48 protein-coding genes, 1 tRNA gene, 4 pseudogenes and 1 CRISPR repeat array (2 of these 54 running past the window's edge) are annotated in these 57,233 nt (G+C 70.1%); of the genes and pseudogenes, 21 read left to right on the plus strand and 32 right to left on the minus strand.

Annotation, left to right across the window (positions count from 1 at the left end; genetic code table 11):
• The 6 genes and pseudogenes from AB0M67_RS09255 to AB0M67_RS09280 all read right to left on the minus strand — a co-directional run.
• Positions 1-182: pseudogene (locus AB0M67_RS09255) on the minus strand (1-deoxy-D-xylulose-5-phosphate synthase N-terminal domain-containing protein) (its annotated part extends 298 nt beyond the left edge of the window); the annotation flags it as partial.
• A gap of 314 nt (positions 183-496) precedes the next feature.
• Positions 497-1,495: a terpene synthase family protein gene (locus tag AB0M67_RS09260; protein WP_365744249.1), complete on the minus strand. Its 999-nt coding sequence runs from the start codon at positions 1,493-1,495 to the stop codon at positions 497-499.
• A 9-nt stretch (positions 1,496-1,504) separates the two neighbouring features.
• Positions 1,505-2,554, minus strand: a complete 1,050-nt coding sequence (locus AB0M67_RS09265) for a 4-hydroxy-3-methylbut-2-enyl diphosphate reductase (protein WP_365744251.1) — start codon at positions 2,552-2,554, stop codon at positions 1,505-1,507.
• Complete coding sequence (locus AB0M67_RS09270; RefSeq protein ID WP_365744253.1) at positions 2,551-3,642, minus strand: polyprenyl synthetase family protein; 1,092 nt, start codon at positions 3,640-3,642, stop codon at positions 2,551-2,553. Before AB0M67_RS09270 ends, AB0M67_RS09265 begins: the two co-directional genes overlap by 4 nt.
• Positions 3,639-4,781 carry a flavodoxin-dependent (E)-4-hydroxy-3-methylbut-2-enyl-diphosphate synthase gene (ispG, locus tag AB0M67_RS09275; RefSeq protein ID WP_365744255.1) on the minus strand — a complete coding sequence of 381 codons (1,143 nt, stop codon included), beginning with the start codon at positions 4,779-4,781 and terminating at the stop codon, positions 3,639-3,641. Before ispG ends, AB0M67_RS09270 begins: the two co-directional genes overlap by 4 nt.
• Entirely contained in the window at positions 4,778-6,697 is a 1,920-nt protein-coding gene (locus AB0M67_RS09280; protein ID WP_365744485.1) for a 1-deoxy-D-xylulose-5-phosphate synthase, read from the minus strand. Before AB0M67_RS09280 ends, ispG begins: the two co-directional genes overlap by 4 nt.
• Positions 6,698-7,296: 599 nt before the next feature.
• On the opposite strand from AB0M67_RS09280, the gene AB0M67_RS09285 reads away from it, so the two are divergent.
• Complete coding sequence (locus AB0M67_RS09285; protein ID WP_365744257.1) at positions 7,297-8,577, plus strand: hypothetical protein; 1,281 nt, start codon at positions 7,297-7,299, stop codon at positions 8,575-8,577.
• Between the two features lie 490 nt (positions 8,578-9,067).
• Here the strand turns inward: AB0M67_RS09285 and AB0M67_RS09290 are convergent, their stop codons facing one another.
• Together AB0M67_RS09290 and AB0M67_RS09295 are read right to left on the minus strand one after the other, a co-directional pair.
• Positions 9,068-10,078, minus strand: coding sequence for a hypothetical protein (locus tag AB0M67_RS09290; RefSeq protein ID WP_365744259.1), 1,011 nt, complete (start codon positions 10,076-10,078; stop codon positions 9,068-9,070).
• On the minus strand, positions 10,053-11,162 hold the full coding sequence (locus tag AB0M67_RS09295; protein WP_365744261.1) for a hypothetical protein: 1,110 nt from the start codon (positions 11,160-11,162) through the stop codon (positions 10,053-10,055). The genes AB0M67_RS09290 and AB0M67_RS09295 overlap by 26 nt, the downstream gene beginning before the upstream one ends.
• A 310-nt stretch (positions 11,163-11,472) precedes the next feature.
• Here AB0M67_RS09295 and AB0M67_RS09300 point away from each other — a divergent pair, with 310 nt between their 5' ends.
• Positions 11,473-12,261, plus strand: coding sequence for a PDZ domain-containing protein (locus AB0M67_RS09300; protein WP_365744262.1), 789 nt, complete (start codon positions 11,473-11,475; stop codon positions 12,259-12,261).
• A 21-nt stretch (positions 12,262-12,282) separates the two neighbouring features.
• On the opposite strand, the gene AB0M67_RS09305 is transcribed toward AB0M67_RS09300, so the two are convergent.
• From AB0M67_RS09305 to AB0M67_RS09320, 4 genes and pseudogenes are all read right to left on the minus strand, one after another.
• Positions 12,283-13,251, minus strand: a complete 969-nt coding sequence (locus AB0M67_RS09305; protein ID WP_365744264.1) for a terpene synthase family protein — start codon at positions 13,249-13,251, stop codon at positions 12,283-12,285.
• A 135-nt stretch (positions 13,252-13,386) separates the two neighbouring features.
• A complete protein-coding gene (locus AB0M67_RS09310) occupies positions 13,387-13,533 on the minus strand; it encodes a hypothetical protein (RefSeq protein ID WP_365744502.1) in 147 nt (48 codons plus the stop codon).
• On the minus strand, positions 13,530-13,832 hold the full coding sequence (locus tag AB0M67_RS09315; RefSeq protein ID WP_365744487.1) for a hypothetical protein: 303 nt from the start codon (positions 13,830-13,832) through the stop codon (positions 13,530-13,532). The genes AB0M67_RS09310 and AB0M67_RS09315 overlap by 4 nt, the downstream gene beginning before the upstream one ends.
• Positions 13,833-14,229: 397 nt before the next feature.
• Positions 14,230-14,559, minus strand: a pseudogene (locus AB0M67_RS09320) (Rieske 2Fe-2S domain-containing protein); the annotation flags it as partial.
• A 703-nt stretch (positions 14,560-15,262) separates the two neighbouring features.
• Between AB0M67_RS09320 and tuf the strand changes: the two are divergent.
• Together tuf and AB0M67_RS09330 are read left to right on the plus strand one after the other, a co-directional pair.
• Positions 15,263-15,454: pseudogene (tuf, locus tag AB0M67_RS09325) on the plus strand (elongation factor Tu); the annotation flags it as partial.
• Positions 15,455-15,661: 207 nt separating this feature from the next.
• On the plus strand, positions 15,662-16,714 hold the full coding sequence (locus AB0M67_RS09330; RefSeq protein WP_365744266.1) for a high-affinity branched-chain amino acid ABC transporter substrate-binding protein: 1,053 nt from the start codon (positions 15,662-15,664) through the stop codon (positions 16,712-16,714).
• An 870-nt stretch (positions 16,715-17,584) separates the two neighbouring features.
• A CRISPR array of direct repeats spans positions 17,585-18,954; the repeat unit is 28 nt; unit sequence GGAACACCCCCGCGGGCGCGGGGCCGAC.
• A gap of 469 nt (positions 18,955-19,423) precedes the next feature.
• Here AB0M67_RS09330 and AB0M67_RS09335 read toward each other — a convergent pair.
• The 4 genes from AB0M67_RS09335 to AB0M67_RS09350 all read right to left on the minus strand — a co-directional run bounded on the left by AB0M67_RS09335 (position 19,424) and on the right by AB0M67_RS09350 (position 21,163).
• Positions 19,424-19,508: transfer RNA gene (locus AB0M67_RS09335), tRNA-Ser, on the minus strand.
• A 112-nt stretch (positions 19,509-19,620) separates the two neighbouring features.
• Positions 19,621-20,049 (minus strand): tRNA adenosine(34) deaminase TadA, encoded by a 429-nt coding sequence (gene tadA, locus AB0M67_RS09340; protein WP_365744489.1) that lies wholly within the window; start codon positions 20,047-20,049, stop codon positions 19,621-19,623.
• Between the two features lie 53 nt (positions 20,050-20,102).
• Positions 20,103-20,639 carry a hypothetical protein gene (locus AB0M67_RS09345; RefSeq protein WP_365744268.1) on the minus strand — a complete coding sequence of 179 codons (537 nt, stop codon included), beginning with the start codon at positions 20,637-20,639 and terminating at the stop codon, positions 20,103-20,105.
• 224 nt (positions 20,640-20,863) lie between these two features.
• Positions 20,864-21,163: a hypothetical protein gene (locus AB0M67_RS09350; protein WP_365744270.1), complete on the minus strand. Its 300-nt coding sequence runs from the start codon at positions 21,161-21,163 to the stop codon at positions 20,864-20,866.
• A gap of 143 nt (positions 21,164-21,306) precedes the next feature.
• Here AB0M67_RS09350 and upp point away from each other — a divergent pair, with 143 nt between their 5' ends.
• Positions 21,307-21,942 carry a uracil phosphoribosyltransferase gene (gene upp / locus AB0M67_RS09355; protein ID WP_365744272.1) on the plus strand — a complete coding sequence of 212 codons (636 nt, stop codon included), beginning with the start codon at positions 21,307-21,309 and terminating at the stop codon, positions 21,940-21,942.
• Between the two features lie 114 nt (positions 21,943-22,056).
• On the opposite strand, the gene AB0M67_RS09360 is transcribed toward upp, so the two are convergent.
• From AB0M67_RS09360 to AB0M67_RS09370, 3 genes are all read right to left on the minus strand, one after another.
• On the minus strand, positions 22,057-22,671 hold the full coding sequence (locus AB0M67_RS09360) for a LytR C-terminal domain-containing protein (RefSeq protein ID WP_365744491.1): 615 nt from the start codon (positions 22,669-22,671) through the stop codon (positions 22,057-22,059).
• A gap of 183 nt (positions 22,672-22,854) precedes the next feature.
• The gene (locus tag AB0M67_RS09365) at positions 22,855-23,157 is read right to left on the minus strand and encodes a type II toxin-antitoxin system VapB family antitoxin (protein WP_249951605.1); all 303 of its coding nucleotides are present in this window, start codon (positions 23,155-23,157) and stop codon (positions 22,855-22,857) included.
• Positions 23,158-23,397: 240 nt separating this feature from the next.
• The gene (locus AB0M67_RS09370) at positions 23,398-23,724 is read right to left on the minus strand and encodes a hypothetical protein (RefSeq protein ID WP_365744273.1); all 327 of its coding nucleotides are present in this window, start codon (positions 23,722-23,724) and stop codon (positions 23,398-23,400) included.
• Between the two features lie 308 nt (positions 23,725-24,032).
• Between AB0M67_RS09370 and AB0M67_RS09375 the strand changes: the two genes are divergently transcribed.
• Positions 24,033-24,980, plus strand: a complete 948-nt coding sequence (locus AB0M67_RS09375) for a helix-turn-helix transcriptional regulator (protein ID WP_351392536.1) — start codon at positions 24,033-24,035, stop codon at positions 24,978-24,980.
• Positions 24,937-25,077, plus strand: a complete 141-nt coding sequence (locus AB0M67_RS09380; protein WP_365744275.1) for a DUF397 domain-containing protein — start codon at positions 24,937-24,939, stop codon at positions 25,075-25,077. Before AB0M67_RS09375 ends, AB0M67_RS09380 begins: the two co-directional genes overlap by 44 nt.
• Positions 25,078-25,113: 36 nt before the next feature.
• Here AB0M67_RS09380 and AB0M67_RS09385 read toward each other — a convergent pair whose 3' ends face one another.
• On the minus strand, positions 25,114-26,694 hold the full coding sequence (locus AB0M67_RS09385) for a M28 family metallopeptidase (RefSeq protein ID WP_365744277.1): 1,581 nt from the start codon (positions 26,692-26,694) through the stop codon (positions 25,114-25,116).
• A 179-nt stretch (positions 26,695-26,873) separates the two neighbouring features.
• Positions 26,874-27,479: an HhH-GPD-type base excision DNA repair protein gene (locus tag AB0M67_RS09390; RefSeq protein ID WP_365744278.1), complete on the minus strand. Its 606-nt coding sequence runs from the start codon at positions 27,477-27,479 to the stop codon at positions 26,874-26,876.
• A gap of 158 nt (positions 27,480-27,637) precedes the next feature.
• Here AB0M67_RS09390 and AB0M67_RS09395 point away from each other — a divergent pair, with 158 nt between their 5' ends.
• The 10 genes and pseudogenes from AB0M67_RS09395 to AB0M67_RS09440 all read left to right on the plus strand — a co-directional run bounded on the left by AB0M67_RS09395 (position 27,638) and on the right by AB0M67_RS09440 (position 41,572).
• Positions 27,638-29,941, plus strand: a complete 2,304-nt coding sequence (locus AB0M67_RS09395) for a family 2 encapsulin nanocompartment cargo protein terpene cyclase (RefSeq protein ID WP_365744279.1) — start codon at positions 27,638-27,640, stop codon at positions 29,939-29,941.
• A 164-nt stretch (positions 29,942-30,105) separates the two neighbouring features.
• Entirely contained in the window at positions 30,106-31,356 is a 1,251-nt protein-coding gene (locus tag AB0M67_RS09400) for a beta-ketoacyl-ACP synthase 3 (protein WP_365744281.1), read from the plus strand.
• Positions 31,353-32,630 (plus strand): beta-ketoacyl-[acyl-carrier-protein] synthase family protein, encoded by a 1,278-nt coding sequence (locus AB0M67_RS09405; protein WP_365744283.1) that lies wholly within the window; start codon positions 31,353-31,355, stop codon positions 32,628-32,630. The genes AB0M67_RS09400 and AB0M67_RS09405 overlap by 4 nt, the downstream gene beginning before the upstream one ends.
• Positions 32,631-32,941: 311 nt before the next feature.
• Positions 32,942-34,954: an acyl-CoA dehydrogenase gene (locus AB0M67_RS09410; protein ID WP_365744285.1), complete on the plus strand. Its 2,013-nt coding sequence runs from the start codon at positions 32,942-32,944 to the stop codon at positions 34,952-34,954.
• A 46-nt stretch (positions 34,955-35,000) separates the two neighbouring features.
• Positions 35,001-35,219, plus strand: a pseudogene (locus AB0M67_RS09415) (acyl carrier protein); the annotation flags it as partial.
• 131 nt (positions 35,220-35,350) lie between these two features.
• Positions 35,351-36,580: a beta-ketoacyl-[acyl-carrier-protein] synthase family protein gene (locus AB0M67_RS09420; protein WP_365744287.1), complete on the plus strand. Its 1,230-nt coding sequence runs from the start codon at positions 35,351-35,353 to the stop codon at positions 36,578-36,580.
• Positions 36,581-36,749: 169 nt separating this feature from the next.
• Positions 36,750-37,637, plus strand: a complete 888-nt coding sequence (locus AB0M67_RS09425; protein ID WP_365744289.1) for an SDR family oxidoreductase — start codon at positions 36,750-36,752, stop codon at positions 37,635-37,637.
• A 262-nt stretch (positions 37,638-37,899) separates the two neighbouring features.
• Positions 37,900-38,778, plus strand: coding sequence for a PP2C family protein-serine/threonine phosphatase (locus AB0M67_RS09430; protein ID WP_365744291.1), 879 nt, complete (start codon positions 37,900-37,902; stop codon positions 38,776-38,778).
• A gap of 104 nt (positions 38,779-38,882) precedes the next feature.
• A complete protein-coding gene (locus AB0M67_RS09435) occupies positions 38,883-39,890 on the plus strand; it encodes an MASE1 domain-containing protein (RefSeq protein ID WP_365744293.1) in 1,008 nt (335 codons plus the stop codon).
• Between the two features lie 101 nt (positions 39,891-39,991).
• Positions 39,992-41,572 (plus strand): aldehyde dehydrogenase (NADP(+)), encoded by a 1,581-nt coding sequence (locus AB0M67_RS09440; protein ID WP_365744295.1) that lies wholly within the window; start codon positions 39,992-39,994, stop codon positions 41,570-41,572.
• A gap of 51 nt (positions 41,573-41,623) precedes the next feature.
• Here the strand turns inward: AB0M67_RS09440 and AB0M67_RS09445 are convergent, their stop codons facing one another.
• The 6 genes from AB0M67_RS09445 to AB0M67_RS09470 all read right to left on the minus strand — a co-directional run bounded on the left by AB0M67_RS09445 (position 41,624) and on the right by AB0M67_RS09470 (position 46,871).
• The gene (locus AB0M67_RS09445; protein ID WP_365744297.1) at positions 41,624-42,430 is read right to left on the minus strand and encodes a hypothetical protein; all 807 of its coding nucleotides are present in this window, start codon (positions 42,428-42,430) and stop codon (positions 41,624-41,626) included.
• Positions 42,431-42,567: 137 nt separating this feature from the next.
• Entirely contained in the window at positions 42,568-43,800 is a 1,233-nt protein-coding gene (locus tag AB0M67_RS09450; RefSeq protein WP_365744299.1) for a sigma-70 family RNA polymerase sigma factor, read from the minus strand.
• Positions 43,801-43,810: 10 nt separating this feature from the next.
• Positions 43,811-44,227 carry a YciI family protein gene (locus tag AB0M67_RS09455; protein WP_365744301.1) on the minus strand — a complete coding sequence of 139 codons (417 nt, stop codon included), beginning with the start codon at positions 44,225-44,227 and terminating at the stop codon, positions 43,811-43,813.
• A gap of 191 nt (positions 44,228-44,418) precedes the next feature.
• Complete coding sequence (locus AB0M67_RS09460) at positions 44,419-45,450, minus strand: bile acid:sodium symporter family protein (RefSeq protein ID WP_365744493.1); 1,032 nt, start codon at positions 45,448-45,450, stop codon at positions 44,419-44,421.
• 22 nt (positions 45,451-45,472) lie between these two features.
• Positions 45,473-45,904 (minus strand): hypothetical protein, encoded by a 432-nt coding sequence (locus tag AB0M67_RS09465; protein WP_365744303.1) that lies wholly within the window; start codon positions 45,902-45,904, stop codon positions 45,473-45,475.
• Positions 45,905-46,007: 103 nt separating this feature from the next.
• A complete protein-coding gene (locus AB0M67_RS09470; protein WP_129767413.1) occupies positions 46,008-46,871 on the minus strand; it encodes an isocitrate lyase/PEP mutase family protein in 864 nt (287 codons plus the stop codon).
• A gap of 281 nt (positions 46,872-47,152) precedes the next feature.
• Between AB0M67_RS09470 and AB0M67_RS09475 the strand changes: the two genes are divergently transcribed.
• On the plus strand, positions 47,153-49,075 hold the full coding sequence (locus tag AB0M67_RS09475) for a hypothetical protein (protein WP_365744305.1): 1,923 nt from the start codon (positions 47,153-47,155) through the stop codon (positions 49,073-49,075).
• Positions 49,076-49,081: 6 nt separating this feature from the next.
• Here the strand turns inward: AB0M67_RS09475 and AB0M67_RS09480 are convergent, their stop codons facing one another.
• The gene (locus AB0M67_RS09480; protein ID WP_365744307.1) at positions 49,082-49,813 is read right to left on the minus strand and encodes a response regulator transcription factor; all 732 of its coding nucleotides are present in this window, start codon (positions 49,811-49,813) and stop codon (positions 49,082-49,084) included.
• Positions 49,810-50,667 (minus strand): histidine kinase, encoded by an 858-nt coding sequence (locus AB0M67_RS09485; RefSeq protein ID WP_365744309.1) that lies wholly within the window; start codon positions 50,665-50,667, stop codon positions 49,810-49,812. Before AB0M67_RS09485 ends, AB0M67_RS09480 begins: the two co-directional genes overlap by 4 nt.
• A gap of 177 nt (positions 50,668-50,844) precedes the next feature.
• On the opposite strand from AB0M67_RS09485, the gene AB0M67_RS09490 reads away from it, so the two are divergent.
• A complete protein-coding gene (locus tag AB0M67_RS09490) occupies positions 50,845-53,238 on the plus strand; it encodes an ABC transporter permease (protein WP_365744311.1) in 2,394 nt (797 codons plus the stop codon).
• Positions 53,239-53,318: 80 nt separating this feature from the next.
• Here AB0M67_RS09490 and AB0M67_RS09495 read toward each other — a convergent pair whose 3' ends face one another.
• Positions 53,319-53,852, minus strand: coding sequence for an EF-hand domain-containing protein (locus AB0M67_RS09495; RefSeq protein WP_365744312.1), 534 nt, complete (start codon positions 53,850-53,852; stop codon positions 53,319-53,321).
• A 138-nt stretch (positions 53,853-53,990) separates the two neighbouring features.
• Positions 53,991-54,893 carry a LysR family transcriptional regulator gene (locus AB0M67_RS09500; protein ID WP_365744314.1) on the minus strand — a complete coding sequence of 301 codons (903 nt, stop codon included), beginning with the start codon at positions 54,891-54,893 and terminating at the stop codon, positions 53,991-53,993.
• A 146-nt stretch (positions 54,894-55,039) separates the two neighbouring features.
• Here AB0M67_RS09500 and AB0M67_RS09505 point away from each other — a divergent pair, with 146 nt between their 5' ends.
• Positions 55,040-56,458: an MFS transporter gene (locus tag AB0M67_RS09505; protein ID WP_365744316.1), complete on the plus strand. Its 1,419-nt coding sequence runs from the start codon at positions 55,040-55,042 to the stop codon at positions 56,456-56,458.
• A 26-nt stretch (positions 56,459-56,484) separates the two neighbouring features.
• On the plus strand, positions 56,485-57,081 hold the full coding sequence (locus tag AB0M67_RS09510) for a pyridoxamine 5'-phosphate oxidase family protein (protein WP_365744318.1): 597 nt from the start codon (positions 56,485-56,487) through the stop codon (positions 57,079-57,081).
• A gap of 13 nt (positions 57,082-57,094) precedes the next feature.
• Here AB0M67_RS09510 and AB0M67_RS09515 read toward each other — a convergent pair whose 3' ends face one another.
• Positions 57,095-57,233 carry the end of a HAMP domain-containing sensor histidine kinase gene (locus AB0M67_RS09515; RefSeq protein WP_365744320.1) on the minus strand. Its footprint extends 1,331 nt past the window's final position, so 139 of the gene's 1,470 nt are visible here — the last part of the coding sequence; the start codon falls outside the window, past its right edge; the stop codon is at positions 57,095-57,097.

Genomic DNA, 57,233 nt, shown 5'->3' on the forward strand with positions numbered 1-57,233 from the left:
TCCACCACGCCCAGGTTCGGCCCCAGATGCCCGCCCGCGGCAGACACCTTCTCGACCAGGAAACCGCGGATCTCGGCGGCCGGCGAGGGCAGTTGCCCGGCCGGCAGCCGGCGTACGTCCGCGGGCCCTGCCGTCAGTTCCAGCAACGGCCACGCCGTTTTCGGGGCGGCAACAGCGACCATGCGACACACCAGCCTCGCCTCGGCAGGACACGTCCTGTTTCCGCACGGTCCAGCCCCCGGGACACCGCACGCGGCTCCCAGCATCGCCCGGACGGTCAGTTCCGAGAAGGCGTACATCACCCACCGTTGACGTGTACACGTACTACGAAGTGCGCCGCGGCGTACATTCCCCGGACCCGCCGGAACGGTGCTCCCACACGCGCCCGGGGCGCGCGATCCACCGTGCGCCCCGGCGGCCGGCACGCGGCTGCGAGGGCAGCTGTTCGCCAGGCGGATCCACCCGTCCTCTGAGGCGCCGTCAGGGATGCGTGGAGTCAGGTCAGTTCGGGGACGGGCAGGTCGACGGTTCCCGTGGTGTGTTTGTAGCGCCCGGTTTCCAGCTGCCAGGCGAGGCCGCCGCCGAGACAGGTGTACGCCGCTTCCAGCCGGCGCCAGGCGGCGCCCTGCTCGGACCGGGTCAGGTGAAGTTCGTCCATGACCGCGGGAAGTTGTCGCCGGGCGGCGAGTGCGTCCCGGGATACGTTCCGGTACATGGTGTGGGTGCGGTCCACCGCTTCTTGCATGTTGTGTGTTTCATGCCGGTAGAGGACATAGACCAGGTTGTTCACCGGGTGGAATCGGGCTTCCATGTCCAGTGAGATCACTTCGTTGGACCAACCGGTCATATTGCTCAGGTCGGTGGTGAGCTGATCGATGACCTTGTGCCTCATGAACCATTCGGGCGGTGCGACCCGCGCGGCGTATTCGACGAGGTCCATCGTCATCTTCATGCCGGAGGTCCACAGCCGGTTGGACGTGAACTCCGCGAGGCCGGGGACGCGATCCTCGATGCGCAGGGCGGTCTCCCACAGATAGCCGCGGAGCCATGCGTCGTTGTGCTCGACGAACCTGTTGTTCCACGCCGTCGGCATGGCTGCGAAGAGTTCTTCGCAGAGGTGGTACAGCGCCCAGTTGCGGAGGTCGGAGGGGTCCGGCCGGTGCCCGCGGAACACCTTGAGCGTGGTCTCGATGGTGCGCCGGGTGCCGGGCAGGTCGAGGCCGAGCGGACCGCTGAACTGGTCGTCGTAGTAGAAGTACCACCACGTCCAGTTATTGGCTTGCTCGCATTCCTCCAGGGGGGAGGTGGGGTATTCGAGTGAGGCGAGACGGCCGCTGTTGAGAGCGCGGTAGGAATCGATGGTGGAGTCATCGATTCCCATGCGCTTCGCCCAGGGCTCCTCGCTCCGGATCACCATCTGCTCGAAGGGGGCCGGGCGAACCGGGACAGGGATCTCGTAGCTGGGCAGAGTCACGGTGACTCGCTGCTTCCACATGATCGGGTCTCACTCCTGTGGCGGGTGACGGGTGGCGCTGTGGGTGGCAACGGGCCCGGGAGCGGGCCCGGGAGCGGGCCCGGTCGTGTGGGGAGGGTTGCCGGCACGCAGGTCGTGGCGGAGTTCCCTGGGGAGAGCGAAGGTGATGGACTCGTCCGCGGTCTTCACGGTCTCGACGTCCTGGTATCCGTGGTCGGTGAGCCAGTGGAGGACGCCGTCGACCAGCACGTCGGGCGCGGAGGCTCCGGAGGTGAGGCCGACCGTGGTGACGCCCTTCAGCCAGGTCTCGTCGATGCCGTCGGCGTTGTCGATCAGCTGGGCGGCGGGGGCGCCGGCGTCGCGGGCGACCTCCACCATGCGGACCGAGTTGGAGGAGTTACGGGAGCCGACGACGAGGACCAGCTCAGCCTCCTCGGCGAGCTTTTTGACCGCGGTCTGGCGGTTCTGTGTGGCGTAGCAGATGTCGTCGCTCGGAGGTGAGGTCAGCCGCGGGAATCTGGTCTTGAGGGCGTCGACGGTTTCCATGGTCTCGTCGACGGAGAGGGTGGTCTGGGAGAGCCAGACGACCTTGGACTCGTCGCGGACCTGGATGTTCGTGACGTCGTCGGGGCCGTCGACGAGGGTGATGCGGTCGGGGGCCTCGCCGCTGGTGCCGATGACTTCCTCGTGGCCTTCGTGGCCGATGAGGAGGATGTCGTAGTCCTCGTTCGCGAAGCGGACGGCTTCTCTGTGGACCTTGGTGACCAGGGGGCAGGTCGCGTCGATGGTGGCGAGGTTCCGGCCGGCGGCCTCCGCGTGGACGGACGGTGCGACGCCGTGCGCGGAGAGCATGAGGATGGAGCCCTCGGGCACCTGGTCGGTCCGCTCGACGAAGATGGCGCCCTTCTTCTCCAGGGTCCGGACGACGTAGGTGTTGTGGACGATCTCGTGCCGTACGTAGATGGGGGCGCCGTACTGCTCCAACGCCTTCTCCACGGCCTGGACGGCCCGGTCCACGCCCGCGCACCAGCCGCGCGGAGCGGCCAGGAGTACCCGCTTGCGCGGTTTCGGTGTGTTCATGTCTGCCTGCGGACAGCGCTGTCGGCGAACTCCCGCAGGAGATCGGCGGAGGCGGGCTCGAACGGGGCGCTCTCCAGGTGCCGGAGAGCCCGTTCGTAACGGTCGGCGATCATGGTCTCGACCCGGTGGGCGGCGCCGGTCGCGACGATGATCTCCCGGGCGGTGTCGGCCTGATCGTCCGTCAGAGTGCGGCAGCCCAGGAACAGGCGGAGCTGATCCGCCTGGACACGGGAGGCATGGCGCAGCGCCAGAGCGGCCAGGACGGTGGCCTTGCCCTCCCGTAGATCGTCCAGCGCGGGCTTTCCCGTCAGCGCGGGATCGCCGAAGACGCCGAGGAGGTCGTCGCGGAGCTGGAACGCCTCGCCCACGGGGATGGCGTAGGCCGTCAGGGCGGCCAGGGCCGCGGGTCCCGCCCCGGCGAGGGCGGCGCCGATGTGCAGGGGCCGTTCGACGGTGTACTTGGCGGTTTTGTAGCGGCAGATCGACAGTGCCCGTTCGACATCGCCGGTGGGTGTTCCGGTGGCGGTGACGTCGAGGTACTGGCCGTACATGACCTCGGTGCGCATGACGTCGATCAGTGGCAGGACGTCGGTGAGCTGCCGGCGGGTGAGGCCGGCGGTGTGGAGGAGTTCGTCGGCCCAGACCAGTGCGAGGTCGCCGATGAGGACGGCGGCGCTGGTGCCGAGCCGGTCGGCCGCGGTGCTGGTGCGGCCGTGGGTGTGGTGTGCGGCGAGGGTGCGGTGGACGGCGGGGTGTCCGCGGCGGGTGTCGGACTGGTCCATGACGTCGTCGTGGATCAGACAGAAGGCGTGGAACATCTCCAGGGACGCGGCGGCCTGGCCGATGGCGCGCGGGCGGCCCTGTCCTCCCGCGGCGTGCCAGCCGGCCAGGCAGAGCAGGGGCCGGATGCGCTTCCCGCCCGCGTGGAGGAAGTCCCGTAGAACGTCGGTCACTTCCGCGGGCAGCTGCTGCTCGGCGAAGGTACCGGCCTTCCTGGTGAGGAAGCCGTCGAGTACACCGTCGACCTCGTTACGGACCAGGTCCTGGTCGAGGCCGCCGGGGTCGGGCGGGGCTGTGGCGGTGGTCATGAGGACTTCCCGTGCTGGGCGGATGAGTCGTGGGAGTTGAGTTCGTCCGCGAGTCGGAGTGCTTCGTCGAGGAGTGCTTCGACGATCTTGTTCTCGGGGACGGTGGTGATGACCTGGCCCTTGCGGAAGATCTGGCCTTTGCCGTTGCCGCAGGAGACGCCGAGGTCGGCTTCCCGGGCCTCGCCGGGACCGTTGACGACGCAGCCCATCACCGCGATCCGCAGGGGGTGGGGGAAGCCGTCGAACGCGGCCTCCACCTTGGCGGCGAGTCGGTGGATGTCGACCTGGAGGCGTCCGCAGCCGGGGCAGGAGACGATCTCCAGCTTCCGGGGGCGCAGGCCGAGGGAGGACAGGATGTGGCAGCCGGCCTTGACCTGCTCGACGGGTGGGGCGGAGAGGGAGACGCGGATGGTGTCGCCGATGCCCTCGCCGAGGAGGATGCCGAGGGCGACGGCGGATTTGATGGAGCCCTGGAACGCCGGTCCGGCTTCGGTGACGCCGAGGTGGAGGGGGTAGTCGCAGCGTTCGGCGAGGAGCCGGTTGGCCGTGATCATCGTGAGCGGATCGTGGTGCTTGACCGCGATCTTGATGTCCCTGAAGCCGTGTTCCTCGAACAGGGAGCACTCCCACAGGGCCGATTCGATCAGCGCTTCGGGGGTGGCTTTCCCGTACTTGACGAGGAGACGGTGGTCGAGGGAGCCGGCGTTGACGCCGATACGGATCGGTATCCCCGCCGCCGCGGCGGCTTTCGCGATGTCCCCCACCCGGTCGTCGAACGTGCGGATGTTGCCCGGGTTGACGCGTACGGCGGCGCAGCCTGCGTCGATGGCCGCGAAGACGTAGCGGGGCTGGAAGTGGATGTCGGCGATGACGGGGATGGGGGACTTGGCGGCGATCTGTGGGAGGGCGTCGGCATCGTCCTGGGAGGGGACGGCGACGCGGACGATGTCACAGCCCGCGGCGGTGACTTCGGCGATCTGCTGGAGGGTGGCGTCGACGTCGGCGGTGAGGGTGGTGGTCATGGTCTGTACGGAGACCGGCGCGCCGCCGCCCACCAGGACATCGCCGACGTGGAGTTGGCGGGTGCGGCGGCGCGCCGGAGTGGAGGGGAGGGCGGGCAGGCCCAGGTCGGTGGTCATCGTGTCTCCACGGGAGGCTCGGGGTGCTCAGGGGTCTCGGGGTGCTCGGGGGTCTCGGCGTACTCGGCGTACTCGGCGTACTCGGGGGTCTCGGCGTGCTCGGGGTGGCGGGGGAGCCGTGCGCGGGCCCGGAGTACGGTCCGGACGATGCCCCGGGCGTCGAGGCCCGCCTCGGCGAGCAGGCCGGCGCGGGTTCCATGGGGGATGAAGCGGTGCGGCAGGCCCAGGACGTGGACGGGCACCGTGCTCGCGATGTCGGTGAGTGCCTGGGCGACGGCTGTTCCCATGCCGCAGGAGCGGATGTTGTCCTCGACGGTGACCACCAGGCGGTGACGGGTGGCGAGTTCGGTGAGCCGACGAGGAACGGGCAGGGCCCAGCGGGGGTCGGCGACCGTACATCCGATGCCCTGGCCGCTGAGGTAGGCACCGGCCTCGACGGCCGGCGCGGCCAGCGGGCCGGCGGCGACGAGCAGAACGTCCCGGACACCGGAACGGAAGAGGATGTCGACGGGGCCCTGACGCTCCAGTGCCGTCAGACCGTCCCCGGCAGGGGCTTTCGGGAAGCGCAGAGCGGTGGGCCCGGCGCTGTGGGTGACGGCCTCGGTCAGGAGTTCCCGCAGCTGTACGGCGTCGCGCGGAACAGCCACCCGCATGCCGGGGACGGCGCCGAGGACGGCCAGGTCCCATATGCCGTGGTGGGAGGGGCCGTCGGGGCCGGTGATGCCGGCCCGGTCCAGGACGAAGGTGACCGGCAGGCGGTGCAGCGCGACATCCATCAGCACCTGGTCGAAGGCGCGGCCCAGGAACGTGGCGTAGAGGGCGACGACCGGGTGCAGACCGGCCATGGCGAGCCCGGCGGCGGAGGTGACGGCATGCTGCTCGGCGATGCCGACGTCGAAGACCCGGTCCGGGAACTTCTCCCGCATCCGGTGCAGACCCGTCGGCCGCAGCATCGACGCCGTGACGGCCACCACCTCGGGGTGCTCGGCCGCCACCGCCGTCAACTCGTCCGCGAACACGCCCGTCCACGACCGCCCCGAACCCCCGGCCGCTACCGCGGGGCGCCCGGTGGACGGGTCGACGACGCCGACCGCGTGCAGACAGTCCGCCTCGTCCGCCTCCGCCGGCGCGTACCCCCGGCCCTTGACCGTCACCACATGCACCACCACCGGACAGGCCAGCCCCCGCGCCCGCCGCAACGCCTCCTCGACCGCGGCCGTGTCATGACCGTCGACCGGGCCGGTATAGGCGAACCCCAGACCGGTGAACACATTCGGGCGGGCCGCCGCGACGCCGGATTCCCTCAGGACCGTCAGATGGTCGGCGAGCCCGCCTTGAGTCGGGTCGTAGGAACGGCCGTTGTCGTTGAGCACCACGATCACCGGACGCGTCCGCGCGGCCCCGAGGTTGTTCAGGGCCTCCCAGGACATTCCCCCCGTCAGCGCGCCGTCCCCCACCACCGCCACGACCGCACGGTCCGACTCCCCCGCCAGCTCACGGGCCTTGGCCAGACCGTCCGCGTAGGAGAGGGCGGTGGAGGCATGCGAGTTCTCCACCAGGTCATGCGGCGACTCGGCCCGGGACGGGTACCCCGACAAGCCCCCGGCCCTCCGCAGCGACCCGAAATCCTCACGGCGGCCGGTCAGTAGTTTGTGCACATATGCCTGGTGCCCGGTATCGAAAACGATCGCGTCCCGGGGCGAGTCGAACACCCTGTGCAGCGCGATGGTCAGCTCCACCACCCCCAGATTCGGCCCCAGATGCCCTCCCGTCGCGCATACCGTCTCCACCAGGAACGCCCTGATCTCGGCAGCCAGCGCGCCCAGCCCCTCCCCGGGCACCGCCCGGAGGTCCGCGGGGCTGCCGGCCTCGGCCAGCAGCGGAAAACGGGAGACGTATTCACTGGCGATACTCATCGAGTTGTCCTCACTGCGGCGGTCGGTGCGATGTGGGTGGGCCTCGGTCACGGCGCCGGCCCCGGAGATCGCGGGCATCAGGAGCTCCTCACTGGGGAAGGGACCCGGCCCAAACCGCGGAAGGGAACCGGCCCAACAGGACCCGGCCCAACAGGACCCGGCCCAACAGGAACCGGCCCTCGTTGGCGCACCGGGATTGAATGACCGATCCGGGCGGGTAACTCCCATTCAGTACATCCGCCGACCCCGCTCCCGTATAGGGGAGTTGCGTGGGGGATGTGCTGCGCGTGCTACCTCTATGCGCCCTTGTGAAGAGCGCCGCAGCCGGTTCACCTTGGCCAGGGCATGTCTTCGAAGTGGCGCCGTCTGCCCACAAGGCGGGCCCGGTGGCGTCCGGTACGTGTGATCGCACGGTGGAAGGTCAACCTCGTACTGGACGTACGTGGACGATCCCGACAACGCGGCGAGCGCGCGCCGGACGCGACCGGGCAAACGGGACTTCGAAGACACGGCCTAGGGCTGAGATCGGGGAAGAAGTGTCCTCTCAGCAACCCAACGCACGGCTCGCGCGGCTACTTGAGGAGGCGGGATGGAACACGGTGCAACTTGCCCACGCCGTCTCGTCGTTGGCATCCGAACGCGGTCACGACCTGACCGTGCACCGCTCGACGGTGACGCGCTGGCTCGCGGGCGCCCATCCTCGTCCCCCCGCGCCCGCCTACATCCTGGAAGCGCTCGCCCGGCGCCTCGGCAGACCCCTGGCCGCCGACGACGCCGGCCTGACCCGAGCCCCCGCCCGCATACCGGACTGGTCCTGGGAGGCAAACCCCGTGCGACAACTGGCCAAACTCACCAACAGCCAACTGGACCCCAGCCGGAGAAAACTCCTGGGCGTGGATGTCTACAGCCTCGCCGCACTGACCGTCCCGAACTGGGAGGACCTTCTCTCCCGGACCACGGCCCGCCGCGCGGGAGTCATGGCCGGGCGCCGGGTGGGCCGCGCGGAGGTCGAGGCGCTCCAGAGCATGACCGTCTTCTTCGCGGCCTCGGCCGGGGCGTTCGGCGGCGGGCACGCCCGCACCGCGCTCACCACCTACCTCGCCGACGACGTCACGCCCTGGCTCCTCGCCGACGCCGGCGAGGACGTGCACAGACAACTTCTCACGCAAACGGCGCGGCTCACCGTCCTGTTGGGCAACATGTGCGCCGACGACAGTGCCGACGCCCTGGCCCAGCACTACCACCGCACAGCCGCCCACCTGGCCGCCGAAGCCGAAGACCCGCACACCTACACCATCGCCCTCAGAGCCCTCGCCACCCACGCACTGGAACTCGGACACCGGCAGCCCGCGCTCACCCTGACCGAACAGGCCGCCGCCACCGCCGCCCGCCACTCCTCGCCCCTGACGCAGTCATTCACCCAGTCGCAACTGGCCCTGGCTCACGCCCGAGCCCACGACCGCCCTCGGGCACTCCTCGCCCTGCAGACCGCGGAAGTCCTCCACAGCCGCGCGGACCAGGACCCGTCCGACCCCTTCGGCAGCTACCCGACCGCGGCTCTGCACTACCAGCGGGCCCGGACACTGACCGCGCTCAGGGACCACCAGGCCGCCGACCGGGCCTTCCACGCCTCCCTGCACGCCCGCGCCCCGCAGGCACGCCGGGCCAGGGCACTGACCACAGCCCTCCTGGCCGAATCACAGCTTCACCAGGGAAACCTCGAAGAATCCCTCACCACCTGGAGACGCTTCCTCGACGACTACCCGGGCCTGCGATCGGCCCGCGCCACCGCATCCCTCACCACCATGCGTCAGGCGCTCCGCCCCTACAGCACCCACCCCGACGTGGCACTCCTGACAGAACAAGCCGCGTCCCTGTGAGGCCAAGCCCCCCCCACACACACACGGGATTCACCGAGGGCCCGCGGAACCGTCGGAGCGCCTCGACCACCAAGCGGCCCACAGGGCCGGCCAGCGCCGACCGACCGTACGCCGCCGCCTACTTGGCCTTTCCGGCCGCCCTCCGCGAGACGCATCGGATGTTCTGGTTCGGTTCACGGGACTCAGAGCAAAAGGATCATCCATGGCTGGTGTTTAGCCCCGACCACAGTGGCGTCCCCGTGCACGGACGGTGAAAGCGCCACGTGTTCACCCGGAGAATCGTTCCTCACCGCCCATTTGACCCGAGCAACGGCGCGGGTATCCCCAGTCGGGGCGAGCCTGGCAACCGCGCCGTAGGTCGAGCCGGGCCTGTCCGCCGTCAACACGGCGGACAGAGCCCGTTCCTGCCCCGTTCCTGCCCTCCTGGCTCATGGCCCGCTGGAGAATCTGTAGCCCGCGCGCCCCGTTGCGCGGGGAACTCGTCAGGTGCTCACCAGGCGATCACGACCAGGCCGTCCGCGCCACCGTCGCCCGGCTTACCGTCACTTCCGGCGAGACCTTTGCCCGGTGAGCAACTGGCGAAGCCGCCGGCGCCACCGTTGCCCATGCTCATGTCGAGAAAATCGCTTCCGACGCCTCGTCCACCATTGCCACCATTGCCGGTCGACGCCGGGGGTGTGTAGGAGGTGCCGGCCGGGAAACTGATGGCGCCGCCGTTGGCGACAGCTCGGCCGCCCGCGCCGCCGGCCCCACCGTTCGCACCCGAAGACGACTCGCGCCGGCCTTTGGGCACGGGCCGGCTTCCACCACCATCTCCGCCCGGGCTGCCGGAGCCACCCGTGTGCACCTCCCCTCCCAGGCTGGCGCCCCCGCCTCCCTTCCCGCCCGGCGTGCCGCCGACCCCGCCCATGCCGTCTTCCGTACCGCCACCGGTGCCTCCGTGCCCACGGAAGCCTCCTCCGCCCTGCCAGGTTGCGGGCTTCCCGCCCTCGGCCTTGTGCACGAGCATGTAGGAGCTGTCGGAGCCGCCGCGACACCGCACGAAGCTTGCTCCTCCGGCACTGCCGAGATCGCCAGGTTGACCGTTCTGGCCATCAGAGCCGTTCACCCCGACGATGTTGGTGCCGGCTGCTCCTCCCTTACCGCCCTTCCCGCCGTCGCCACCCTTGCCGCCCTCGCCGACCTGGACCTGGAAAGTGAATTCGGAGCTGACGGAACTCATGGCGCGCAGGTACCCACCGGCACCTCCGCCGGCTCCTCCTCCGCCGCCTCCGCCTCCACTGCCGCCGCCCCCGTCCGAAGCGCTGATGAGCACGCCGCCGCCTGTTCCCTCCCCGCCCCCTCCACCGCCGTTGCCGCCGGCGCCCGCACCGCCGGCACCGGCCCCCCACATGTAGAAGTGGGCGACCGTCACCCCTGCGGGCACCTGCCAGGTCGTGACTCCGTCAGCGGCCGTGACCACCAGATGACCGTGCTCAGCAGCGGCCTTGTCGTCCTTCACCGGCGACCTTCACCGGCGACGAAGCGCCGGACTCCACAGCTGCCGAACCATCCGCGTCGGGGTCGTAGTCCCCGTCGGGGTCGTCAACGCCTTTGTCTCCGCGGTCTTCGGACACGGCCTCCTCGCCGTCCCTGTCAGGGTCGTAGTCCCCGTCGGGGTCGTCGGCGTCCGCGTCTTCGCGGTCTTCGGATACGGCTTCTCCGGTGCTGTTGTCGGGGTCGGATTCCCCGTCGGAATCTTCACCACCCGGGCCGCCTTCGGAGTCTTCGGTGTCTTCGGCGTCTTCGGCGTCTTCGGAGACAGTCTCCTCGCTGTCCCCGCTGTCCCCGCTGTCCCCGCTGTCCCCGTCGGGGTCGTAGTCGGCGTCAGGATCCCTTTCCACGTCGTCACCCGTACGGGAATCGTCCTCCTCGTCGGGAACGTCACCGCCAGGTTCACGATCGCCGTCCTGCCCCGACTCCTCCTGAGCTCCGTCGTCGTCTCCTGGTCGACCGTTCTCGGTGCCATCGGGATCGCTCCTGTCCGGTTCCGACGGTTCGTCGCCGCCATCGGTGTCCCGCGGTTCCTGGCCGTCGCCCGGATCCTCGGATTCCTCGCCGCCATCGGTGTCCCGCGGCTCCTCGCCGGCACCCGGGCCCTCGGGCTCGTCGAAGTCCCCGTGCGCCTCGTCCGGTTCGCTGTCACCGTAGCGATCGCCCTCGCCGGGATTCCGGCCGTCCTCGGCGTCGCCGACATCATCCGGGCCCCCTACGCGCCCGCCTTCGTCCCACCCGGTGCCCTCGTCCAGCTCCCCGCCAGTGTCCGGCCGGTCGGGCTCGCCGCGGCCGTCAGCCGTCAGCCCGTCAGTGTCATGTGGCTTAGGTACGTTTGTTTCCTGCTCGGCGGGTTCGATGCCGTATACGAAGTCGCCGATGTCATCGCCCTCGCGGACATCTCCGGCGACTTCACCGCCGACATCCTGCGAGCCGCCCCGGTCCTCGAACCTCTCCCCGCCCGGCCTCCCCTGAATACCCTCCGTGCCCGAGTCCTGCCGCGGGGCCGCGTCGAATTCACTGTCGATGCCCTCGGGATCCTGCTCCGCCATGGGGTTCCTCTCTCCGGCATGAACGCTCATAGCCCCACGCCCCCGCCCCGCCCCACAACACGCCGACAGCTCCAGCCCACGCAGGACAAGGCGCCACGCGAGCCACGCCTGTCCACACAGAAAACCGCAGACCACAGCCCCGATAAGAAGTACGAACGACGCATTCACCCGATCGGGCCTTCAGCACGCAAACCAGGCAGACTCGTTTGCACTCAATCGTGGATCTTCACTGGCCGATCCACGCCCGAGTCGTGAATCGTTCTCCCTGCCCGACGCGCAGGGCTCGGGCAACAGCGACAGGACCTACGCCATGCACCGCCGCACCCGCACCCGCACCCGCACCCGCATCCGTACACCACGCCTGCTGCTCGGCGTCACCGCCGCCGCGCTCATCGCGGGCGCGATGCCCGTCGCCGCCCAAGCACACACCACCATCAACACCCCTGTGCATCAGGCCGCATTGCCATCCCTGGGCATCCCGCCTCAGCAGAACGTCCCCGAACTCGACGCACCGGGCGAGCCGAAGACCATCACCTACAGCCCCGACAACCGCGCCCGTCGAGGTCCGGGGACCTTCACCGTCACCGCCCCCGCGCACACCCGCATCACCGCCCTCGACATGCGGTGCATCTCCAACGGCCGCTGCTCAGTCGCCATCGCCGCCGACGGCTCCACCGCCACCGCCCGTCTGCGACCAGGCCGCTGGACCTACAGCAGCCCCGTCCAAGTCCATGTCCAGGCCCTCACCGATGCCCCTCTCAACCGCGCCGAGTACACCGGGACCTTCGACGTCGCCGGAGAGACCCAACCCCTGACCGTCGTCATCACCGAAGGCAAACAAGGCGGCCTCGGCCTCACCTCCAAGGACGCCCCCGGCGGCAAGGGCGCCCTGGTCGCCACCACCGTCCCCGGCGGCCCCGCCGATACCGTCGGCATCCGCGTCGGCGACACCATCACCTCCGTCAACAACACCCCCGTCACCAACGCCGCCGAACTCCGCGCCGCCCGCATCGGCAAACTCCGCTCCGGCGCCACCGTCCCCCTCACCTACCGCCAGCCCAACGGCACCACCCGCACCACCGAAGTCACCCTCACCTGACCCAACCCCACCGGGAACGTCTCATCGGTACCGGGTCAGGTTCCGGATGCCGTAGAGAGCGCCGGCGGTTGTCTGGATGATGGCTTTGCGGATGACGGGATGGGATTCCTCGATTCGCTCCAGCGCGAGGTGCATGAGTTTCTCCTCAGTCCGCAGGACGGCTTCGATCTCGGGCGATGGATCTCGGTGCGGGTCCCAGTCCGGGCCCTGAACGATCCGGGCGGCGTTGGTGAAGCGCTTTCCGTCGGAGTTGTGGCGTGCCTTCCACGTCAGGATCATGTCGACGCAGAGCGCGAAGTACTTGCCGCAGTGTTCCAGGGCGTTCTGGACCGGGTCGCTGTAGAACTGGTCGGTGGCGAAGTGCGCGTCCTGGCCCAGCAGGTCCAGGAGGACGGTCAGATCGGCCCCGATTTCGAACCTGCGGATGTCCAGGTACTCCTCGATGGCCGGTGGGCGGCCTGCCGCCTCGATGTCGATGATCTGCTGGACGCCGTGGCCGTATTTCGCGAATTCCTCGGCGAACACGCTCCGCTGTTCGGGACGGACCATCCGGTCGGAGGCGTCCACGAAGGGGGCGAACTGCTCGTCGCCGGAGCCGTTGCCCCGGATCACTTCGAGTAGTTCCGCGAGGATGTACCGGGCCTTATTCGGATCGGTGAAACTGTCCACCAGGTCGTCGAGAATCGCCCAGTACACCATGAAGTCCGAAATCGCCGTCGCGTAACTTGTCGGCGCATCGGGAGTCATCGCGGCCCATAGCGCGCCGGCCTCGGCGGTATAGCCCCGTTCCCGGGGGTCGTACACGGGACTGGTCGTCGGTTCGGATGTCGCGAACCGTGACAGCCATTCGGACACCGGGAACCGGGACAGCCACGCCTGGGTGCCCGCGGTGATCTGTTCGTGATCGGGGTGGAGTGTGACCGGCCATGGCCAGCCGATGACGGTGCCTGTCGGACCGTCGAATTGGATTGGATACGTCCGGGTGTTCACGGATCACCTCATATGTCGTCTGGATAGCCGGGATGTCATCCGCGGGCCTTTGCGGCCGAGACGACATCGAAGGAAAGCTGCGAGGCGCCGACGGGCGCGTGGGCGGCTTTGCGCGGGACAGGCCGGACACCGTTGTCAGCGGCCTGCCCTGCCCGTCAGGAAGTTGTCCAGTACCTCCTCGACGACGCTGTGGGATCTCTCAAGATCCAGTACGGCAGCGGGACGGATCGCGCGGGCACGGCCACGGCCCTCTGCGACGAGGGTGGTTGCCGGTGTGGTCACGGCTGGTTCTTCATCGGTGCTGCTTCCGGGGCCCGGCGGTAGAACTGGTCGGCCCAGCGGCGGAACGGGCCGATGCGGCCGTCGCCCCGCGCGAGATGGGGCGGGGCGACGAACCGGCGGTGGTTCCAGACATCGGCGTCCTGCCTGAGGGCCATGAAGAACAACGGCATGACGGCGCGGGAGACAAGGCGGGCGGCGGCGCGGCGCACGACCGAGTCGCGTTTCCCGATTCTGGTGATCATGGCTGCCTTGAGTGTCATGCGGGCCCCCCGCAGTGGGCACGGCGCAGACCCAGACAAGGATCGTGAGGCCGAGCGCCGACAGATCCACTTCCGTGCGGAACAGGCCGAGTCCGTAGTGGGTCAAGTGCAGGGGCAGGGGCGGCAGGCGGCGTCCGATGGTGGAGCTCCGCAGGAGCAGGCGCACGTCGTGGACCGGGCCGAGTTCCTTGTCCTCCACCGGCTCCACACGGAGTTTGTGGAGGGAGGGGCCGTGGCCGTAGTCGAAGACGTTCTCCATCACGTCCTGGGGGTATCCGCCGAGCGACATGTCGCGCAGTACCGGCTTGTGGGTGCCGTGGGGAGGAAGGGGCGGTACCTCCCAGTCGGGCGGTTCACCGTCCGGGTGGTACCACACCATGATCAGTCCCGCTTGCTCCCGTACCGGCATCATGGCGACGGACAGTTTGGGGACCTGCTGGTCATACGGCGTGCCGGTGCACGTCCCGTCGGTGTCGAAGGCGAAGTGATGGAAGGGGCAGAGCAGTTCCTCACCTCGGACCTTCCCACCGCCCAGGTGCGCTCCCAGATGGGGGCAGTAGGGACGGGTCGCACGCACGGTGCCCTTGCGCGTCCGGTACAGGACGACGTCCTGCCCGGCGAGTTGCCTGGTGATCACCTGCCCGCGGCGGACTTCCTGGCTGAAGGCCGGGCAGAACCAGCCCACGGGGTAAGGCAGCTGCGGCGGAAAGGCATCAGCGGCACTGGCCCCCGGGATACCCCGGTACCGGGACGGCTTCTTGGGCATGGTCAGATCTCCCTGGCTTGAAGGTGACGCGGCTCCCGTGGAGACGGTTCGAGTCCGACTCCTCCGGGATCACCGCAGGCTGGCTGGCGAGTCACTCCGAGGCACTTCCGTCATGAGGCCCCACCGCCGCACTCAAGACCCGGCGCGGCAACGGGTCCCAACGGCACGGCCACGCATTCCCGGACCCCGGACCCCGGCCCCCGGACAGCCGCGACGCACGCCACCCGGCTTCACCGCTGCCCGCCTCTGGCCAGTACAAGCCCGCACAGCCAGTTCCGGAAGGGGAAATTGCCCACCAAACACGCTCACATGTTGCGTACTTGCGCCCTTGTGAACACACCGCCCCCACGAAGAACCCCGGAGACCACAGGGAAAGCCGACACCGGCCGGTCGATCCCGTCGTCCGTGACCGGTTCGGGCAGGGTGCGGTGAGCGGACGCTTGTACTCCGTACGGGGGACGTGCTGCGGCCGGGGCGGAGGGCCGCGCCCGGCTGTGTGCCGATCGCTGACGTGCAGTTCCGGGTGTCCGGCCGGGATCGGCGGGCCGGTGGGCCGTAGTTGGGCTCTTTGTCAGGTCCGGAAGTTTTTGATCAGTAGTCGTGGTTCCGATGTACGGCTCGGCCAATTAGTCGAGTTCGACGTCGTCCAGGGCCAAAAGGGCCCGCGGGCCGAGAACATCAGGACCCTCTGACCCACGCACTCCGTACGACCGACATCCCCGGAGCCGGAGTTGTGGAGCTTCCCGGCGGCGTCGAGGCGGTCTCGCCGGGAGACACCGCCCAGGTGGAGGTCACGTTGATCAAGACCATCGCGATGGAGGACGGCCTGCGGTTCGTCATCCGCGAGGGCGGCGGGACCGTCGGCGCCGGGCTCGTGTCCAAGATCATCGAATAGACCCCGGCCTCACGGCGACGCACAGCCGGCCCGGCCTGATCCGAGACGGCCCGCACGGACTCCTTCGAGTGAACGCGGCGTGCCCGCGGCATGGCACCGGGCCGGCGGTTGATCACGCCGGTGGACTGCGGTCGGGTTCGGTGAGCGTGCGCGCTGATCCCCGTCTGATGCCCGGTAGCGGGCCGACCAGTCTCAGTAGGAGATGCAGTGGCTGACACCATCAAAATCGCGATCGCGGGTCCGAAGTCCGGCCCGGTGACCCAGTACGGCGACATGCAGTTCATCGGCGCCAAGCAGGCCATCAAGGACATCAACGCCAAGGGCGGCGTCGACGGCAAGATGCTGGAGGCCAAGGAGTACGACGACGCCGCCGACCCGAAGCATGCCGTCGCCGTGGCCAACAAGGTCGTCAACGACGGCGTGAAGTTCGTCATCGGCCACCTCACCTCGCCCGCGGCCCAGCCGGCCTCGGACATCTACGAGGACGAGGGCGTCATCATGATCACGCCCGCCGCCACCAGCCCCGAGATCACCGCCCGCGGCTACCGGCTCGTCTTCCGCACGTTCGGCCTCGACAGCGCGCAGGGGCCGGCGGCCGGCAACTACATCGCCGACCATGTGAAGCCGAAGACCGTCGCGGTCCTCCACGACAAGCAGCAGTACGGCGAGGGCCTGGCCATCGCGGTCAAGCAGACGCTGGAGGGCAAGGGCGTGAAGGTGGCCGTGTTCGAGGGCCTCAACGCCGGGGACAAGGACTTCTCCTCGGTCATCCAGAGGCTCAAGGCGAGCGACGTCGACTTCGTCTACTGGGGCGGCTACCACCCCGAGCTCGGCCTCATTCTGCGCCAGTCGCGGGAGAAGGGCCTGAAGGCCCGGTTCATGGCCGGAGAGGCGTGCGCGAACGACTCGATCTCCCAGATCGCCCAGAACGCCTCCGAAGGGCTGCTGGTCACCATCCCGAAGGCGTTCGACGCGGACCCCGGGAACAAGGCCATCGACGACGCGATCAAGGCCGACGGCAAAGACCCCAGCGGTCCCTACGTCTTCCCCGCCTACTCCGCGGTCGCCCTGATCGCCCAGGGCATCCAGGCGGCCGGCTCGGACGACACCGACGAGGTCGCGAAGGCGATCCACAATGGCGTCTTCCGGACCCCGACCGGCGCTCTGAGCTTCGATGAGAAGGGCGACCTCAAGAACTTCCGCTTCGTCGTCCACGAGTGGCACTTCGGCAGGCCGAAGACCGAACTGTCCCCCCAGTAGAAGTCCACCCCGGCCGAACCCGGTGCCCCGCGGTCGCCCCTCGACCGCGGGGCACCCGCCGTCTACGCCGGTGGTACGCCCTCCGGGGCCGACGCGAGACCCCGCTACGTGGCCGGGCCGCGGGGCCGGGCCGCGGGGATCCTCTCCGAGGGAGCGCGGGTGCGGTTGGCGGATCCCTCTGCGGGAGGACGCAACGCGCCGCCCGCGCGGGCCAGTTGTGTTCCTTTCGCCTCCCGTTCCGCGGAGCTGTGCGGAACGTGCGGAACACTCCGTACGCAAAACACCCTCCGGATCGCGTTTCCGCAGATCAGGAGGGTGTGAGAGCGGTAGCGGAGGGATTTGAACCCGCTTGCGTGACCCGTCTCACCTACGGTTTTTCCTGAGAGTGGGACATACCACTTGTTTCTATCCTGCTGCGTCCTGCTCGATCGGCCTCTCGCGGTTCCCGTGAGGCACGTGCCTCACGGCGAGGAGGGGTTCCACCGACGCCTTGCACCTGCCTTCTCGGCGGTTGACGCGGGCTGTGTGATGACCGTCGCTTCTGTAGCCCTGGTGCTGGCGGCTCCTCCACATTGCGTTTGATGTGGATCGATCCTCGCGGATGGTCACATTATGTAACTGATATGCGGGGTGACGCGGGCTGAGAGGCTGGACTGCCCATTGCTCGATGGGTAAACCGGGGCCTGGGATCAGTGGCGGGACGTCCAACGATGTTGGCGGCCATCGATATATCAGCCGGGCCAGCGAGTTCGGTGTGGGGCCAAGCGTGTGCGTGCGAAGCCGGCGGCAGCATCTCGGGCACGTTGCGGAGGATGTCCCTGCGGGTGTGCGGCCGATGAAGCGCCGCTCACGGTTGAGCCCGAGGATCCGGGAACACCCCCGCGGGCGCGGGGCCGACCCCAGCGAGGAGACGAAGACAACGCCGCCCACCGGAACACCCCCGCGGGCGCGGGGCCGACGGGCAGGGACGCCCGTATGGCCGCTCTGGAGCGGGAACACCCCCGCGGGCGCGGGGCCGACCTCGGTGTCCATCTCATCGTTGCCGCGCAGCGGGGAACACCCCCGCGAGCGCTGGGCCGACGCCTTGGCAGTGCGCTCGCGGGCCTCCGCCGTCGGAACACCCCCGCGAGCGCGGGGCCGACGACGCGCAGTCCCCAGTCGTCGGTGAGTGCCGCGGAACACCCCCGCGGGCGCGGGGCCGACGCTGTCATCTGTGTTTGGTGCGACCGACTGTTAGGAACACCCCCGCGGGCGCGGGGCCGACGACGACTGGCAGTGCTCGCAGTGCGGCAACTGGGGAACACCCCCGCGGGCGCGGGGCCGACACATGGTCATCTGTGTCCGCGCCGGTGCTGAACGGAACACCCCCGCGGGCGCGGGGCCGACAGGTCCAGGTCCTCGGCAGCTGAAGTGGGGCGCGGAACACCCCCGCGGGCGCGGGGCCGACGAGGGGTGCGCGGCCACCAGGTCCGACCACGCCGGAACACCCCCGCGGGCGCGGGGCCGACTCGACAAGCCCTTGCCCGCCAGCGTCACGGACAGGAACACCCCCGCGGGCGCGGGGCCGACCCGCTCAGCCCCTACGTCCGTCCGTCCGTCCGTGGAACACCCCCGCGGGCGCGGGGCCGACTGGTCCCTCCCGCCGTGGTCGGCGGTCTGTCGGGGAACACCCCCGCGGGCGCGGGGCCGACGACCGGGACAAGGCCGGCGGGATCGGGATCGGAGGAACACCCCCGCGGGCGCGGGGCCGACTGGAGCAGCGTCAGCTTGCGCACGGGGCCGTGCGGAACACCCCCGCGGGCGCGGGGCCGACCCTGGGCGCGTTCGGCACGTGGCTGGCCGCCGGGGAACACCCCCGCGGGCGCGGGGCCGACACCGTCCTCCTTAATCTGGGGCGCATCTGAACCGGAACACCCCCGCGGGCGCGGGGCCGACACCGGGCGGACCCGGGATACGAACGTGGACGTCGGAACACCCCCGCAGGCGCGGGGCCGACTCGTGTGCCGGGCGCGAGCAGCGCTCCACGACCGGAACACCCCCGCGGGCGCGGGGCCGACGCGGCCAGGAAGTCGTCGCCCAGGGCGTCCAGGGGAACACCCCCGCGGGCGCGGGGCCGACACCTTGGTCCAGCCCTCCCAGATCCACCCGTCCGGAACACCCCCGCGGGCGCGGGGCCGACTCGACCAGCACCGCGACCTGGTCGAGCGCGAGCGGAACACCCCCGCGGGCGCGGGGCCGACCCTTGTTGACCTGCGCTTTTATCTGCAGGGAGCCTTGATTTCATTCAGTGGGATCGGCCTGAGACGTTGATTGAGTCTCTGTCGATAGGCGGCCGAAATGAACAATGTGGTCGATCCCTCGCATGTTGTCAGCGCTGACATGTAGACCGTCCCATCACCTTACTGAACTGACGGGAGTTGGTCTTTGGTGACCTGGCTGGGGTGGAGCCGTGGTTCTCCTCGCGGGCGGTGCGGCTGGATCTGAGGGGGCTCGTCGTGATGGCGGACTGGATCGTCGGCGACGTGGCCGGGCTGGGGGATCGTCTCGGAAGGACCGCACGGGGCAGATCCCTCCGCGGGAGGGCGCAACGCGCCTCGGGCGCAGGCCAGTTGTGCTCCTGTCGACTCCCGTGCCGCACGGCCGTGCAGTGCGTGCCACACGCAAAACACCCTCCTGACCGCGTTTCCGCAGATCAGGAGGGTGTAAGAGCGGTAGCGGAGGGATTTGAACCCTCGGTGAGTTTCCCCACACTCGCTTTCGAGGCGAGCTCCTTCGGCCGCTCGGACACGCTACCGAGAGAGAGCTTAGCCCAAGGTGGGCCGTGCTCCGAAATCGATATCCCGAGTGCTGCCCGAAGGGCGCCCGATTGCTGGTCGGCGATTGGTCGGCGGCTGCGCGACGACCCGTCAGCGGTCGCGGAAGAACGACGTCAGCAGGTCGGAGCAGTCCTCCGCGAGTACCCCGTGGATCACCTCGGGACGGTGGTTGAGCCGGCGGTCGCGTACGACGTCCCAGAGCGAGCCGGCCGCCCCCGCCTTCTCGTCGAGCGCGCCGAACACCACCCGGTCCAACCGGGACTGGACGATCGCGCCCGCGCACATCGTGCACGGCTCCAGGGTCACCACCAGCGTGCACTCCGTGAGTCGCCAGGCCCCGAGCTTCCCGGCGGCCCTGCGGATCGCCAGGATCTCCGCATGTGCCGTCGGGTCGCCCGTGGCCTCGCGTTCGTTGTGGCCCGCGGCGAGCACCGTGCCGTCCGGGGACAGCACGACGGCGCCGACCGGCACATCACCGGACAGGGCAGCGCGTGCCGCCTCCTCCAGGGCAAGCCGCATGGCCGCCTGCCACGGTGCGCGTACCGGGTCGGGCGCGGGGTCGTGCCGGATCACTATCGGACGGTCTCCAGCACCTCGGCGGCTCCCAGAGCCTCCGCGATCTCGGCCATCGCGTCCGAATCGAGCGCCAGCAGATCGGCCTCGGACAGGCCGAGGTCGGTGAGAATCTCGCGGTCGCCGACGGCTCCCGTGGGTACGGTCTCCCCGTTCTTCAGGGGGATGTCCTCTTCCTCCTCGTCGTTCTCGTCCGGTTCGCCGTCCTCAGTACCGTCGAGGTCCAGCGTGTCCAAGTCGTCGGCCGGGTCGTCGTCGTCCCTGCCGAGCAGTTCATCAATGAGGATCTCCCCGTACGAGGAGCGTGCGGCCGCGGCCGCGTCGGAGACGTAGATGCGAGGATCTTCCTCGCCCTCCACGCGGAGGATGCCGAACCAGGCGTCCTCCTGCTCGATAAACACGAGCACCGTGTCCTCGTCCACCGAGGCTTCGCGGGCCAAGTCGGTCAGGTCCGACAAGGTCTCCACATCGTCGAGCTCTGTGTCGCTCGCTTCCCACCCGTCTTCGGTGCGCGCGAGCAGTGCGGCGAAGTACACCGTGACTCTCCCACTGGTCAGAGGTGTGACGATCCGGCGGTGCGCTGATCTGCCCCGCCCACTCGGAATCGTGGCAGAAACGAACGCTTCGCGAGAGGTCTTCCACCGTTGCGTCGTCGGGCCATTTTATTAGGCCCCTGTTCGGCTCCGGGCGCCGGATGCCTTCCATGAGCATGCGGGATGGACGTGACGTACGTCGCGCGCCGGGCGCGGCTACCGGCCGGTCACCACCGGAACGTACGCATCCGCATCTGCTGGCGCATCCGCGCGGCGCGGGCCTGCCGGGGTTTTACGCGCTCGCGCAGCGCCTTGGCCTCGTTCAGCTCACGCAGGAACTGCGCGCGCCGTCGGCGGCGCGCGGCCTCGCTCTCCTGTTCGTCCGACGGGGGCTCCACCCAGGCCTCGTCCTGACCGTCCTGGACGTCCTCCGCTTGGCCCGCTCCCCGGGCCTGGTCCGCTTCCCGGGCCTCGGCCTCCACCTGCTCGGGGCGCTGATCCCGGCCTTCCCGATCCTCGTCCGGCATGGCTGCGTCACCACCTCAGGCCGCTTACTCAGCTCCGCGGTGTACCGGGGCCGACCTTCTGACACCTTCCCTCGCTGACAGGGGTTGATGCCAGCCGGGTAGTGGCAGCGCGTACGGCCTTGGCCCCCGGTTACTGTGTCGCCATGCGGATTCATGTCGTCGACCACCCGCTGGTGGCGCACAAACTCACCACGCTGCGCGATCGGCGCACCGACTCCCCGACCTTCCGGCGCCTCGCCGACGAGCTGGTCACGCTGCTCGCGTACGAGGCCACCCGGGACGTACGGACAGAACTGGTCGACATTCAGACACCGGTGACCGGCACGACGGGCGTGAAGCTCTCGTATCCGCGCCCCCTGGTGGTGCCGATCCTCCGGGCCGGCCTCGGCATGCTGGACGGCATGGTGCGGCTGCTGCCGACCGCGGAGGTGGGCTTCCTCGGGATGATCCGCGACGAGGAGACCCTTCAGGCGTCCACGTACGCGAACCGGATGCCCGAGGACCTCTCGGGACGCCAGGTGTACGTGCTCGACCCCATGCTGGCGACCGGCGGCACGCTGGTCGCGGCGATCCGTGAGCTGATCAAGCGCGGCGCGGACGATGTGACCGCGGTCGTGCTGCTCGCGGCGCCCGAGGGCGTCGAGGTGATGGAGCGCGAGCTCGCGGGCACGCCGGTGACGGTCGTCACCGCGGCGGTCGACGAGCGCCTCAACGAGAACGGCTACATCGTCCCGGGCCTCGGCGACGCGGGCGACCGTATGTACGGGACGGCCGAGTAAGTCATCCCCGGGGGCATTCCCCCTGGGGCAACAGCCTCTGACGTCCTCTTGACGTAACCGCTCGGGGCCCGGTTCGCGCGGCAGGCGAACCGGGCCCCTTCGGAAAGCGTGGGGTCAGTTCTTCGGGGCCGCCCCCAGATCCCCGCAGGCGGGATCCGACGCGGCGCTCGACTGGGTGGCCAGGGCCTGGTCGGCGTCCTTCTGGTCGGTCAGCGCCTCGAAGGTCATGCCGAGGATCAGATCGACATCCGGTGTCTTACGGGAGTCGGTCTTCGACGTGGCTCCCTTCAGCTGGGCGCCGAGGACGGTGAAGAAACCGTCCTCGGGCTTCAGCGCGCCGAGCAGTATCCCGGTACCCGGGACCTTCTTGTCGTACGCGGCGGGGGCGTTGCCCACCTTGCCGATGACGAAGCCGCGTTTCTTCAGCTCGTCGGCGGTGGTCTGGGCGAGTCCGCCTCGCGGGGTCGCGTTATAGACGTTGACCGTGATCTGGCCGGGCTTGGGGAGCGCCTTGACGGGCTCGGACGGGTGCTTGCAGCCGGACTTCCCGGCGGCGGCGACGCTTTTCGTGCCGCCCCCCGTGAAGACGTCGATGAGCTGCAGCGTTCCCCAGCCGGCCAGGCCGAGGGCAACGACGGACGCGACGGCCGCGAGCACGATCCTGCGACGATGACGGGGGCGGCGCATGCGCGGGTATTTGTTGCCCGTAATGCGGTACTTTCCGCCCATGCCGGGGGGAGTCAGCATGCTCATGGCCGCAGCGTAGTGTGCCCCGGTGGTGTTTCCTACTAAATGATCAACTGGTTGCGCGGTCCGGGTGGTGAAAGACCCCGAAAGGCTCAGTGCCCGGAGGCCCGGCCCTGCCGGAGCCCCCTCTGCCGGACCGTGTCGATACCGGTCCTACGGACACGATCAGCGCGGGTCCAGCTCCAGCACCCGCGCGTGCAGCACCTGGCGCTGCTGGAGCGCGGCGCGCACGGCGCGGTGCAGACCGTCCTCCAGATAGAGATCGCCCTGCCACTTCACGACGTGGGCGAAGAGGTCCCCATAGAAGGTCGAGTCCTCGGCGAGCAGCGTCTCCAGGTCGAGTTGACCCTTCGTGGTCACGAGCTGATCGAGGCGGACCGGGCGCGGCGCGACATCCGCCCACTGCCGGGTGCTTTCCCGGCCGTGGTCGGGATACGGCCGCCCGTTACCGATGCGCTTGAAGATCACACGGAAAGCCTACCGGGCGACCGGCTCCGGGCGCAGCCATGGTGCCCGAGTTCAAAGGTCACTTTCGGTGACAAAGGGGGAGTGAAGCGTGAATGGAACCAACCCCTCCGGTGCCTCGGCACCCGCGGGAGCGCGACCCTCGGCCGCCGGGGCGTCCCGCTGATTCGCTCGAAAGGGGTCCGGTGGGGTGGGCGACAGCGGCTCACCCCGCCACTCCGCCCCGACTGTCCGGCGGACCCGTCAGACGGGCGGGGTCCCGGGCGGGGACTGCGGGCGCGGGTTCGGCGGCGGATGCGGGCCCGGATCGGGGGGTAATTTGGGGCCGCCCGGTTTCGCGTGCTTTCCGTTGCTCGTTCGCGTTCTACGGTTCGACAGCCCGAAGATTCCGAACGGCGGAAAGATATCCACGCGCCTCGGGAAATTCGCCTCGGCACACCCGAGGCACAGCAGGTCCATACAGCCGTCCTGAGTGGTGCGTGCCGCCTCCACGCTGTTTATCCAGCAGGATTCGCAGTACCAGCAGTCCGTCTTTGAAAGCAGCACGGTGGTCAAGGTTGCCCTGGGCATCACGTCACCTTTCCATGTGCCGCGTTCTGATGCCCTCCGAGGGATAGTCGATAATAAACCGGCTCGTGCAATTCACCTGCTTCGGCGGGTAGTTGTTCCGCCCGGCGCCGCCGGAGCATAGTCGTGCCGAGGACCACGGCCTCCAATTCAGGGGGACGGTGTGTCATTGAGTTCGATTCCTCGCGCATTGTCGTCCTCGGGGCGATGCAACTACGTTGCACAGGACAAGGGTTGCGTTGCACAGGGCGGGCGCACAACGTCGCACGCGTTCCAGTCGAGATCTGTCACATGACATGAGGGGAGCGGCCATGGGCCGACGCAACGCAGGGGGCGGGGAGAAAGGCGCCAGCACGGCCGATGTGTTCGGCGAAGTTCTCAAGCACTGCCGTGAGTCCATAGGTGTTACGCAAATAGCACTGGCTGGCGAAGTCCCCTGCGATCGCTCCTACGTTGCCCGTGTGGAAGCCGGAACACGTGTTCCTGACGAGAAATTCGCTGAGACGTGCGACATCGTGCTGCGTACCGGCGGCATCCTCCAGAAGCTCTGGCACAAGATCGACTGGTATCCGGAAGTGGACCATCCGGACTGGTTCAAGCGCCGTGCCGCCATGGACGCCGAGGCGACCGCGCTCCGTGAGTACCAGACCCAGATGATGCCGGGGCTGCTGCAGACCGAGGACTACGCCCGCGCGTTGCTCTCGCGCCGGGCCGGCGGGGACGAACTGGAGAGGCGCGTCCGCGCGCGGCTCAGCAGACAGCACAGGTTTCTCTCCCCCGAGGGGCCGCTTCTGCTCATGGTCCTGGATGAGAGCTGCATCCGGAACACGGTCGGAAGCGCGGCCGTCATGCGGGATCAGTGCGCACATCTGCTGCGTGTGGGAAAGCAGCCGAACATCCGTGTTCAAGTCGCCCCGGCGGGTGTCCCCGGTATTTGGCGTCCCAATACGTCCATGTCTCTGATCACCCTCTCGGATGGCCATGTCTGGGTGTACTCGGAATCGCTTGACCGCGGGCACTTCAGCGACGATCCGGAAGTTACCGGCCGTCATGCACAGACCTATGCTGTTCTGAGGGCGGATGCGCTGTCCGCCTCCGAGTCTGCCGCGTTGCTCAATGACGCGATGGAAGGGTACGGCCACCATGATGAATCGCGATTTCAGAGCGACAACGTGGGTAAAGAGCAGTTACAGCGGCGACAACAGCGGAAACTGCGTGGAAATAGGCACCGGTATCCCGGGCATTATCCCCGTACGTGACAGCAAGAATGCCGAAGGTCCGGTCCTTGTGTTCAGCAGAGCTGTTTTCTCCACTTTCGTTTCCGGCGCCAGAACCGCCGCGCACCCCACCGCCTGAACGCAATGGGGTGCGCCGTGCCGTTGAGTCTCCCGGTTACGCGGTGGGCGTGTGGCCGCGGGAGTGCGAAACCGTCTCGGTCTCGCCGCGCTTGAGCGGGATCCGCGCCGCTTCGGCCGTCGCCGTCGGCTTGGCCGCCGCGGGCTTGGTCACCGAACTCAGATCGTGAGCGTAGGTGCCCACGGCGTTGGCGATCACATCGATGTTAATGCCGAACGCCTTCATATTGATGTTCGAGAGGTCGTCGCAGGCCGAGTGGTAGCACTTGTCGTACGCGATACCGGCCTCGCCGCCGTACTTCGTCGCCTGTGCCTCGGACTTGATGCCCTCGGCGCCGGTGAAGGTGCCGCCGGACGGGATGCCCGCGTCGATGAAGGGCCCGTAGTCGGAGCGGCCGTCGAAGTCCGTGCCCTCGTGCGGAACCTTCTTGCTGTCGAGGAAGTCGGTGATGCCCTTCTCCAGCTGGGCGGAGCCCTCGGGCCCGGGGCCCGCGCCCACGCCGTCCGAGTCGTCGCCGTCGTACACGAACTGAGCGAAGTTCGGTGAGGCGATCATGTCGAAGTTGAGGTAGAGCGCGATGTCCGCGCGCTGTGCGGCGGTGAGGCCGTTGACGTACGCCTCGGCGCCGAGCAGGCCCAGTTCCTCCGCCGACCACCAGGCGAAGCGCACCTTGTTCGCCGGCTTGTCATGCGTCTTGGCGAGCTTGAGGGCGACCTCCAGCAGCCCGGCGGAACCGGAGCCGTTGTCGTTGATGCCGGGGCCCTCGGTGACGGAGTCCAGATGGGAGCCGAGCATCACGGTCCGGTCCGCCCTGCCGCCCTTGGTCTCGGCGACCACATTGCGGGTGGTGCGCTCCTCCTGGAGCTGGCGGATGTCCAGAGAGACCTTCACCGCGCCCTTGGCGGCCTCCGCGGCGAGCGCCTGGCCCTCGGCCTGTGTGATGCCGCCCGTGGGGATCTTGCCGGCGTCCGGGCCGCCGAGCGTTCCGCTGAGCGCGCCCTCGGTGTTGTTGTAGATGATCGCGGCGACCGCTCCCGCCGCGGCGGCCTCCTTCTGCTTCGTCGCGAAGTCGCAGCCGCCGCGCTGGATCAGCGCGATCTTGCCGGTGAAGGCGCCGGCGGCGTAGTCGGCCGGCTCGCAGCCCGTGGTCGCGTCGACCGGGACGGCGGCGAGGTCGGCCGCGATGCCGCCCTCCTTGGTGGACGTCGTGTACGACATGGCCGTGATCGCGACGTCGCGCGGCGTCGGCGCGGTGACCGTGAGCTTCTCGGCGAGCGTCTCGATATAGGTGATGTCGAACGTGTTGTACGAGACCTGGTAACCGGCCTTCTTCAGCTGGCTGTACACATACGCGGCGGAGGCGTCGTGGCCGAGCGTGCCGGCCGCCCTGTTGCCGTTGGCCGAGTCCGCGATGGCCTGGAACTTCTCCAGATGCCGGTAGGCGTCGCCGGCCGATGCCTCGCGCACCAGCTTCCGGGAGAGCTTCGCCGCGTCCTTGGCGGCGTCCTTGGCCGGGTCGTGGGAGCGCGCGGAGGCGGGCGAGGCGGACAGCAGCAGAGGGGCGGCGAGCGCGGTGGTGGCCGCGACTGCCAGGAGTCTGCGGGATGTTGCGTTCACAGGGGCTGGGATCCTTCCGGTGCGAACGAATGTGAGGGAAAGCTAGCCAGCGCCGCGCCGCGTGGGAACAGTTGTGTCATAGGTCATGGTGCGTATCGGTGGAACAGCCGCGGATCGGGCGCGGACCGGGCCCCGTTCGCGCCTGGATCGGGGCGCGGCCGGTCCGGTTCCGCCGACGGTCAGTCGGCCTTGGGCGCGGGTGTCGCCTTCGCCGCCTTCGCCGCGCGCTTCGCCTCCTGCTTGAACGCCCGTACCTTGACCAGCGATTCGGGTCCGGTGATGTCCGCCGCCGAGCGGTACGACCCCACGTCCCCGTACGCGCCCGCGGCCTCGCGCCAGCCCTTGGGCTGTACGCCGTACTGCTTGCCCAGCAGTGCCAGGAAGATCTGGGACTTCTGCGTGCCGAAGCCGGGCAGCGCGTTCAGCCGGTCCCGTACCTCCGCGCCGGTGGCGACATCACGCCAGATCGCGGTGGGATCGCCGTCGTAGTGCTCGACGAGGTACTGGCAGAGCTGCTGGACGCGTCTGGCCATCGACCCCGGATAGCGGTGCACGGCGGGCTTGTCCGAGAGCAGCGCGACGAACGCCTCGGGGTCGTACGCGGCGATCTCGCGGGCGTCGAGGTCGTCGTGTCCCATGCGTACGGCGATGGTGTACGGGCCGGAGAACGCCCACTCCATCGGGACCTGTTGGTCAAGCAGCATGCCGACGAGCGCGGCCAGCGGGCTGCGGCCGAGCAGTTCGTCGGCCTCGGGCTGTTGTGCGAGCCGGATTGTGGTGCTCATTCAGCGATGATCACCCCGGCCGTGCGGTGGCACGCGTACGCCACGCGCTCATCATGTGTTCATATGACTAATTTGTGGTCCGGATGGCGGAGTCGGGCGAGGGGTAGATCACCACCCAGGAAGAAACCGCCGGAACCGTCGGGAAAGGCCGCTCGCCCGTGACACAGCCGTTTGAATTGCCGGATTTCTATATGGCTTATCCGGCCCGACTCAATCCGCACCTGGAGGAGGCCAGGGCGCATTCCAAGCGGTGGGCCAGGGACATGGGCATGCTGGAGGGTTCGGGGGTCTGGGAGGAGCGCGACCTCGATTCCCACGACTACGCCCTGCTCTGCTCGTACACGCATCCGGACTGCGACGGTCCGGCGTTGTCGCTGGTCACGGACTGGTATGTGTGGGTGTTCTTCTTCGACGACCACTTCTTGGAGGTATACAAGCGTCCCCAGGACCGGGACGGCGGCAGGGCGTATCTGGAACGGCTGGCGGCTTTCATGCCGATGGATCTCGCCGCCGGATTCCCGGAGCCGACCAATCCGGTCGAGGCGGGGCTGGCGGACCTCTGGGCCCGTACGGTGCCGAGCATGTCCATGGCGTGGCGGCGGCGGTTCGCGGAGTCCACGGAGAATCTCCTCAACGAGTCCGACTGGGAGCTCGCGAACATCAACGCGCGCCGGGTCGCGAATCCGGTCGAGTACATCGAGATGCGCCGCAAGGTCGGCGGAGCGCCATGGTCCGCGGGGCTCATCGAGTACGCGGCGAGCGCCGAAGTGCCCGCCGAGATCGCCGACTCACGCCCGCTGCGGGTGCTGAAGGACACGTTCTCGGACGGTGTCCATCTGCGCAACGACCTGTTCTCGTATCAGCGGGAGATCGAGGAGGAGGGCGAGCTGAGCAACGGCGTGCTCGTCCTGGAGACCTTCCTCGGCTGTACGACACAGGAGGCGGCGGACGCCGTCAACGATCTGCTCACCTCGCGCGTCCAGCAGTTCGAGAACACCGCGCTGACCGAACTGGGGCCGCTCTTCGCCGAGAAGGGCCTGGATCCGCGGTCGTGCGCCGACACCCTCGCCTATGTGAAGGGGCTCCAGGACTGGCAGTCGGGCGGCCATGAGTGGCATATGCGCTCCAGCCGGTATATGAACGGCGCCGGTTCAGGTTCCGGTTCCGGAGCCGATGCCGGCGCGGGCACCGGGGGCGCGCCGGGCGGGGCGGGCGTGTCGTTCTCGATGGTGCCGGTCGGTCTCGGTACGGCCGCGGCCGATATCGCGAAGACGATCAGCGTGGGTGCGGAGGCGCGGGCGCGCAGACACGGTCATATCCCGTTCCAGCGGGTCGGCCCCGCCGTGCTGCCCGAGTTCCGGATGCCGTTCGGGCTGTCGCTGAGTCCGCATCTGGACCACTCGCGGGAGCACACCGTCGAGTGGGCCGACCGGATGGGGATCCTGAGGGCGCAGCCCGGTATCCCCGGCTCGGACGTCTGGGACGAGCGGCGGCTGCGCCGTATCGATCTGCCGCTCTGCGCGGCCGGTATCCATCCGGACGCCACGGCGGAGGAGCTCGATCTCACCTCGGACTGGCTGACGTGGGGGACGTACGGCGACGACTACTACCCGGTGGTCTACGGCAACGTCCGCGATGTGGCGGGCGCGAAGGCGTGCAATGACCGGCTGGCGCGGTTCATGCCGGTCGGGTCCATGGAGATGCCGGTGCCCGCGACCGGGCTGGAACGGGGGCTGGCCGACCTGTGGGTCCGTACGGCGGGCCCGATGGACCCGGACGCGCGCCGTGTCTTCCGTAAGTCGGTCGTGGACATGACCGACAGCTGGCTGTGGGAGCTGGCCAATCAGACGCAGAACCGTATCCCCGACCCCGTCGACTACATCGAGATGCGCAGGAAGACCTTCGGCTCGGACATGACGATGAGCCTGTCCCGGCTGGGCCACGGCCAGGTGGTGCCGTCCGCGATCTATCGGTCGGGCCCGATGAGGTCCATGGAGAACGCGGCACAGGACTACGCGACGCTGCTGAACGATGTCTTCTCGTACCAGAAGGAGATCGAGTTCGAGGGCGAGATGCACAACGGTGTGCTCGTCGTGCAGAACTTCTTCAACTGCGACTATCCGACCGCCTTGGCCATCATCGACGACCTGATGAACTCGCGGATGAGCCAGTTCCAGCATGTCGTTGCCCATGAACTGCCCACGCTGTACGACGACTTCGACCTCGACGCGGACGCGCGCCGGGTGCTCGACGGCTATGTGAAGGAGCTGGAGAACTGGCTGTCAGGGATTCTCAACTGGCACCACGGCTGTAAGCGGTACAAGGAGGCCGAACTGCTGGAGGACAGGGCCGGTATCACCCGCTGGCTGCCCCCCGTTCCGAGCGGGCTCGGCACCTCCGCGGCACGGATTCACCTACCTGGGTGGGAACCAGCGCGATCTTTGCCCCAAATGGCGCAGTAACTCGCTTACCTGCGCGCCCGTTTGTCATCCGGTCGATGTGATCGTTAACCGGATGGGGGCCGTGGGTGGTGAGCGGAAGCGCACTGTACGGGCGCGAGGAGGCGCGAGACCCGCGCGCGAGGGGGCGCGAAGAGAGGCGGGAGGGGGCGGAGCCACGGACGGCTGTGCTGGAGGCCGTCGCGGGATGGGTCCCGGGGGAGCCGGTCCCCAATGGGGCGCTGCCCGCTGAGTGGGGGGTGGATGACGCCTGGATCCGTACGCGCACGGGCATCGCCGGCCGCCATCGGGCGGCTCCGGGGATGTCCACGGGCGACATCGCGTACGAGGCGGCGAGGCTGCTGGTCGCCGATCCGGTGCGGGCGGGTGCCGCGGAGGCGGGATCCGTGCGGGCGGGCTCTGTACGGGCGGGTCCGGTAGGGGCGGGTCCCGTACGGACGGCGGACGCCGTGGTGCTGGCCACGGCGACGCCGGACCATCTGATCCCGGGGACCGCGCCGGCGCTGGCGGCGCGCCTGGGGTTGGGCACGGTACCCGCGTTCGATATTGGCGCGGTGTGCAGCGGCTTTGTCTACGGTCTCGCCGTCTGCCATGGACTCGTGGTGTCGGGGCTCTATGAACGGGTGCTCCTGGTGGGCGCCGATGTGTACTCCACCTGGCTGGACCCCGGGGACCGCTCATCGGGCGTGGTGTTCGGCGACGGCGCCGGAGCGGCGCTGATCGGCGCGGGCAGGGCCGGGGACCCGGGCGAGCTGATCGCCTTCGATCTGGGCAGTGACGGGACGGGATACGACCTGATCACCGTGGCGGGCGGCGGGGCGCGGTCGAGGTCGATGGCGGAACCGCCCGCCAAGGGCGACGAGTTCTTCCGGATGCGGGGGCGGGCGGTCTATCAGCACGCGGTCGAGAGGATGACCGGTTCGTGCCGCTCGCTGCTGCGCACCGTGGGCTGGGACGCCGCCGAGGTCGACCATTTCGTACCGCACCAGGCCAACGCCCGGATCCTGCGGGCCGTCGCCGAACGGGTGGGGATCGGCGCGCGGCGCTGTGTCACTCACCTCGACCGGGTGGGCAATACGGGCGCGGCCTCCATCCCTCTCGCCCTGGCGGACGCGGACGCGCGGGGACGTTTCCGCACGGGCGACCGCATGCTGCTGACCGCTTTCGGCGGCGGCCTCACCTGGGGAACGGTGGCGCTGCGCTGGCCCGCGACGGCCACGGGCGCGACGGCCACGGGCGCGATGACCACACCCGCGACGGCCACACCCGCGACGGTCACGGGCGCGATGACCACGCCCGTGACCGCCACGCCCGCGACAGACACCCTCACGATGAAAACGCCCGCGACGACCACGTCCGGGGCCGCACGGCCCGACAGCTCATGGGCCACGGCCCTCGACGGAAGGAACGGATCATGACACCGACGGCCGAGCGGGGAAGCGGGCAGGGGACAGGGCAGCGGAGCGGCCAGGAGAGCGGGACGGTCGCGGTGACCGGGCTCGGGGTCATGACTCCCGCCGGTCATGATGAACGGTCGTTCTGGGACGGGCTGTGCGCGGGGCGGTCGGTGGCCGGACGGCGCCCTGAACTGGCCGGTATGCCCGTCGACTTCGCCTGTGCGGTCGAGGGCATCGATCTCGACGCGGAGATCGGCGGGCGGTCGGTCTGGCGGATGGCGCGGTTCGTGAAACTGGCACTGATCGCGGCACGGCAGGCCGTCGCGGACGCCGGACTCGACCCCGTGAGCTGGGACAGCGGCCGGGTGGGCGTGGTGCTCGGCGTGGGCGTCGGGGGTGTCTCCCTGCTCGTCGACAACGCGCTGAAGCTCCAGGCGGACGGCCCCCAGGCGGTCTCCCCCGTACTGGTGCCGATGATGATCCCCAACGCGGCGGCGGGAGAGGTCGCCATCGCGCTCAAGGCCCGGGGGCCGAGCCTGGCCCCGGCGACCGCCTGCGCCTCCGGAGCCACCGCGATCGCCGTGGCCCGCGATCTGCTGACGAGCGGGCAGTGCGATGTGGTGGTGGCCGGGGGCGCCGAGTCCGTACTGACCCCGCTGGTGGTGACGGCCTTCGCGCGGATGGGCGCGCTGTCGACACGTACCGGTGACCCGGGCGAGGCGTCACGGCCGTTCGCGTCGGACCGGGACGGGTTCGTCATCGGCGAGGGCGCCGCCATGGTCGTCCTGGAACGGGAGGCGGACGCGCGGGCGCGGGGCCGGGCGCCGCGCGCGCTGCTGACCGGCGCGGGCGCCAGTACGGACGCGCACCACCCGACGGCGCCCGCGCCGGACGGCCGGTGGGCCCAGGCGGCGGTGGAGGGGGCGCTGCGGGACGCGGGCTGGAGCCCGTACGACGTCGAGCATGTCAACGCGCACGGCACGTCGACACCGCTGAACGACGCGATGGAGGCGACACTGATCGACCGGGTCTATCCACACCGGCCGCCGGTCACGGCGCCGAAGGGGGTGATCGGGCACACGCTGGCGGCGGCGGGGGCGATCGAGGCGGTGGCGACGGTGCTGACCCTCGAACATGGCGTGATTCCGCCGATCGCCAACGTGGACGCGCCCGCTGTCGAGTTCGACCTCGACTGTGTGACCAAGGAACCCCGGCGGCAGTGGGTGGAGACGGCGGTCAGCCACTCTTTCGGGTTCGGCGGGCACAACGTGGCGCTGGCGTTTCGGCGGGCCTGACGACAGGTCACATCAGGGAGCTGATCGTACGAATGTCCCATGGTTCTGCGGGTGGGAGAGTCGTTTCTTCGCCATTGATTGATCGTTATACCGGCGTGAGTATAAATATCAATACCGTTGCCGTGAACTCGGCCAACCAGAAGGGCTCATTGGACCGGACGGGCCTGGATCCGACGAATCCATTCGTCCGGACGGAGTCGTTCGTCCCGACGGAGTCGTTCGTCTCAACGAAATCATTGGATCCTGCGAACGCGTTTGCTACCAGCTCAGTGGATCCTACGGACTCATTGGACCCGACGGTGGATCCGACAGTGGATCTTCTGACGCGCGTGCTCTTCGGCGAGGACTTCGACCGGGAGCACGCGCCATGGCGTCGGCTCGCCGCCGCTGCGCCCTTCCGCCGCCGGCCCGGTGCCTCGTCCGGGGAACGACTGGCGATGGCGTACGAGCGGCTGCGTACCGTCAATGACACGCTCGCCAGCCCGGCGGAGCTGGCTGCCGACGCGCGTGGGCTCGCCGCCCTGCATGAGTGGCTGGGCCCGGTCGATCCGGCCTTCACGACGGTCGCGGGCATTCACTACAACCTGTTCCTCGGCAGTCTCCTCGACCACGCGGAGAGAGAGAAGGGCGCGGCACGCGGCACGGCGCGGGACGCGGCGGGTTCGGCGGACGTGGCCGACTTCCTCGCGCTGCGCCGGGTGGGCACCTTCCTCTGCACGGAGGTGGCGCACGGGAACGACGCGGTCGCCGTGGAGACGACGGCGGTCTACGACCGGGAGCGGGACGGTTTCGTGCTCCGCACGCCGCATGCCGGGGCGCAGAAGTTCATGCCCAACACCAGCCCCGTGGGCGGCCCCAAGTCCGGCGTGGTGGCGGCACGGTTGCTCGTGGACGGTACCGACCACGGCGTTTTCCTGTTCCTGACGCCGCTGACCGACGCCGTCGGAGCGCTCCCCGGTGTCCGGGTGCGCAGGCTGCCCGCCCGGCTGGGCAGCCCCGTGGACCACTGTCTGACCTCGTTCGACCGGGTCTTCGTGGGGCGCGACGCGCTGCTGGGCGGTGCGCAGGGGCGGATCGGTGACGACGGTGTGTTCAGGAGCGAGCAGAGCAACCGACGACGGCGTTTCCTGACGTCGATCGGCCGGGTCACGGCGGGCAAGCTCTCGATGAGCGCGTGCGCGGTCGGCTCGGCGCGGGTCACGCTGGCGCTCGCCGTGCGGTACGGCGGGCACCGGCGGATCTCCAGTTCCAGAGGAGGGGAGCGGGTACCGGTGTTCGCGCACCGCAGCCATCACGGTCCGCTGGTCGGGGCCCTGGCCACGGTCTTCGCGATGACCTTGCTGCACCGTACGGCGCTGGACGCCTGGGAGTCGCGTACCGAAGCGGACACGGACGAGGCCGAGCGACTGGTGGCCGTCGCCAAGGGCTGGATCAGCTGGCGGGCGCGCGAGGTCATCGTGGAGTCACGGGAACGGTGCGGTGCGCAGGCGCTGCTGGAGAACAACGGCATGACCGAGCTGTTGGCGGGTATCGAGGGCGTCATCACGGCGGAGGGCGACAATCTCGCGATCTACGCGAAGGCGGCGGCCGAGATGCTGTTCTCGGCGGCTCCGGAACCGGAACCCGAACCGGAGCGGGAGCGGGGTTCCGAGCCGGGTGCGGGTGCGGGTCCGAGGCCGGGGGACGGATCGTACGGTCCCGCGCACCGCGAGCTGACCGACCCGCTGTTCCTGGACGGACTCCTCGTCGCCGTCGAGGGCGTATGGCTGGCGCGGGCCCGCCGCCGGATGAGCCAGGTGCCGCACGGTGACTCGCTGGCACGGTGGAACGCGGCGTCCGGTGCCGCGCTGCGCGCCGTGGAGGCGCACGCGTACCGGCGCGCGTCGGAGGCGTACGCGGTGGCGATGGCGGGACTGGAGCCCGGCCCGGCCCCCTCGCCCGGCGCGTCGTCCGTCCGCTCCTCCGCTTCCTCTTCTGCTTCCTCCTCCGTTTCCTCTTCTGTCTCCTCGCCCTCGCCCTCGCCCTCGCCCTCGGCCCGTGACCTGCTGCGTTCGCTGCGCCGGCTCTTCGCGCTCCAGTGGATCGACCGGAACAGCGGCGATCTGCTGGCCGCGGGCCGGCTGGCCCCCCGTCATCTCGACGAACTGCCCGAGGCCGTCGAACAGCTCATCTCGCGGCTGGCCGGCCATGCCCCCGCTCTCGTGGAGTCCTTCGCGCTGCCGGAGGAGATGCTCGCCGACTGGCCCATCTCCGGGGCCGGTTACGTGGACGCCTACGACGACGCGGAGGGCGCGTGGCACGCCGTACCCGCCGCGCCCGCTTGAAACCACCGACCCCTTCAACCGACCCAACCCCTGGAAAGGACAACCCATGAGCGAGATCCACCCGAAGATCTCCGAGGTGCTGACGGAGACGTTCAAGGTGCCCGCCGCGGAGATCATCCCCGAGGCCACCATGGACAGCCTGGAGATGGACTCCCTCGCCGTCGCCGAGTTCGCCGTCATCATCAAGGAGACTCTGGGGATCGACGCCGACTCGGACTCGCTGCTCAAGGGCGCCACGCTGGCGGAGATCACCGCGTTCCTCGACGGGGCGCGCACGGGGCGTACGGCGCGCACCGCGCACGCGGTGCAGGCCGCGCACGCCCTCAGCGGGGTTCACGCGGCGGGCACGATGAGCGGCGTCAGCGAGACGAACGAGGCCGCGGTGGGCGTCGGCCGATGACCGGACCCGCCATCGCCATCACCGGTCTGGGGATGATCACACCGGCCGGGAACGACACCGACTCCACCTGGCACGGCGTGTGCGCGGGAGTCTCCCCAGCGCACCGGGTGCCCGAACTGAGCGGCTGCGCGGTCGACTTCGCCTGTACGGTCGAGGGCATCGATCTCGACACCGCGATCGGCGGGCGTACCGCCTTCCGGATGGGCCGGTACGTGAAGCTCGCACTCCTCGCCGCGCGCGAGGCGGTCGCCGACGCCGGGCTCGACCCGACGCGCTGGGACGGCGCCCGGGTCGCCGTCGTGGTCGGGACCAGCAGCGGCGGGTCGGCCAGTCTGACGGAACAGTCCGTCGCGCTCGACAGACGAGGGCCGGAGGCGACCTCCCCGTCCGGCATCCTGCTCACGATCCCCAACATGCCGGCCGCCGAGATCGCCATCAAGATGCGGGCGACCGGGCCCAGCATGGCGCCGTGCACGGCGTGTTCCTCGGGGGTCACGGCGCTGTCCGTGGCACGGGACCTGCTCTCCACCGGGCAGTGCGACATCGCCGTGGCGGGGGCGACGGAGTCCATCGTCTTCCCGGTCGCCATGACCGGGTTCGTGCGGTCGGGCGCCGCCGCGCTGGCGGAACCCGGCGAGGACCCGGCGCTGCTGTGCCGGCCCTTCGCCTCGGACCGCGCGGGGCTGGTCCTGGGGGAGGGCGCGGCGATCATGGTGCTGGAGCGCGAGCAGGACGCGCGGGCGCGTGGCGCGGAGCCACGCGCGCTGCTGGCGGGCGCCGGCGCCACGACCGACGCGCACCACCCGACGAGCCCGCACCCCTCGGGCGCCGTCGCCCAGCGCGCGGTGGAAGTGGCGCTGCGCGACGCGGGCTGGCAGTCGGGTGATGTCGAGCATGTCAACGCGCACGGCACCTCGACGCCGCTCAATGACGCGACCGAGGCGGCGCTGATCAGCAGGGTCTATCCGCACCGTCCGCCGGTCACGGCGCCCAAGGGCGTGCTGGGGCACTGTATGGGGGCGGCGGGCGCGATCGAGGCGGGCCTGACCGTGCTGACGCTCCAGCACGGCGTCGTACCGCCGATCGCCAACCTGGACACGCCGGCCGTCGAGTTCGACATCGACTGCGTGACCAAGCAGCCGCTGCGCCGGCGGATCGACCGCGCGGTCAGCCACTCGTTCGGCTTCGGCGGGCACAACGCGGTGCTGGCGCTGCAACGCGCCTGAGCCACGCCGCCGCCCGCACTGCCGCACGCACTGCCGCCCGCACCGCCGTGCGGACCGCGTCAGCGCGCACGACGCGCCGGTGCACACAATGCGCCGGCGTACGGAATGCCGTCCTCCAGCCACGCGCCGGGGGGCGGCCTCCCCTCACTCTCTCTCCGGAGGCCCCACCATGAGCAGGCATCCGCCGCTCCGAGGACGTACCGCCGTCATCACCGGCGCCGCGCGCGGCGTCGGCGAACAGCTCGCCCGGTCCCTCTCCGAGCGGGGCGCCCGGCTGGCGCTCGTCGGCCTGGAGAAGTCCGAACTCGCCCGTGTCACCGACTCATTGACGGGCGAGGCGGACCACTGGCACGCGGATGTCACCGACGCGTCGGCCATGCTGCGTACGGCCCGGCTCGTCGAGGAGCGCTTCGGCACGATCGATGTCGTCGTCGCCAACGCGGGGGTCGCGACGGGCGGGCTCTTCCGTCACTCCGAGCCCGACGCGTGGCGCCGTGTCATCGAGGTCAACCTGATCGGCAGCGCCAATACCGCCCGCGCCTTCCTCCCCGCCCTGCTGGACTCCCGCGGCTACTACCTCCAGATCGCCTCGCTCGCGGCCCTCGCCCCCGCACCGATGATGACGGCCTACTGCGCCTCGAAGGCCGGGGTGGAGTCCTTCGCGCACACTCTCCGTATGGAGGTGGCGCACCACGGGGTGGAGATCGGCGTCGGCTATCTCACCTGGACCGATACCGACATGGTCCGGAGCGCCGAGCAGGATGTCACGCTCCGCGAGCTGCGCTCCCGTATGCGCTGGCCGGCCAACCGCACCTACCCGCTGGCCCCGGCCGTGGACCGCCTCACCGCCGGCATCGAACGGCGCGCCCGCCATGTCTACGCCCAGCCCTGGCTCCGCGCGGCCCAGCTCGTACGCGCGGCCCTCCCGCCCGTCGCGGCGCGCCGCGCCCGCCGCGCCCTGCCCGCCCTGGAACCCGCCTCGTCCGGGACCCCCACCACCCTTCTGGGCGCGGGCGGAGCCGCGAACGAGATGGGCGACTCCACCGACCCGCGGTAGTTCGGCCTGGTGAGAGGCCCGGCTCAGGCCCGCGCCGGCGACGCGATGTTCGTGGTGCACGTCTCGTGCGCCCTGCATAGTCTGAGAACCCCCTGAGGCCCCCTGAGGAGCACAGGCTGATCCGGGCTGATCCGGGCTCATCCGGCGGAAGCCGCGTGGCGGAAATATGATGAAGGTGAGGCTTGAGCGAGAGGCCCCTCTGTACTCCGTTGCGAGGAACAACTCACAGCGGTCCACCAACGGACGTACCTCGGAGCGGTGCATGACCCGGCGTCGTCCCAGCCGGTCGGCGAGCGCCGACGACCTGCTGACCACACTCGGCCGGCTCACCGCCCAGGCGCGGCGGCGGGTGGAGCTGCAGCATGCCCGGGTGGAGCTGGCGGAGGCGCTCCAGCGTGCGATGCTGCCGCCTTTCCTGCCCGCCGTACCGGGGCTGCGGACGGCTGCCAGCTACGCGCCGGCGCGGGACGGTCTGGATATCGGCGGCGACTGGTACGACGGTTTCGTGCTGCCCGACGGAGCGCTCGCGTTCTGTGTCGGCGATGTCCAGGGGCACGATGTCGAGGCGGCCGTGATCATGGGGCAGGTGCGGATCGGTCTGCGGGCGGTCGCGGCGGCGGCCGGCGATCCCGGGCAGGTGCTGAGCCGGGCCAACGATCTGATGCTGTCGGTGGACTCCAGCCTCTTCGCGACGTGTACGTTTCTCCGCTTCGACCCGGTCACCCGCGTGCTGGAGAGCGCCCGCGCCGGCCATGTGGCCTCGGTGTGGGCCGCGGCGGACGGCAGCTCCGGTGCCGACGAGGACCCGGGCGGTCTGCCGCTGGGCATCCTGCCGGGGGAGATATACCCGGTGATCCGCCGTCGGCTGACGGACACCGGGGCGTTCGTGCTGGTCACGGACGGTGTGGTGGAAGGTCCCGCGTTCGCGGTCGAGGACGGCCTCGCGCGGGTGGCCCAGCTGACCACCGAGGCGGTGCTGGCCGCCCATGACGCCGGCGTCGGCGCGGACCCCGGCGAGCTGGCCACCGAAGTGCTGAAGGTGGCCGAGCTGACCGGTCACGCGGACGACGCCGCCGTGCTCGTCCTCTGCCATGACTCCGTACCGGACGGACCCATCGGCACGCGCGGCGATCACCGCTGACGCCGGAGCCGCTTCCCGGGCCACTCACCACGCGTACGGTCCGGGGTGACGCGGGCCCTCCGGCAGTGCGTGTCACGGCGTACCTGGGCGACGGGCGTTGTCTGATGGCTGATGTGGTGCGTACCGAGGAAGTCCGACGTCTGTCCATGGCCGCTGTCCGGATCCTCGGCGTCGCCGCCGCCTACGCCGGGGCCGCACAGCTCGGTCTGCTGAAGCAGCTGTTGATCTCGGGCGCGGTCGTGACGCCTCTCTGGCCGTCCTCGGGCATCGCGGTGGCCGCCCTCCTCTTCCTGGGCATCGGGATCTGGCCGGGGATCTCGCTCGGCGCCCTCATCACCATCGCGACGCTCGGTCCCGTCCATCTCTTCGACATCGGCGTCATCGTGGCGAGCACCCTCGGCCCGGTCTGCTCCTTTCTGATGCTCCGGCGCGTGGACTTCCGTACGCGGCTGGACCGGCTGCGCGACGGGGTCGCCCTGGTGTTCCTCGGGGCACTGGCCGGGATGCTGATCAGCGCGACGCTGGGCGTATGGATGCTGTTGCTCGGCGGCAAGCTGCGCCCGGAGGGGTTCTGGCCGGCCTGGACGGCGTGGTGGGTGGGCGACGCCATGGGGGTGCTGGTGGTCACGCCGATGCTGCTCATGCTCCGCTGGGCCCGGCTTCCCCGGGCCAGGGACTTCCGCCGCTGGCCCGAGGCGCTGGCGCTGCTGATCACCGCTGTCCTCGTGACGCCGCTGGCCACCATGAGCAGCCTCTCCGTGCTCTTCCTCGTCTTCCCGGTGCTCATCTGGGCCGCGCTGCGCTTCCAGCTTCCCGCGAGCGCGCCGTACGCGCTGTGCGTGTCCGTACTGGCGATCTCGGAGGCGACCGACCGCGTCGGGGCCTTCGAACACCACACCCTCGTCGAGCGCCTGGTCAGCCTTCAGGCCCTCAACGGGTCCGTCGCGCTGACCTCGCTGCTGCTGGCGGCGATCGTCACGGAGCAGCGGAACGTCCGGCTGAAGATCGAGCAGGCGTGTGTGGAGCTCGCCGAACTGGTGGCGCATCTCAGCCCGGTGGAGCCGCGGAAGCCGTGGGGGCCGGACCGCGGGAAGAAGCCCGGGGGCGGCTGAGCCCCGTCATCTCAGGGCCCCGCGATCGCACGCCGCGCGCCGCCCCTCGCGTCCCATGTCCGAGGAATCCGACGAAGCTCAGAGAGGTGAGGCAGCGCACCATGCCACTGACAGGAGCGATGTTCCTCGGCGCCGAGCGGCGGCCCGGCCGGGGCCCGGTGATCGCCTCGCTCGATCCCCGTACGGACACCCCACTGGAGCCCGGCTATGGCTCCGGCACCCCCGAGGACGTCGCCCGCGCCTGCGAACTGGCCGAGCTGGCCGCCCCCGGCTACCGCGCCACCTCCCCCGAGCGGCGGGCGACCTTCCTGGAGCGGATCGCGGACCGTATCGAATCGCTCGGCGCGGAGCTGATCGCCAGGGCCGTCGCCGAGAGCGGCCTTCCCGGTGACCGGGTCACCGGCGAAAGGGACCGTACGACGGGACAGCTGCGGCTCCTCGCGGCCGAGGTGCGCCACGGCGCCTGGGCGGAGGTACGGATCGACCGCCCGCTGCCGGACCGCGTCCCCGAGCCACGGCCCGATCTGCGGGAGCGTCATATTGGTATCGGGCCGGTGGCGGTGTTCGGCGCGAGGGACTTCCCGCTCGGCTTCTCGGTGGCGGGCGCCGACAGCACGGCCGCGCTCGCCGCCGGCTGCCCCGTCGTCCTCAAGGCGCACAGCGCCCATCTGGGCACCTCGGAACTGGTCGGCTCGGCCGTGGCCGCCGCCGTACGCGAGAGCGAGCTGCCGGAAGGCGTGTTCTCGCTGCTCTTCGGCTCCGGCGCGGAACTGGGCCTGGCCCTGGTCGCCGACCCCCGCATCCGGGCGGTCGGCTTCACCGGGTCGCGGGCGGGCGGCGAGGCACTGATGCGTACGGCCGCCACCCGCCCCGAACCGGTCCCGGTGTACGCCGAGATGAGCAGCGTCAACCCGGTCTTCCTGCTGCCCGGCGCCCTCCGCGACCGGTCAGCCGCGCTGGTCGAGGGGTTCATCGGCGCGCTGACGGCGGGGGCCGGGCAGTTCCGTACCCGGCCGGGGCTGCTGGCCGCCGTCAACGGGCCCGAGCTGGCGGAGTTCCTGGCGGCGGCCGGCCGTGCGGTGTCCGCCCGGATCGCGCAGACGATGCAGACCCGCGCCCTCCACGACACATACGAGCGCGCGGCGGCCACGCTGGCGGCGGTCGAGGACGTACGGGAGATCGCCGCCGGACAGCCGGGCGAGGGCGCCAACACCTGCGCGCCCCGGCTGCTCACGGCCCCGGCCGAGACGTTCCTGAGCCGGCCGGAACTCCAGGACCGGCCGTTCGGCGCCGCCGCGGTCGTGCTGACCTGCCGTGACACGTCCCAACTCATCGAGGTGGCACATGCGTTACGGGGGCAGCTGACCGCCACGGTCCACCACGGCCCGGAAGACCATGACACCGCCGCCGCCCTGCTGCCGCTGCTGGAGACCAGGGCGGGCCGCGTCCTCTACGACGGCTGGCCCACGGCGGTCGAGGTCAGCCACGCCATGGTGCACGGCGGCCCGTACCCCGCCACCTCGGATGTCCGCACGACCTCGGTCGGCACCCTGTCCGTCCGGCGCTTCCTGCGCCCGGTCTGCTACCAGGACGTCCCGGCCGACTTCCTCCCCGCCGATGTCTCGGACGGCAACCCCCGCGACCTGCCGCGCCGGCTGGACGGCGCCCGGGAACACCGCTGACCCGCCCCCGGACCGCGGCACCGAGGACCGCGGTCCTCGGTCGCGCGGTCCTCAGTGGTAGACGGGGAACGGCGTGGTCGCGGGGCTGATGAGGGCCGCGTACGGGTCCTCGTGCCGGCGATGGCGGCCGGACTGCCCGCTGTCGGAGGGCGGGGTACGGGGCGTGAGCAGCCCGTCGTTGGCCAGGGTCTGTACGCGGAGCAGCAGCGCCCGCAGATCCAGGCCCAGCTCGGCGGCGACCGTCTGGAGGTCGAGGCCGGACTTCCAGCTCCACAGCAGGACGGAGTCCATGCTGGCCGACCAGATCACCGACTCCTCCATCGAGGGGGTGTGGAAGTCGGTGGGCGCGGCGGCTGTCTGCGCGTCCTGCGGCGTCGTGTCCGGCTGCGGAGGAGGCATCTCGCCCCGGGGCTGGGGCAGCTGGACCTCCGACATCAGGAAGGTGTCGGTGGCGGGATCGGACATCGGCGGCTGTCCCTGTCCCTGCGCCTGTGGTTGCGTCTGTGGCGGGGGTGGGGGCGGTGGCGTCTGCGGTGGCCCCTGCGGGATCAGCGGTGGTGGCGGTGGCTGCGTTCCGCGGATCAGGAGTTCCTCGGCGACGGACCGGGCGTCCTCCCTGCCCACCGTGCGCCGGGCGACCCGGACTTCCCGTTCGTTCAGGCCCATCAGATCGGCGACCGCGCCGTCGTTCCCGACCGTCACGGAGAAGGCCGCGAGCGTCCTGCTCCGCTCGGCCTGCGCCTCGTCCAGCACTGACTGCGCCTGGCGCACACGCTCATCGCTGGCGCAGAACGCTTCGGCCAGGACAGTGTTCCGCTCCCAGAGTTCACGTGGATCCACGTGCGTAACAACGTCCATGGCGCGCACAGGAATGGACTATGTGTTCAATTGCACCCAAAGAGCCTAAAGATACAATAAGGGCCAGTTGGATCAGATCTTTCATGGAGATGTCATTGGATGACAATCTCCGGGCGATGGACCCGGGCTGGGTGGACTCAGACCGGCAGCCTGGCGGCGCGCATCCGCAGATACCGCGCCTCCGGCGTGCTGAGCGTACGCCCGGCGGCCAACCGGTACGCGGCTCGCGCGCCTTCGAGGTCCCCCGCCTTCTCCAGCAAATGCGCGCGTACGGCGTCGAGTCGGTGATGGCCTGCCAACCGGTCCTCCAGTACGGCGACCTCGGCCAGTCCGGCCTCGGGGCCGCGCACCATCGCGACGGCCACGGCCCTGCCGAGTTCGGCCATGGGCTCGGGCGCGCGGCGCACCAGGATGTCGTACAGGGCCAGGATCTGCGGCCAGTCGGTGTCCTCCGCGTGGGCCGCCTCGTCATGGAGCGCGGCGATGGCCGCCTGCAACTGGTACGCGCCGGCCGGTCCCTGGGACAGCGCCTCCGTCACCAGCGCGGTGCCCTCGGCGACCGCCTTCGGGTCCCAGAGGGAACGGTCCTGCTCGTCCAGCGGGATCAGTTCGCCGTCCGGCCCCGTGCGCGCCGCGCTACGGGCGTCGGTGAGCAGCATCAGCGCCAGCAGCCCGGTCACCGCGCCCTCCCGGGGCAGCAGCCGGCGTACGGCCCGGGTCAGCCGAATCGCCTCGCGGGCGAGATCGGCGCGGTGCAGATTATTGCCGGAGGTCGCCGTATAGCCCTCGTTGAAGATCAGATAGAGCACCTGGAGCACGGGCGCGAGCCGCTGGTCGCGGCCCTCGGGCCCCGGCTGCCGGAAGGGCACCCCTCTGATCCGCCGCTTGGCCCTGCTGATCCGCTGCGCCATCGTCGCCTCGGGCACCAGATGGGCCCGGGCGATCTCGGCCGTGGTCAGACCGCCGACGGCACGCAGCGTGAGCGCGATCTGCGCGGCGGGGGCCAGTTCGGGGTGGCAGCAGAGGAAGAGCAGGGTGAGGGTGTCGTCCTGGGACGGCGCGCGGCTCTCACCGGGCGGCGGCGCCGTGAACGCGTCGCGCGGTGTGAGCGCCGCGGCGGTCTCCTCGCGCACCTGCCGCGCCTCATCGGCACGCAGCTGGTCCATGAGCCGCCGGGAGGCGACCCTGATCAGCCAGCCGCGCGGGTTGTCGGGCACCCCTGTCTCCGGCCACTGCCGCGCCGCGGCGAGCAGCGCCTCCTGGACGGAGTCCTCAGCCGCGCCGAAGTGTCCGTATCTGCGTACCAGCGCGCCGAGGACCTGCGGCGTGTGCAGCCGCAGCAGGTCCTCGATCTCCGTTCCGGGCCTCATGCCGTACGTCTCACACATCGCCCCCGCCGGCGTCCGGGATGGGCCGGATGACCACGGGGTAGACGGGGCTGCCCTCGGGCGCCGGGGCCCGGAGGACGCGTTCGGCGATCTCCGTCACCCGCTCCAGGCTCTCGCAGTCCAGTACCCAGTAGCCCGCGAGCAGTTCCTTGGTCTCGCCGTACGGGCCGTCCGTGATCACGGGCCGGCCGTCCTCGCCGAGCCCGACGAGGCGCGTGGCGGCGGGCGCGGCCAGACCGTTCCCGTCCACCATCTCACCGCTCTCGGCGAGGTCGTTGTTGAGCTCTTCCATGAAGGAGGACATCGCCCGCAGCTCCTTCTCGCTCCAGGCCGGGCTGTGGGCGGACGCCTTGCCGCCCAGCGCGTCGTAGTCGGCCTGCGAGCCCTGCACCATCACCAGGTACTTCATGATGTCGTCTCCTCGGTTCCTCGGTACGCCGTCACCCCTCGTGGGCGACTCTCGGAGGGGACGTCGGAGCGGCCCATACGTTCTCGACAGCCGGCCGGACGGATTCGCGAAGATTTTCGCAGAACCGCTCTCGGACCGGAATCACTCGCGGAGAGGAATGCCCAGGGAGGGGAGGAGACCAGGGATCCTGATCAGCGGGCCGTCTCCCGCAGGGGTACGGCGCGCGACGCCTGCGCGGGGGTCCGTTCGGAGGCGGTTTCCAGTGGCCGGCGGGCCCAGCGGCCCGCGAGGACCGCGCACACCATCAACTGCACCTGGTGGAAGAGCATGAGGGGCAGGATCACCGGTCCGGCCGAGGCGCCGAACAGCACCGCCGCCATGGGAAGTCCCGTCGCCAGGCTCTTGTTGGAGCCGCAGAAGACGATGGTGATCCGGTCCTCCCGGCTGAACCCCAGGCGCCGCGCGGTGAACGAGGTCGTCGCGAGGGCCATCGCCAGCAGGAGCGCGGCCAGCGCGACCAGACCGGCCAGCCGCGCCGGGGTGATCCGCTGCCAGATGCCTTCCGCCATGCCCTGGCTGAAGGCCGTATAGACGACGAGAAGGATGGAGAACCGGTCCAGCAGGCCGATCCGCTTCTTGTGGCGGCCGATGAGCCCGCCGATCCAGCGGCGCGCCACCTGCCCGGCGACAAAGGGAAGCAGGAGCTGGGTGGTGATGGCCACCGCCCCGTGGGCCGAGAAGCTGACGGTGGAGCCGATCAGCCAGGCCGCGAGCAGCGGGGTGGCGATCATGCCGAACAGGCTGGAGTACGTACCGGCGCAGATGGCGGCCGGGACATTGCCCCGGGCGGCGGAGGTCAGCGCGATCGACGACTGAACGGTCGAGGGGACGACGCAGAGGAAGAGGAGGCCGGTGTAGAGCCGGTCGGTGAGGAGGAACGGTACGAGTCCGCCCGCGACCAGCCCGAGCAGCGGGAAGAGCGCGAACGTACTGGCTCCGATGACGAGGTGGAGTTTCCACTGCCGCAGTCCGTCGACCGCCTCGCGGGTGGAGAGCCGTGCGCCGTAGAGGAAGAAGAGCAGCGCGATGGCGAGGTCGGCGGCACCGCCGACGGCCACGGCCGCCCGGCCGCTCGCGGGCAGCAGCGTCGCGAGCACGACCGTGCCGAGAAGGGCGACGACATAGAGGTCGATCGCCCTTCCCAGCCGGCCCGGCCAGGACATCAGCCAGGACTTGGAGGTCACATCATTCACCGTTCTCGCCTTGGTACGGCGGATGCCCGATCTGTCCGATCTGCTCGATCACACCACCCGAGCCGGAGCCGGAGGAGCCCGAACCCGAGCCGGAGGAGTCGGAGGAGCCGGAGGAGCGAGAGGAGCCCGAGCCGGAGCCCGAACCCGAGGCCGAACCCGAGCCCGAGTCGGATCCGGAGACGTCCCCGGTCTGTACGTCGATGGCGCCACCACCCCCGTCGTGGTCGCTGCCCGCCGTGCCCTTGCTTCTGAACAGCATGTTGAGCGTCCGGTCGATCTCCAGCCATGAGTCGGCATGGGAGTTGTCGATCACCAGCAGGCCGACGTTACGTCCGGCGACGGGCCCCGACCGCTCCGGCTCGTCGTCGTCGGCCTGTGCGGCACCGGCGCCGCACAGGACGCTCGTCGTCGCCGCGACGATCACACTCGTCGTGGAGACTCCCCTCAGAAGGGGCGTTTTCTTCGGAAGACGGTGCCGGCCGGTGCCGGACCGAAGGAAATGAGAAGACAAGAGGGAATTCCCGTGGTCACACCGAGACCGAAACTCGACTGTCGTGATGTCTGCTGATGTTCTTTTCCAGCAATTCCGTTGATCCCTTGACCCCGATCGCCCCTGTCTCCCTGGTGTCCGGCAGCCGTCCGTCCGCCATTTTCAGATCGACCAGCGCGCCGTCGATCGCGCCGTGCGCGGCGAAAAGACACGGCGTGCTGTAGATGGCGAGATTGACGCCCAGGTCGGAGAGTTCGGAGAGGGAGAGCCTCGGCGACTTTCCGCCCGCGATCTGGTTGAACAGCAGCGGCTTGTCGCCGACGACGGACCGGATCTTACGAATCCACTCCACGCTCCGCACGCCGTCGACGAGGACGACATCCGCGTCCGTCTCCGCCAGCGCGGCGGCGCGCCGTACGATCTCCGACTCCTCCGTGGCGTCCGTACGCGCCACCACCAGCATCTCCTCCCTGCTGCGCAGGACCAGATCCAGCTTGGCCAGGTACTCCTCCAGCGGCAGGATCAGCTTCCCGTCCGCGTGTCCGCACCGTCGAGGTCGCTTCTGGTCCTCCAGAATCACCCCCGACGCCCCGGCGCGCTCCAGTCGCTGGACGACATGGCACGCGACCTCGGGGTCGACATACCCGTCGTCGATGTCGACGAGCATGTGATGGCGAGGAAACGCCAGACGGAGCCGTTCCGCGAAGGCCACCATGTCGGGCCAGGCGATGAAACCGATGTCCGGCAGCCCGTAATGGGAAGCGGCGAAGCCGAAGCCGGAGACAAAGAATCCGTTGTAGTGCTGGGCCGCGATCGAGGCCGAGTACATGTCGTAGATGCCGATGAGAGGTGTCGTGCGAGGAGATTCGACCGCTTCTCGCAAGGCGTTGCCGTAGCGCATGGTTCTCCCTCATTCCAGAACCCGCCCGCTCACGAGTTCAGGCGATGTGCTGTCGGGCACACATTTACAGAAGACCAAGACTTCGTAAAACGACACACCGTGTCGTCGCCCGATCTGGCAAAAAATACGGAGCGATCAATATGTGTGACATTTCAATGAAGTGACGATTCCCCGACGCTGCGGACCGCCGCCCGGTGCGGTACAACTGCCGTACGGGAAAGCCGACTTGCGCTGAACGGCGGGCGTGGGGGCGTAGGGGACCGGAACAGGGGATGATGGGGATGGCGGGGGAGCCCGTACTGGCGGATCTCCACTTCGGACGGGAGGACGCCGAGCGGGACGTCACCGACGGGCTGTTGCTGCGCGGCGGCTTCCTGTCGACGAACGCGACGCGCGCGGCGGTGTCCGGCCGGAAGATGCTGATCATCGGGCGCAAGGGGTCGGGCAAGAGCGCGATCTGTATGCGTCTGATGGCGGACGGCGTGCATACGGGCGGGAAGGTGCTGATCACGCCCGACGACGCCGCGGGGGACGAGATCCGCCGCTTCGAGCTCCAGGGGCTGCCCGGAGACTCGGCCAAGTCACTGATCTGGCGGTATGTGTTCGCCGTCAACGCCGCGCGCCATCTGGTGACCCATGCGGCGGACGCGCACGGCCGGAAGGCCGGCCCGGTGAAGGCGCTGCGCCGCTTCCTCAAGCAGAACGACGAGCTGCCCGCCGACCGTCCGGGTGACCGCTTCGGCGACCGACTGGCCCAAGGCGCACGGGGGTTGCAGACGGCGCTGTCGCTGGAGGCGTTCGGGTTCAAGGCCGGGGTGGAGCTGGCGCACGCGCCCTCGGAGGGCGCGCGGGCGGCCCGGCAGCTGGATGTGGTGGAGAAGGGGGTGGCGGACGCCTTCGCCGAGCTGGACTGCGCCGCCGCGCACGAGCCGTTACTGCTCCTGGTCGACCAGCTGGAGCAGGTCTGGTCGGTGGAGCCGGAGAGCAACTCGATGGTGATCGGGCTGCTGCTGGCGGCGAAACACGCGGCGGGGCTGTACGGACGGGCGGTGCGGTGTCTGCTGTTCCTGCGCGCGGACATCTACGACTCGCTGTCGTTCGGCGAGGGGGACAAGTTCCACGGCGACGAGCTGCGGATCGTCTGGACGGACCACTCCCTGCGGGAGCTCGCCCTGGCCCGCGCGCGGGCCTCGACCGGGGCCGCCGGTCTGTCGCAGGAGTCGCTGTGGCGGGAGATCTTCCCGGAGAGCGTGCGTGGGGAGGACACCGCGGCGTTCATCTTCAGCCGCTGTCTGCCCCGGCCGCGCGACGCCATCCAGTTCCTCAACCTCTGCCAGGAGACGGCCTGGCTGACCCATGGCCGTGACCGGATCACGGACTCCGATGTCCTCCAGGCGGGCCGGCAGTTCTCCGCGTGGAAGCTGAAGGACCTGGCGCAGGAGTACTTGATCGCCCACCCGTTCCTCGAACGGCTCTTCCCGCTCTTCCAGAACACGGGATACGTGGTGTCGCGCGCCGCGCTCGGCAGCCGCTTCGAGGAGGCCGCGGAGACGCTGCACCGGCTGTTCCCCGCGTACGCCGAGGCGCTGACGCCGTCCGGCGCGATCGACATCCTGTACAGCGTGGGCTTCCTCGGGGTGCGCCGCGGCAATGACGTGGTGTTCGCGGGCGGCGGGGAGCTGCCCGCCCAGCCGCACGAAGGGGAGTTCCATGTCCATCCGTGCTTCCGCGAGGCGTTGGGCGCCACCAGCGCGATCGACCTCCGCCGCTTCGAGCCGGTGGCGGCGGGTGCCCGTATCGCGTCCGGCAATATCAACGTCGGCGGGGCGGGCAATACGGGGGTGAGCCGCGAGTACCGGCTGCTGGCGGAGCTGACGCGGTCCTGTCACTCCATTCTCTCCCAGGTCGGGCGGGCGGTCGGGCTGGCCCAGGACGCGCGGGACGAGATCACCCAGCAGATCGACCGCGTACTGAACGACGTCAGCGCCGTCAGGCCCCGCTCCGGCGGGTACGGCGACACGGCGGGCCATCTCCTCACCGCCGCGCACTACTTCACCAGCCTCGCCGCCCAGCTGCGGGCCAGCGGACTGGACGACACCACGGGCGCGGGAAGCGTCGCGCAGCGGATCGAGGACGAGGCGCGCCGGCTGCGCCGGCTGGCCGGTGGGTCCTTCGGGAGTTCGGGCGACTCGGGGGGCCGCTGACACCCCCTAGGCACTGTTGTCCGGCCCTCCGGGTGAGACGAGACCCGTCTCGTAGGCGAGGACGACGGCCTGGGCGCGGTCGCGCAGGGCGAGCTTGGCGAAGATCCGGGCGACATGGGTCTTCACGGTGGCTTCGCTGAGGGTGAGTTCCCGGGCGAGTTCGGCGTTCGAGAGGCCGCCGCCCATGAGGGTCAGGACCTCCAGCTCGCGCGGTGTCAGCGCCGTGAGATCGCGGTGGACGGCGGGGAGTCCGGGCGGAGGTCCGGGACGGTGGTCGCTGAACGCGAAGCGTTCGACCAGGCGCCGGGTGATCGAGGGGGAGAGCAGCGCGTCGCCGGTGTTGATGAGACGTACGGCGGCGGCGAGGTGCTGCGGGGTGACGTCCTTCAGCAGGAAGCCGCTCGCGCCGAGGGCCAGGGCGGCGTAGACGTAACGGTCGAGGTCGAAGGTGGTCAGCATGAGCACCCGGCAGTCCGGGTTCTCCTCAAGGACGCGCCGGGCGGCCTCCAGACCGTCCATGTTCGGCATACGGATGTCCATCAGGACCACGTCCGGGCGCAGCCGGCGGGCCGCCGCGACGGCCTCGGCTCCGTCGGCGGCCTCGCCGGCCACCTCGATGCCACGCGTGGTGAGGATCAGCCGGAAGCCGGTACGGACCAGGGCCTGGTCGTCGGCGATCAGAACGCGCGGGGCCGGCTCGGGCCGGGCGTCGGGTGCGGTGTCGGGCGGGGCGCTCATGGCCGGTCCAACGGTATCCGCGCACGGACGCGGTAGCCGCCGCCGAGACGTCGCCTGGCGTCCAGATCGCCACCGTACACAGCGACCCGTTCCCGGAGCCCGAGCAGGCCGCGCCCTGCTCCGCCCCTGCCGTCCACGGCCGGTTCCCCCGGCGCGGGCCGGTGGCCGGACAGCACGCTCGGCCCGCTGTTCAGCACCTCCACCCGCAGACAGCGGTCGGCGTACCGCACCGTCACCTCCGCCTGCTCGCCACCGCCGTGCTTGAGCGCGTTGGTCAGGGCCTCCTGGACGATCCGGTACGCGGTGAGATCGATCCCGGCCGGGAGCGGTCGGGGCTCCCCGGAGATGCGCACCTCGACCGGCAGCCCGGCGAACGCGATCCGGTCGATCAGCGGGCTGAGCCGGCTCAGGCTCGGCTGCGGTGACAGGGCCGCCGAGCCGGCGGAGCCGTCTCCCCCCTCCCCGTCCTCGCCGCTCTGCGACGGTGCCAGCAGCCCCAGCAGATGACGCAGTTCGGTCATCGCGTCACGGCCCGCGCCCTCGACGGCCAGCAGCGCCGCCGCGGCCTCGTCCGGCAGCGTCGCCAGCACCTCGCGGGCGGCTCCCGCCTGGACGACCATGACGCTCACGTTGTGGCTGACGATGTCGTGCAACTCCTGGGCAATCCTGGCCCGTTCGGTGTCGACGGCGGTACGGGCCGCGCTCTCGCGTTCACGTTCGAGGAGCCAGCGCCGGTCCTCCAGGGCCTTGCGGTGCAGACGTCGTGCCCGTACGAGCGCCACGGCCAGCCGGCCGGCGACCGCACAGGCCGCCACGAGGGCGGCGATCAGCGCACCCGTCCCGGATATCCCCACGGATCCCACCTTCGCAGACGGCCCCCCGGGCGCGCATCAATCCCGAGGTCCAGCGCCGTACATCCGTGGGATGACGCGGCCGGGAGGTTACCTCCGGGGAGGGACGTCCGGCCCGTACCGCTCCTCCAAGCTTCTTGCCATGGCTATCCAAACCGAAGAAGAGACCGGACGGATCATATGAGCGCCGTGTGGCGGGCCTCGCGCGCGGCGGTACGGCGCCGCAGGCTCCAGACGATCGTCATCGGTCTTGTCGTCTTCTCCTCCACGTTCTCCTCCACGGTGGCGACCGTGGTGGCCCTCGGGCTGCTCGAAGCCGCCTCGGCGCCCTTCGACCGTGCCTTCGCACAGCAGCGGGGTGCCCATGTGGTCGCCTCGTTCGACCGGGACGGGGTCTCGGACGCGCGGCTGGCGGCGACGGCGCGGCGACCGGGGGTGGAGGCCGTGGCCGGTCCGTTCGAGCAGGCCGTCATCACCGTTCCCGAGGCCGGGGCGAGGGGGGAGTCCGGGGCCGGTTCCGCAGGCGGGTCCGCTGCCGGTGGGGAATCCAGGTCCCCGGCGGCTCCGCGCGTGATCACCGGACCCCTCACGGTCGTCGGACGCGCCGACCCTGCCGGTCCGGTGGACCGGGTGCGTCTCCTGGCCGGCCGCTGGGTCACCCGCCCCGGGGAGATCGTCCTGCGCGCACAGGGCGCCGACCGGGAGCTGGGCACGGTGATCAGCGTCCCCGGAGGCCCGCGACTCACCGTCGTGGGCTGGGCCGGCAGTCTGAGCCGGTCCGCCCAGGGCTGGGTCTCCCCCGACCAGATCGGGGCCCTGCGCCCGACCGCGAAGCAGATGCTCTACCGGTTCACCGGTTCGGCCTCCGCCACGGACGGCCGGATCGAGAAGGCGATGGCCTCGGCCACGGCGGACCTGCCGTCGGCGTCGCCGCTCGCCTCGCAGTCGTACCTCAGCATCAAGCGGGACGTCGGCCGCGCGGCCTCGGCCTATGTGCCCTTCCTGCTGGCCTTCGGGATCCTCGGCCTGGTGGTGGCGGTCCTGATCGTCGCCAATGTGGTGAGCGGCGCGGTCGTCGCCGGGCTCCGGCACATAGGGGTGCTCAAGGCTCTGGGCTTCACACCGAACCAGGTCGTCTCCGTCTATCTGGTGATGGTGCTCGTCCCGGCGGCCGTCGGCTGTGTCACCGGCACCGTCCTCGGCGGCATCGCGGCTCAACCCCTCCTGAAAAGCGTCTTCATGGGGATCGGGACCGACGATCTCGCCGTGGGCATCAGCCCGTGGGTGTACGGCGCGACGCTGCTCGGGATGCCCGTCCTGGTCATGCTCGCCGCGCTGGCCCCCGCGCTGCGCGCGCACCGGCTGCCGGCGGCCAGGGCGATCAGCGCGGGCAGCGCGCCCCGCGCCGGCCGAGGGCAGCGCGTGCAGCGCGGACTCGCGGGCGTCCGGCTGCCGCGCTCGGTCAGCCTGGGTCTTGGCCTGCCCTTCGCGCGGCCGGGCCGTACCGTCCTGACCCTGGCGGCCGTCGTCCTCGGCGTGACCACGGTGACGCTGGCGACCGGACTGTCCAACACGATGACCGCGTACGGCGAGGCCGCGCAGCGGGTCGGCCACGTACACACCGTGGTCCATGTGGGCAAGCCCCGGTTCGGCGAGCCCGCGCCGAAGCAGGGCGACGCCGAGACCGAGGCGCTGCTGCGCTCGCTGCCCGGCGCGGTCCGGGTGACCGCCGACGCGTGGATCGACGTCAACCTCGCCGGGTACACGGAGACCATCAGCTGCCAGTTCTACCGGGGCGATTCCGACACCCTGGGCGAGACGATCGCCAAGGGCCGCTGGCTGGAGGGCCCGGGTGAGGTGGTGGCACCGCCCGCGTTCCTGAACAAGCGCGGCCTGGAGATCGGTGACCGGGTCACCTTCACGCTGGACGGCAGGAAGGCGTCCGCCACGATCGTCGGCGAGTCCATGGCGGGCATGCCCGACGCGCTCCAGTCCAACTGGGAGACGCTGACCGCGTTCGCACCGGACCGCGAGGCCAATCAGTACGAGGTCCAGCTCGCCCCGGGCACCGCCGTCGGCACCTACAACGCGGCGGTCAGGGCGGCGGACCCCGGGCTCAACCCCGTGGCCCTCTCGGAGACGAACCGCGACGCCGTCATCATCATCGGCTCGGCCTCGGCGCTGACCGTGCTGCTCGCGACGGTCGCCGCGCTGGGTGTCTTCAACACCGCCCTCCTCAACACCCGTGAACGGCACAGGGATCTGGGCACGCTCAAGTCCCTCGGCATGACACCGCGTCAGGTGAGCGTGATGGTGGTGACCTCGATGGCGGCGCTCGGCGCGGTCGGCGGCGTGCTGGGCATCCCGGCGGGCATCGGCGCGTACGAACTGATCATGCCCGCCATGACCGACGCGGCGGACATCAGCCTCCCCGCCTCCATGACGGACGTCTGGTACGCCCCCGTACTGGCCCTGCTCGCCCTGACGGGCGTTGTGATCGCCGCGCTCGGCGCCCTGGTCCCGGCCCGTTCGGCGGCGCGGCTGACGATCGCGAAGGTGCTGCACAACGAGTGAGGCCGGTCGGACCGCCGGGTCACCGACCAGGCTGTAGGGCGTGTCAGACCGCCGGGTCGCCGACCAGGCTGTAGGGCGTGTCAGACCGCCGGGTCACCGACCAGATGGTCACCCGGGATGCCGGCCTTGGCCGGGTCGTAGTAGTCCCTGATGCCATCGGCCCAGGTCGCCCGCGCGATCCGGTCCGCGTCCGTGGGCCCGAACGCGTCGAAGAGGGTGTGGATGTTCGGGAGCCGGAAGCCGATGGCCGTCATCAGCGCGATGAATGTCGGCCGCGCGACCAGTCCGTCGCCCTCCAGATCTCCCAGGGCGGAGAGGGATTCGGCGAATTCGTCGACCGCTTCATCGAAGCGCTCCGGAGAGAGGACGCAGGCCACGTACTCGTCGAGACTGATCTTGCCGTCGCGGTCGGCGTCCAGCTCGCCGACCACGGCCGTCCAGTACGTCCGGAACGCGGCGACCATCGCGCTCTTCGCCGCGTCGTTGGCGCTGGGTACCGCCTGGACGACGTGAGTCGCCATGAGCTCGAAATCGTCGGCTTCGAGATATCCGTTGCCGTTGACGTCGAAGAGTGTGAAGACGAGCTTGACCCGGTTGAGTGCTTCCGTACGCATAATGTCTCGCCCTCCGTCAGGCCCTGACCGGCGTGCATGCATGCGTGTACGCACATATGCGTTTCCACTGTGCGAGGCAGGAGGGCCGTGCGTCCGTGAGGTGCTGGGGTATTCATCAGAATGAGTGAACGCGGCGTATCAGAGGGCGAGTTGAGCGTCCCTCGACACTTCGAGCGCCGCTCGCGCGAAGACCTGGACCGCGCAGCTGTCGTCCCCGGCCCGCCACACCAGGCCGTACCCGATGGGGTCGGCGTCCTCGAACGGCAGATACGTGACGCCCGGCCACGTGTAATACGTGGCGGTGTGCGCGGCCGACAGCAGGGCCCCCTTGCCACCGGCGACGAGCATGAGAGCTTCCTGCATATGGGTGACGGCCGGGCCGCGGCGGATCGGTCTGCCGCTGGGCGTGTGCGCGGGCACCCGCTGTTCCAGCCGGTAGCCGGGGAGTTCACCGGCGATCGTCAGCAACGGCACGTCGGCGAGGTCTTCGAGCGACACCTTCCCTCCGGCGGCCAGCGGATGGCCTGAACAGACCGCCAGCGCGCGCCCCTCCGTGAGGAGGGTGGGGCCCCCGCCGAGATCGTCCTCACGTACGGGGAACTCCGTGAGCTGGACATCGAACTCGCCGCAGCGCAGCTGCCCGAACGGGTCCGCGAGCGGCACCTCACAGATCTCCACGTCCAGCTCGGGATGGCCGGCGCGCAGCGCCTCCGCGGCCTTCATCACGATCTCGCCGGCCAGCGGGGCGGAGAATCCCACATGCAGCACGCCGCTGATGCCCCGCGCGGTGGCGGCGGCCCTCGCGACGGCGGCGCCGACCGCGCGATGGTGCGGTTCGAGGTCGGCACGGAGCTGCCGGCCGAGGGCGGTGAGGGCGACGCGGCGGCTCGTACGGACGAACAGCGGGGCGCCTACGCGGCGTTCCAGGCGCTGGACGAGCTGGCTCACCCGGGCCCGGGACAGCCGCAGACGGTCCGCCGTGCGGCCGAAGTGCAGCTCCTCGGCGAGGATGAGAAAGCACTCCAGTTCAACGCGCTCCATGGTGCCCCCGGTTCAACGCGCTCCATAGCTGCCCCCGGATCGGTAAGCCTGGCTTGACGAACGTTGCGATCTTCGCCGTTGTTCCCCCACCGCCACTGATCGATGGTGATCGAGCCAAGACTTCCCTACACCATCGAGGAACTCAGATGAGTACGCGTGACTGGGGCGTGCTGTTCGTCCTGTGCGGTGCGATCTTCCTGGAAGGCATCGACGTGGCCATGCTCAATGTGGCCCTTCCCTCCATCCGCTCCGAACTCGGTCTCGCCACCGGCGAGTTGCAGTGGGTCATGAGTGCGTACGTCCTCGGATACGGCGGCTTCATGCTGCTCGGGGGACGGGCCGCCGATCTCTTCGGCCGCCGCAGGATGTTCGTTCTCTGGCTCACCGTCTTCCTGCTCTTCTCGGGCCTCGGCGGGTTCGCCACCGACGGCTGGACGCTGATCGTCGCCCGGTTCGTCACCGGCGTCGCCGCCGCCTTCATGACCCCGGCCGGACTGTCCATCATCACCACGAGCTTCGAGGAGGGCCCGCGCCGCGACAAGGCCCTGCTCGTCTACTCCGGCACGGCGGCCGGCGGCTTCTCGATCGGTCTGGTCGTCGGCGGGCTGCTCACCGCGGTCGACTGGCGGTGGGTGTTCTTCGCCCCGGTCGTCCTGTCCTTCCTCGTCCTGACCGCCGCGCTCACACTCCTGCCCAGGTCGCCGCGGCCGGACCGGACCGGGGAGAGCGTGGACCTGGCCGGCTCGGTCACCATCACCGCGGCCATCGTGCTGCTCGTCCTCGGCGTCGAACGCGCCTCCCACACGGACATCGGCTGGACGCTCGGCACGTTCGCGGCAGGCCTGGTCCTGCTCGCCGTCTTCGTCGCCGTCGAACGACGCTCGGCCTCTCCGCTCGTACGTCTGGGCATCTTCCGCGTCGGACCACTGGTGCGCGCCAACCTCTCCGCGCTGCTGTTCGCGGCCGGCTTCTTCGGATTCCAGTTCCTGGTGGTGCTGTATCTCCAGGAACTGCGCGGCTGGTCGACGCTCCAGACGAGCTTCGCGATGATCGTCATCGGTATCGACGCCATCCTCTCGCCCACCCTCACGCCGAAGCTGGTGGCCCGCTTCGGCAACGCCAGGGTGATCTTCGGCGGTCTGCTGCTGGCCGCGCTCGCCTACGCGCTGTTCCTGCCGGTCGGCGCCGACTGGACGTATCCGATGATGTTCCCGAGCCTGATCATCCTCGGGCTGGCCTTCGCGCTGGCGTACGGCCCCCTCACCATCGCCGCCACGGACGGTATCGAGGAGCGCGAACAGGGGCTGGCCGGCGGCCTGCTGTACACCTCGTTCCAGTTCGGTGCCGCGCTCGGGCTCTCGGCGGTCACCGCCGTGAATGTCGCGGCCACCGACGCGGACTCGCCGGGGGCCCTGCTGGACGGGTACCACGCCGCACTGGTCGTCCCGCTCGCGGCGGCCCTGCTCGCCGCCCTCGTCAGCGCTTTCGGGCTGCGGTCGCCGAAGGGCACGGCGGTCGCGTACGGGGAGACACCGGCCCGTCCCGACACCCCCGCCACCCGCTGATTCGCCACCGGCGCAAGGAGACTTTCATGGCCGACCGAGCCAGCGCGTTCGCCGAGATCCAGGACACCTTCTTCAGCTACGTCCGCTCCATCACCTACGCCACGATGATCACCGTCGACCGCGAGAACCGCCCCAGGGCCCGCGTGCTGCTCCCCGTCTGGGAAGTCGTCGACGGCCACCCGGTCGGCTGGCTCGCGGTCTACAAGACCCCGGTCAAGACGGCACATCTGGCGGGCAATCCGCATACCACGTACACGTACTGGAGCCCCCGGCAGAACGCCGCCTTCGTCGACAGCGTCTCGACGTGGGCCGAGGACGAGGGGTCCAGACGCCACGCCTGGGAGCTGTATGCCGAGGGCGGTCCGCCGGGGGTGGGATACGACCCGGTCCGGTACTGGCGCGGCGGACCCGAGGATCCCGAGTACCACGTGATCCGTATCGATCCCTGGCGGATCCAGCTGGTACGGGGCGCCGATCTGCGGAGCACGCTGTGGTACCGGGACGAAGGGGCGGGCCGCGGCGGTTCCGACGGGTCCGTAGCGGCGGGGTCCGTCTCCGGCGGGTCCGTCTCCGGCGGGTCCGTATCGGACGGGTCCGTCTCCGGGGGCTCCGGGGCGCCGTGAGGGTGTGTGTCGGTCACGCCGCTGTCGGGTTCGCCCGACGGGGTAGTTCCAGGGTGGCGACGGCCCCGCCGGGCGTACCCGGCGGACCGGGGTGATCGGCGTTCGTCAGGGTGAGACTGGCGCCGATGACCTGGGCCTGGCCGAGGGCGATG

Origin of the sequence: Streptomyces sp. NPDC051662, assembly GCF_040681655.1 — a bacterium.
Taxonomy (GTDB): Bacteria; Actinomycetota; Actinomycetes; order Streptomycetales; family Streptomycetaceae; genus Streptomyces.

Bases quoted from the DNA above. Each gene is read 5' to 3' on its own strand.
- AB0M67_RS09405 (WP_365744283.1), top strand. From the start codon at position 31,353: ATGACACCGACGGCCGAGCGGGGAAGCGGGCAGGGGACAGGGCAGCGG.
- AB0M67_RS09350 (WP_365744270.1), bottom strand. From the start codon at position 21,163: ATGCCGGACGAGGATCGGGAAGGCCGGGATCAGCGCCCCGAGCAGGTG.
- AB0M67_RS09295 (WP_365744261.1), bottom strand. From the start codon at position 11,162: ATGGCGGAGCAGGATCCCGAGGGCATCGACAGTGAATTCGACGCGGCC.
- AB0M67_RS09430 (WP_365744291.1), top strand. From the start codon at position 37,900: ATGACCCGGCGTCGTCCCAGCCGGTCGGCGAGCGCCGACGACCTGCTG.
- AB0M67_RS09495 (WP_365744312.1), bottom strand. From the start codon at position 53,852: ATGCGTACGGAAGCACTCAACCGGGTCAAGCTCGTCTTCACACTCTTC.
- AB0M67_RS09445 (WP_365744297.1), bottom strand. From the start codon at position 42,430: ATGGACGTTGTTACGCACGTGGATCCACGTGAACTCTGGGAGCGGAAC.
- AB0M67_RS09475 (WP_365744305.1), top strand. From the start codon at position 47,153: ATGGCGGGGGAGCCCGTACTGGCGGATCTCCACTTCGGACGGGAGGAC.
- AB0M67_RS09470 (WP_129767413.1), bottom strand. From the start codon at position 46,871: ATGCGCTACGGCAACGCCTTGCGAGAAGCGGTCGAATCTCCTCGCACG.
- upp (WP_365744272.1), top strand. From the start codon at position 21,307: ATGCGGATTCATGTCGTCGACCACCCGCTGGTGGCGCACAAACTCACC.
- AB0M67_RS09480 (WP_365744307.1), bottom strand. From the start codon at position 49,813: ATGAGCGCCCCGCCCGACACCGCACCCGACGCCCGGCCCGAGCCGGCC.
- AB0M67_RS09300 (WP_365744262.1), top strand. From the start codon at position 11,473: ATGCACCGCCGCACCCGCACCCGCACCCGCACCCGCATCCGTACACCA.
- AB0M67_RS09420 (WP_365744287.1), top strand. From the start codon at position 35,351: ATGACCGGACCCGCCATCGCCATCACCGGTCTGGGGATGATCACACCG.
- AB0M67_RS09425 (WP_365744289.1), top strand. From the start codon at position 36,750: ATGAGCAGGCATCCGCCGCTCCGAGGACGTACCGCCGTCATCACCGGC.
- AB0M67_RS09500 (WP_365744314.1), bottom strand. From the start codon at position 54,893: ATGGAGCGCGTTGAACTGGAGTGCTTTCTCATCCTCGCCGAGGAGCTG.
- AB0M67_RS09370 (WP_365744273.1), bottom strand. From the start codon at position 23,724: ATGCCCAGGGCAACCTTGACCACCGTGCTGCTTTCAAAGACGGACTGC.
- ispG (WP_365744255.1), bottom strand. From the start codon at position 4,781: ATGACCACCGACCTGGGCCTGCCCGCCCTCCCCTCCACTCCGGCGCGC.
- AB0M67_RS09455 (WP_365744301.1), bottom strand. From the start codon at position 44,227: ATGAAGTACCTGGTGATGGTGCAGGGCTCGCAGGCCGACTACGACGCG.
- AB0M67_RS09280 (WP_365744485.1), bottom strand. From the start codon at position 6,697: ATGAGTATCGCCAGTGAATACGTCTCCCGTTTTCCGCTGCTGGCCGAG.
- AB0M67_RS09440 (WP_365744295.1), top strand. From the start codon at position 39,992: ATGCCACTGACAGGAGCGATGTTCCTCGGCGCCGAGCGGCGGCCCGGC.
- AB0M67_RS09390 (WP_365744278.1), bottom strand. From the start codon at position 27,479: ATGAGCACCACAATCCGGCTCGCACAACAGCCCGAGGCCGACGAACTG.
- AB0M67_RS09450 (WP_365744299.1), bottom strand. From the start codon at position 43,800: ATGAGGCCCGGAACGGAGATCGAGGACCTGCTGCGGCTGCACACGCCG.
- AB0M67_RS09265 (WP_365744251.1), bottom strand. From the start codon at position 2,554: ATGAACACACCGAAACCGCGCAAGCGGGTACTCCTGGCCGCTCCGCGC.
- AB0M67_RS09360 (WP_365744491.1), bottom strand. From the start codon at position 22,671: ATGGGCGGAAAGTACCGCATTACGGGCAACAAATACCCGCGCATGCGC.
- AB0M67_RS09505 (WP_365744316.1), top strand. From the start codon at position 55,040: ATGAGTACGCGTGACTGGGGCGTGCTGTTCGTCCTGTGCGGTGCGATC.
- AB0M67_RS09490 (WP_365744311.1), top strand. From the start codon at position 50,845: ATGAGCGCCGTGTGGCGGGCCTCGCGCGCGGCGGTACGGCGCCGCAGG.
- AB0M67_RS09375 (WP_351392536.1), top strand. From the start codon at position 24,033: ATGGGCCGACGCAACGCAGGGGGCGGGGAGAAAGGCGCCAGCACGGCC.
- AB0M67_RS09270 (WP_365744253.1), bottom strand. From the start codon at position 3,642: ATGACCACCGCCACAGCCCCGCCCGACCCCGGCGGCCTCGACCAGGAC.
- AB0M67_RS09260 (WP_365744249.1), bottom strand. From the start codon at position 1,495: ATGTGGAAGCAGCGAGTCACCGTGACTCTGCCCAGCTACGAGATCCCT.
- AB0M67_RS09460 (WP_365744493.1), bottom strand. From the start codon at position 45,450: ATGTCCTGGCCGGGCCGGCTGGGAAGGGCGATCGACCTCTATGTCGTC.
- AB0M67_RS09435 (WP_365744293.1), top strand. From the start codon at position 38,883: ATGGCTGATGTGGTGCGTACCGAGGAAGTCCGACGTCTGTCCATGGCC.
- AB0M67_RS09510 (WP_365744318.1), top strand. From the start codon at position 56,485: ATGGCCGACCGAGCCAGCGCGTTCGCCGAGATCCAGGACACCTTCTTC.
- tadA (WP_365744489.1), bottom strand. From the start codon at position 20,049: ATGCGGCTTGCCCTGGAGGAGGCGGCACGCGCTGCCCTGTCCGGTGAT.